Here is a 57,671-nt window from a genome sequence, read left to right on the forward strand (position 1 = left end):
CCGAAACCGATAAGATCCGTCACAAGTCCCGGGATAATCAGCAGCAGCCCGGCCGCGATGACGATACCCCTTTCGAATGGGTGCAATCGCCGCAGCCAATACCCGATCAATCCCGCCCCGACACCGATCATCCCGATGATGGCGGTAATCGTCACGAGGGTCGCTTCTCCCCATGTCGTATCGATCAGCAGCAGCTGCGGTTGGTAAACGAAAATAAACGGAATGATGAAGGCGGCAATCGCCACTCGTGTCGACTCCACGCCGGTTTTGAGCGGCTTGGAACCGGCAATGCCCGAAGCGGCGAAGGATGCCAAGGCAACAGGCGGCGTAATATCGGCCACGACTCCGAAATAAAAAACGAACATGTGGGCCGCAAGGAGCGGGACGGGGTAGTCCAGCGCAATGATCGCCGGAGCCGCGATCGTCGAGGTAATGATATAGTTGGCCGTAGTCGGGGTCCCCATGCCCAGCACCAAGCTGGCCAGCATCGTGAGGATAAGCGTAGGCAGCAGGAGGCCTCCCGCCAGCTCCAACATTCCGTTCGCGAATTTCAAGCCGATTCCGGTCAACGTGATGACGCCGACGATCATCCCTGCGCATGCCGTTGCGGCAATCACGCCAAGAGCCGATCTCGCCCCCTCCGCCAATGCCGATATCATGTCCCCTAATGACATGCGGGTAGCTTTACGAATCGCGCCCACCGCGATGACGGACACGATCCCATAGATCGCCGAGCGCATCGGGGACATGCCGGACATAAGGAAGCCGATGATCGCGAAGATCGGGATCAGCAGGTACAGCTTATGCAATACCTCTCTCGCCCTCGGCAGCTCTTCCGGTCTAAGCCCTCTCAATCCCTGACGCTTCGCCTCGAAATGCACCATGATCCAGATTCCGGCAAAGAATAACAAAGCCGGAATCAAAGCAGCCAGTGCCACCTGGGAGTAAGGAATGTTCGTGAATTCCGCCATGAGAAACGCAGCCGCACCCATGATGGGGGGCATGATTTGGCCGCCCGTCGAAGAGGACGCTTCTACTGCGGCGGCAAATTCGCGCCTGTACCCGATTCGCTTCATGAGCGGGATCGTGAAGGCTCCGGAGGTGACCACATTCGCGACGGAACTGCCGCTGATCGTACCTTGCAGGGCGCTTGAGAAAATCGTAACCTTGGCCGGACCCCCGATCCGTCTCCCCGCGATCACCAAGGAAAGATCATTGAAGTACTCGCCTACGCCCGTTTTGTCCAAAAAAGCACCGAATAGCAGAAAAAGGAAGATAAAGCTGGCGGATACCATAAGCGGTGTCCCCAATATCCCCTCCGGCGTAAAATACATCTGGCTGATCAACCGTTCCAGCGATACGCCCCTATGCTGCAGAAATCCGGGCATTTGATTGCCGAAATAGGCGTACAGCAGAAAAAGCACGGTAATCGCCACGATCGGGATCCCGACCACGCGCAGAGCGGCTGCCAGAACGAGCAACACGGCAAGTCCGCCGACGATAAAATCCGTTGTCGTAAAATTGCCGATTCGGTTGAACAGAGACTCATAATTCAGAAGCCAGTACAGCCCGACTCCGATCCCCAGCGCCGCCAATCCATAGTCGTACCACGGAATCCGGCTGCCTCGTCTTTTTTCCGAGAACGGATATAAGAGAAAGATAAGACCCAATCCGAAGGATAGGTGAACCGCGCGATGCACTTGATCCGGGATGGGGGTAAAGAAGCTCACGTAAAGCTGATACACGGAAAAGAGCACGGCAAACGCAAACGTAACGGCTTTCATCGCTCCTACAAGCGGCCGGATGGATTCTCGCTCGAGCTTGGCCGGCTTCGGGCTATCGGTCAAAGCGAAGTCCCCCTTTCAGAAAGTGCCATACATGCAGACGTTCGATTTCAAACCGTACCGCCGAGCCTGGCTCACTAAGCTGCGACAGAGGGATCTCTCGTTCCCGTATGCGCAGCCGATGGTTCGCGATCACCTGCCCGATTCGAAGATCAAAGGTTTCGAGTGTCCGATCCATGTTCTCGATCCGCAGTTTTCCGTCTGCCATTCGGAAGGTTTCATGGCCTTCGAGCGAAGTCGGCATCCCGACCCCGTAGGATTCGAATGCCACGGAGTCGAGGACGATTTGCCTTCTCTCGTTGACGATGAAAAACTCCTCTACGGGCGTGCGATGAATGGAATGAATATAGACGAGCGAGAATCGGCTTCCCTGATCTGCCGGCGATTGAAAGACGATTCGCCCATCCGTTACCTGCCTGATCGTGAGAACCGGGATGCTTGAAGCCCATAACCATAAGGATGCTAAAATCGCTGCGGCGAAGAGGATCAACCCCAGACCCTTTCGATGAAAAACAGGTGCGGGAGCCCGCCCCCGCACCCGCTCTGTTTCGCCGATCATGAAATGACGCCCTTCTCCTTGAGATACTTCTCCGCACCCGGATGCAGCGGGATGCTGATCCCTTCCAGCGCTTGATCGGCATTGATTTCCTTCGCCTTGGCGTTGATGGCAATCAGCGGCTGCGTATTTTCGTAAATCGCCTTCGTGATGTCATAGACGAGCTGTGTATCCAGTTCAGCCCGAACGGACATGATCGCTTTCACGGCCACCGTTTTCACTTCGGCATTTTGTTTGGGGTAGGTGCCCCCCGCAATGATTTGCTGATTGTAATACTTATACTTATCGATAATCGCTTGAATCTTGTCGTCTTCGATCGATAGAATCCGGATACCGGTCGTCGCAGCCAGCTCGTTGATCGCCGCCGTCGGGGCGCCCGCCGTCACGAACGCCGCATCCAAGCCGCCGTCCTGGATTTTCTTCGCCGAATCGCCGAAGGACAGACGGTCCAGGCTCAGATCGTCAAAGGTCAGACCATAGATTTCAAGAATTTGTCTGGCGTTCACTTCCGTACCGCTGCCCGGCGCGCCTACGGATACTTTTTTTCCTTTCAGCTCCGATACGGACCGAATCCCGCTCTTCTCCGAAACGACGATTTGGATCGTCTCCTGGTATAGGGCGCCGATGGCCTGCAAATTGCCCACCGCACCTTCTTGAAACATCTCCGAGCCCTTGGCCGCGTAATCGGCAATGTCTCCTTGCGTAATCGCCAGGTCGACTTCTTTCTTGCTGATTAAGCGCATGTTTTCAACCGCCGCGCCGGTCACCTGCGCCGTGGCGTTCGTGCCGGCTTTGTCTTTAAGAAGGTTGGCAATCCCCCCGCCAAGGGGATAATAAGTGCCTGCGGTGCCGCCTGTCGCAATGATCAGGCTGGAGGGCTTCTCTCCCGTCCCTCCCTGCGACTTTCCCCCGCAAGCGGTTAAAGCCAGCATAACAACCAGCGTAAGAACCCATCCTCCGCGCACCCGTCCGATCATGATCATCCCCTCCATCCATTTTCCGCGGAACATTGTCCATCCGTAGTATGTATATGTCCGAGAGGCGGAAAAAATTTGTCGGGGAGAGGAGGAAGTCATGGTTGAGCCTGAAACCTGTTGCCATTCAAGTCATAGCTGTAATTCGTCTTAAGGTTAACCCCGGGCAGTTGAACGGATTTCAATCGGCCGAAAAGATCATAGGTGTATGAAGTTTTATTTTTTTGGCGTCCGTTGCAGATATCGTATTTCCCACAGCATCAGAGTCTAGTATCGTAATCCGACCAAGCTCATCCAGAACCTGCGTGATATAGGTGTTGTTATTTGTGTCGTACTTAATGACAGGCTAGGCAAATACGGCCCCACCGCAAACACCACCGGCGTAAGAAAAAACCGCTTGCGCAGTCCTGCTTTCTCAAACGTACCTGCAGCACACCTGAGGTATAACGTCTCCGGAAGTCACTACAGCGTTCGTAGTCGGGGATTTTGCAAAAATAACGTCTCCGGAAGTTACTACAGCGTTCGTAGTCGGGGATTTCGCAAAAATAACGTCTCCGGAAGTCACTACAACGTTCGTAGTTGGGGATTTCGCAAAAATAACGTCTCCGGGAGTCACAACATCCTTCGTAGTCCGCAAAATCCGCTTCACAAAACGAGAAGAGCATCAACGAGAGCGCCAGAATCATATACGGCTCCCCTCTCTCTTCCCCAAAACCACGCCATGGAAACTTATACTTTTTATCAGGCAAATAAAGAACTGACCAAAAGTGGTAAAATCCACATTGGGTCAGTTTTTGATAAAGACCTACTATTGAATTGTAGCTCCCTTTAATAAATCATGTTTTTCTAATTCATCTTTAATTACTTCAATTGCTTCCTCATAGTTAATCACTCGGCAGAAAATGAACATTTCCCCATTGCCAATTTCCCCGCCGTCACAATCTCCAATTCCATTTACGCGTAGACGTTCATTCAGTAAATCCTCGATCAAATAACGTTTATCAAGATCCTCGGGAGCACCAAAGCCGCTTGAATTCAATTTGTAATGGATGGTGACGGTAATGGCGTCATCATCTTCATCAATATCATCTTCGGGCGGCGTGTGGCGCTGTGGGAGCTCATCTTTGGAAATCCATTTATCAGGGTCAAACAGTAGCTCGTCGTACGAATTGTCCCATTCTTTGTTTCCAAACCTTGCCACGGCAATACTATCAAATATATTTGATGTATAGTTCCCAGGGTAATCCAATTCGAGCAAGTCCTCTTTTGTTGCTTCCCTTAACAACTTACCATCATAATCAATGACATCTGGTTTTGGACCTGTAAGAAAATTGGGGAGTTTAATGTTTTTCAATACCACTTCTGTGTTACCAATAACTGACCAATCACCATCTTCAATTGAGAAATCATCAAGATGTGCAATTGCCAATATAGGCTTGCTTGTAATCGTTTCTAGGTCAGGGGTCGTTCCAGATTCAAAATCAAACAAAATATACAAATGTGAGTGCGACGCTGTGGAGTATGTTACAATTTGACCAAAGCAATTACAATTTTCTTGTATCGGAATGGCGAACACATCTCCAACTTGAGCTCTGATCTTTTTCCTTCTTGCCACCCTGGAATCACCTCTTCGATTTATTTTACTCTTGTATCACTGAAAGGGCTTTTCTATTGATGACTTTCCTGCTGTTGTCCTCTCCTTTACCAATGCTTGTGCTAAACTGTCCGTTATCAAATCTAGAGTTTCTTCGTTCGCTAGATTAATTCAGTTAATGCTATCTTTGCATCAATGAAATTTATATAGTGAGACAATAACTCTATCGCTGATATACATACAGATAGATCATTGTCAAAACTAAGTGCGTACGCAAATTCGCTATTCATGTAATGTTCGTCTCCCAGTATAAATCCACCAGGCATGATAATTATTTTAACCAACGCTTCGAATTAGCCGTAAGTTGATCGATCAGTTCAGGAAACTCAGCAACAACATGAATACTTTTCTAAGTTGTCGACTTCGAATATTCATTCTCCACTTAAAAGTAGTACTTTTCGACTATACAAGTGGCGTGTCGAGAACAGCAACATGTAAGTGATGGTACAAGGTTGTCATTCAATATGAGCGACGCTGTTTCTTATGTCATAATAAAAAAGCATTCGAACCCGTACAGGAACGAATGCTTCTAAACTTTCCAGTTTAACGCGTTTCGCGATGGATGGTGTACTTCTTCAATCGCGGACTGTATTTTCTCATTTCCAGGCGGCCTGGATGCGTCCTCTTATTCTTCGTCGTGGTATAATTCCGATCGCCGCATTCCGTGCAAGCCAAGGTAACGACAACTCTCATGAGTATCACCTCATTGTTTAATAAATCGTAACAATTACGATTAAATGATAAGGAATGCCGCCATCGTTGTCAATAGCGTCGCACCGCGAGCCCTATCGTCAGGCATCCTCAATCGTTTTTATCCGGCGTAAAACTTCAAATAGTCCCCGACATGGCTCATCCAATAGCCGGGATCGTGGCCGCCCCTTGGAATGTGCAGCTCCGCTTGCACGTTCCTGGAAGCCAGAAGCTGATAGAGCTTGATGGCACGCGGAGCAAAGAAGTCCGAGCCGCCGCAATCCAGGTAGACGGACAAATTGTTCAGATTTTCGGACAAGGCCAGCTCCATCGGATCCCGATGCTTCTTCGTCTCTCGATCCCCGAGCACCCATTCCTTCTGATCCCGATACTCGGTTGACTCTTCAAACCACAGTGCCGGGCTGTGTCCCCCAACCTTGCCGTACAAATCCGGATGCCGAAAAGCGATATGGAGCGCGGCGAATCCTCCCATCGAGATGCCCCCGATAAACCGGCTTTCCGCGCTCGGGTCTGCAGGGTAGTTCTGCTCTACATACTGCCGAACATCGTTAACGATATAATCCTCGTACCGTCCTTCATTCAACCCGATACCGTTCACCGAGGCGGGAGCGCTGGAGGAATTGATGCCGAAACTGTTGTCGATCTGCGGACTGACCACGATAAGCGCATCGATCTCTTCATCCATGATCATCCGGTCCGCAACATCGGGCAGTCCGCTATAGGGCAGCCAATCGGACGACGTGCCCCCGAATCCGTGCAGCAAGTACAGGACAGGATAACGCTTGTCAGCCGAATAATTCGGAGGAAGGTAGATATTGACGTCCATCTTCTTGCCCAGAGACTTGCTGTAAAATGAGGTTTTCTGCCATTGCACGCGTTCCGGCACCGGAGACGGCGTCTTGGACGAGGAAGAAGTGGCCGGGGAAACGGCATCCGCGGCATCGGAGGAAGGGGAGCTGCAGCCCATAAGGGCAAGCGTTACCACAACCGGGATGACCGAGCGGAACCATGCAAGCTTGTGCACCATCGTGACCATGCTCATCGGGCTCTTTAAACCTCCAATCCTTCTCCTCTTTCCATTAACCGCTATTTGCCGCAGCCGTGCAACCCCCCGGACGATACAAAAAAAACCATTATTCTGACCGGATACAATCCAGTCTATGGCCGACGACCTGTAACGAGAAGAGCTTCCCATGGGGTACCAGGGGAAGCTCTTCCGTTTCAACGGAGCTGTTTGCTCATATGCACGATCGATTCCGTCTCCTGGTAACGCGCGACATACCCCCGTGATAACCAGAACGGGAAACCTCCGGGCAAATCGGTGGACGTGTGCAAATAAGAGCTTTCGTAGCCGGCTTCCCGGATGAACGATTCCACCGCTCGGTACAATGCGGCACCGATCCCTTGCCGGCGCAGGCGGTCGTCGATATAAACCTTGGTCACCTCGCATACGCCATGGGGTTCAAGGAATGCGTTCACGAAGGGGAAGCGGCGATCATAATTACGCGCGGCCGCGGTCCCCACGATGGTGCCGCGATCGTCCGCCGCGATGTAGAAACAAGCGTCCAGCGGTTTGACGTATACGTCTTCAAACCGCTTCAGATCATCCGGTTCGGGGTTAAAGGCCCCCGGTGGATACAACTTCGCCATCGTCGGTATGAGGAAGGCGGCGATCTCGCGCACGTGAGCCGAGGTCGCCGGCAGAATGCGATATGCAGATGGGCCGATCATACGGAAACCGCCTCCCCGCTTTGAAGGGTTTCTTGATTTGTCGCGATTCGCTTGCGTCCGGACGGATGCTCCGGAAGCTGAGATTCCCAGAGTCTTCTCGATGCCGGATGCGACAAAGCTGCCAGTGTCTGAAGGTCATCCAGCCGCTCGACGATTTCGCCCCGGTCCATGACGACGAGACGATCGGCCAAATAACGGGCGGCCTTGATGTCGTGGGTGATGAACAGATAAGACAGCCTGAATTCCGACCTCAGCCGCCGAAGCAGCTCCAGGATCTGGGCCTGCAGCATCCGGTCGAGGCTGCTGACGGCTTCGTCCAATACGATCAGCTTGGGACGGAGCGCTAGTGCGCGGGCGATGCACAACCGCTGCTGCTGTCCCCCGCTGAACTGATGGGGCAGCTTCCCGGCATCCGCTTCGCACAGCCCGACCGCTTCGAGCCCTTCCAAACAAGCACGCTCCAACTCCCGCTTCGTCAGGCGTTCGTAGTTGCGCAGAGGTTCGGCGATGATTTGCCTAGCGGTCATCCTCGGATTCAGAGCCTCTCCGCTGTCCTGGAACACGGCCTGCAAGTCCCGGCGAAGCATGTGTCTCACGCTGGCCGGGCCATTCAGCCAATCCGTTCCCTGAAAACGAATGGCTCCTTCGTCCGGCCGTTCAAGACCGAGGATCAGCTTGCCAAGCGTACTCTTGCCGGAGCCGCTTTCCCCTGCGATGCCGAGGCACTCTCCGGGCTTCAGGTGCAAGGATACCCGGCGCAGCGCCGAGAACCGAAGGGGGGCACCCCACAAACGGCGTTCCACCATATAGGTTTTGCTCAAGTCCGAAACTTCCAATAACGCCATTCCCATCAACCTCGATTCAACATGCATAGTCGAGTTGGCCTTATCCGATGCGGGTTTCGAGAAGCAGCTTCGTATAAGGATGCTGCGGACGGTCGAAGAGCTGATACACGCCGGCCGATTCGACGATCCGGCCCCGGTGAATCACCGCGACCTCGTCGGCCAGCTCCGCGATGACGCCCAGGTCGTGGGTAACGATCACCAGCGCCGTCCCTTCCGATCGGCACAGCTGCTCCAGCTCCCCAAGGACATGGCGCTGGCTCGCAAGATCGAGCGCGGTCGTCGGCTCGTCCGCGAAGAGGACGTCGGGGCCGGACGAGAGGGCGATCGCGATCATCACGCGCTGCAGCATTCCGCCGCTGAGCTGGTACGGGCGCATCTTCATCAGCTCGGCCGGCCGGGGCAGGCCGATTCGCTCCAGGTGAAGGACCGCTTGCTCCCAAGCGTCTTTGCGCCTGATGGCGGTATGAGCCCGGATCGTCTCCGCGAAATGGTTGCCAATGGTCCGAATCGGGTTAAACGAGGCCATCGGGTTCTGCATGACTATGGATAACCGGGAACCGCGAAGACGGCGGCGATCCGCCGGGGAAAGCGAGAGCAGCTCGCGTCCCGCAAGCGCGATGCTTCCTTTGACCGCCGCGGCGCCAGGAGGCAAGAGTCCCATGCACGCCAGGCAAGTCATCGACTTGCCGCTGCCGCTTTCCCCGACGATACCCAGCACGGAACCGGAGCGGACTTGCAGGCTGATGTCGTCCAAAATCCGGATCGTCCCCGAATCCGCCGCAACGTCGACGGTAAGGCCGGATACCGACAGGATCGGTTCCTGAAGCTTGCCATTCATTTTCACCGCTCCTTGGGGTCGAAATGATCTCTCAGCTTCTCCCCGAGCACGTTGCTGCAGGTCACCACCGCGAAGACCGCCAGGCCGGGAAGCCACATCAACTCGGGGTGCTGACGCAGGTGCTGCCGCGCTTCGTTCATCATCATCCCCCACTCGGCCGTTGGAGCTTGCACCCCTAAGCCAAGGAACGACAGCCCCGTTACCTCTAGGATAACCGAGCCGAACTCGAGCGTGGCCAGCACGAGCAGCTGCGCCGATATGCCGGGCAGCACATGCCGCCATACGAGCGCCCAGCGCCTGGTCCCGGCGACCCGGGCCGATTGGTAATAGAGCCGAACCTTCACCTTCAGCACCATGCTCCGTACCATCCGCGAATAATAGACCCACTGGGAGAGCACCAGCGCAAGAATGAGATTCGCCGTTCCGGGACCGAAAATGCCAAGGAGGGCGAAAGCGAGCACGAGCGTCGGGAACGCCAGGAGAATGTCGCAGATCCGCATGAAGACGGCATCCAGCCAGCCTCCCCGGAGTGCCGTAATCGTCCCCGCGATCGCGCCGATGAAGAGGGTGGATACGATCACGGTCGCCGAGATCGCCAAGGAGGTACGGATTCCCATGAGCAAACGGGATAACGTGCACCTGCCCAAGTGATCGGTTCCGAGCGGGTACTGCAAGGATGCCGGGGCGAACTTGTTCATCATGTCAACCTGATTCGGATCGTTCGGAACGATCCAGGGGGCCAAAGCCCCGGCGATCGCGATGAGGGATAGGATCAACCCGCATCCGATCAGGATGGAAACGTCCCGTTTCCGCCGAAGGGCATGGCGAGGGGCAGCCCACACGTTCATTGCCGTTATCCCCCTTCCTTCCGCAGCAGCCGGGGATCCAGCATCCGGCCCGCGAGATCCACCGCGAGGTTCGTCAGAACGAAGACGACTGCCATGAGCAGCACGTAGCATTGAATGACCGGATAATCCCGGTTCAGGATCGATTCGATCAGAAACCGTCCCAGCCCCGGCCAGCTGAAAATCTGCTCCACGATGACCGTTCCCGCAAGCAAATAGCCGAAGCTGACTCCGACCGACGTAACCAGCGGCAGCAAGGAATTCGGCAAGACGTGCCGAAACAGGACGGCCGTGTCGCTAAGTCCCCGTGCCCTTGCGTAGAGAACGTAGGGCTCCTTCATGTTCTCCAGCATCGTTGTTCGCAGCAAACGGGAGAGCGTGGCGATGTTGGCAGCCGCTAACGTGATGGAAGGAAGCACGAGATGCTGCCAGCCGCCCCGTCCTTGGGTCGGAAACCAATCCAGCTTGACCGAAAAGGCATAAACGAGCAGGAAGGCCAGCCAATAGCGCGGCATCGAGGTTCCGAGGAGCGACAACGTGCGGCTCAGGCGGTCGATCCAGCCCCCCTTGTGCATGGCAGCCAGCGCGCCAAGCGGAATGCTGACAACGAGCGAGAGCAGGATGGCCGATCCTGCCAGCAGCAAGGTCGCGGGAAATTTGTCCCGAATATCCTCCCATACGGGCGTCTTGCCGACGAACGAGTTGCCGAAATCGAAGCGCAACGCCTTCCAGAGCCAATCGGCGTACTGAACCGCCAGCGGGCGATCGGTGCCCAGCTCTTTGCGCATGGAGGCGATCGCTTCTTCGGTAGGAGGCACGTTCGACATTCGCAGCGCGACCTCGGCCGGCTCCACTGGTACTAGCCGGACGAGGATGAAGGCGAGCAGGGAGATGCCGAGCAGGATGAGCGGCAGCCCCAGCAGCCGGTTTCGAACGTAAACCAAGAGCTGCCGGTCCATCATGGAGCGACGTCCAGCTCACCGAACGGAAAATCGTACTTCGTGGCCCCGAACTTTAGACCGCTCAAGTTCTTGTGGTGGATCGCGACCATGGCGTCGTAAGAGATCGGATAGAAGACGGCGCTCTCATGGATACTCTTGAAAATTTGCGCGTACAGCTCCCGGCGCTGCTGCTCGTCGGTGCTTTTCAGCACCTCCTTAGCCCAGGCATCGATTTGCGGCTTGGCCGGAACGCCCAGAAGCGCTTCATGGATGCCCGTTTTGGCTTGGGTGCTTGTCGTGACGAAGTTATGAGGGTCGTTCGGAACCCCGTATGTATTCCAGAAATTCAGGTGGTAATCGCCCGACTTCAAGCGGCCGTTGCCGACCATCAGCTCTTCTCCCTTGACGAGAACCTGGATGCCGATCTTGACCAGCTCGGCCTGAATAATCTCGGCCATCGGCTTCTGCACGGCGTCCGTACTGACATAGACCAGGTCAAGCGTCAGGGGTTTCCCGTCCTTCTCGCGGACGCTTTTCCCCGCGGGCAGCTTCCACCCGGCTTCCTCCAGCAAACGCTTCGCTTGCTCCGGATCGTACTCGTAAGGCTTCAAGTCGATGTCCGCATAAGGGAAATTGCGCGCCATGACGGTATCGGCTTTGCGCTCCAACCCCTGCGTGACGCTGTTCACCATCTTTTCCTTGTTGATGCCGTGCTGAATCGCCTGGCGAACGAGAAGGTCCGACGTCGGAGCTTTGGCGCTGTTGATGACGAAGGTACGCGTCGTCAGCGGCTCGGACGTCGCGGTGACATACTCCCCGGATTCTTTTAAATACTTATAGTTGTCCATGCTGATGATTCCACTTCCGACGATCATGTCCAGCTCCTTCTTCTCGAAGGCCGTAACCATCGTCTCCTGATCGGGGATGATGCGAACCTTGACCGAGCTCAGCTTCGGCTTCGTCCCCCAGTAGTTCTCGTTGCGGCTGAACACCGCGTATTCGTCCTTCTTGTACTCGCTCAGTACCCACGGGCCGGTACCGATCGGCTTCGCGATCGATTCCGACGTGCGGCCGTCGGCCGGGAAACCGGCATCCGCAAGGAACCGGAACGGCCGGACGAAGGCGAGCTCCTGCAGCAAGGGATAATACGGCTTGTTAAGAATCAACCGAACCGTGTAGTCGTCGAGCTTCTCCGTCTTCTCCATGGCGCCGACGATCCCCATCCAGGAGTGGCGCTCCTTGTTCGCCATGACGGCGTCGATGTTCCGTTTCACGTTATCCGCCTTGAACGCGGAGCCGTCGGAGAACACGACGTCGTGTCGGAGGTGGAACGTGTAGCTCAAGCCGTCCGGCGAGATCTCCCACTTCTCGGCGAGGCGGGGGACGATCTTTCCTCCTTCGGCATAATCGACCAACGGCTCATAAACCATGGCTTGCGCGAACATTTGACTTGGCGAATACAGGTGCGGGTTTAGCGGGCCCACATCGACGTTCCAGGCGATCGTGACGGATTTGCCCGCGGTTTCATTCTTCGCTTGCTCTTGGTCGGAACCGGCCGAAGAACAGCCGGTAAGGATCAGGGCCATCGCCAAGCCGCCCAGCAGAAGCCCTTTCATTCTCGGTAAGAAAAACATTAAATAAGCTCCTTTCGCAATCGTTTCGTCGTTTACGCTTCGGCAGGGGCCGTGAAGCGGAAGATATACATCTGCTCGTATTCGAATAGCATCCGATCGGAAACGCAATTGAACCATCTTTCCTCACCGGAAACGGCGACGTAGCCTTGGGGCAGCATCCTTCGGATTCCGACTTGAAATCCTTCATCCAGGAAGGCACCCGCAATGTCGTCGAGCGTATGCTCGTTCATCGGCAGGGAGCCGTGCCGGTTGATTTTCTCGCGGATGGACGGAAGGCTCGGATTGCCCGCGTAGTCCGAATAGGTCGCGTAGTACACGCCGCCCGGCTTGAGGGCTTGCTTGATTTTCCAAGCATGCTCCCGAAGGTCCGAGATGAGGTAGATAACCGAAATGCTGATCGCCAGATCGAACCGGTGACGGTACTGCTCGGGAGTCGAGGTCGCTTCGTAATGGATCGGCAGGTTCCCTTTCCGCTTATTGGCGATCTCCACCGAACGACGGGCCAGATCGATGCCAATGCCGCTCCGGAACGGTCTTTCTCCGTGCAGAAAACGCAGGAAGCCGCCTTGATTGCAGCCGAAATCGAGAATCGTATCCTCGCTCAGGTCTTGCTCCTCTACATACTGGAGCACCTTGCGCCAATGAACTTGATGGCCGTCCTCCATCCGCTGCTCGCCGCTCTCCGGCTCCGTCCACCATACGTCGTACAGCTGACTGCCGCTCATCGGTTGTTCCCATCCTTTCGTTAATCGTAATTGTTACGCTCTAAATAACCGTAATGATTACGATTATAGTGCAAAAGTTGGTTTTGTACACCATTTTTTAGCGAGCTTGGCTGCCGGCCCCCTCCTTACAAAACAAATAGGCGGACGAGTGTTGCTTGAAAATCGAGTATGAGACCGTGAATGTACATTCTGAATCTGAACGTCGAAAGAGCTTCCCGCAGCGGGAAGCTCTTTGTTTACTTGTCGCTCATATCCCGATGACCGTCAATTCCTTAGGAAAAGAGGTCATCACCTCGGCGCCGTTCGCCGTCACCAGCACATTGTCTTCGATCCGGACGCCGCCGAGTCCCGGGATATATATACCCGGCTCCGCGGTGAACACCATTCCCTCGCGGACCGGATCGGTATTGTTCCCATGAATGGACGGATATTCATGGATTTCGAGTCCGAACCCGTGCCCGGCACGGGTGATGAACCATTCACCATACCCTCTGCTCCCGATGACGCTCCGGGCTGCCGCGTCCAAGCTTCCGAACGCGACGCCCGGACGGACGGCTTCGATCATGCTGCGGTTCGCCTGAAGAACCGCGTCGTAGATCTCCTTGCGCTTCCCGCCGATTTCGCCGACGGCAAACGTACGCGTCAAGTCCGAAGCATAACCGCCCACAAACACGCCCGCATCGAACAGCAGCAATTCCCCTTCCCGAATCGGGTCCGCCCCGGGCACGCCATGCGGCAGCCCCGACTTCTCGCCGGCCAGCACCATCGTATCGAAGGACGGCCCGTCCGCGCCGTAACGTTTCATGCGGTATTCCATCTCGGCAACGAGATCGAGTTCGGTGACTCCGGGCTTCACCAGTGGAAGGGTATCCCGGAATACGTTCTCGATGCAGACGATGGCGCGCCGGATCGCGGCGATTTCCTCGCTGCTCTTGATCACGCGAATCCGGGCCAGCTCGTCGTCCACGCCGACCGCCTGCTTTGCTCCCGTTATTTCCATGATCGCCTGGTATCGCTTAACGTTCATATGCTCTTCCTGGATGCCGATTCGAGCGATCCCGTCGGGTAGACGGCCCTTCAGCACCGAGTAAGGATCTTGACCGTCTTCATGAGCATGGATGGAGCCCAAGCTCGCCGACCGCACCGCCTTCTCCCGGTCCAGCGCCGGCACGCACAGAAACGGCTCTTCTCCCTTCACGCAGACAAGCGCCAAGAACCGTTCGTGCGGATCCGTGTAGAAGCCCGTGAAATAATAAATCAGTTTCGGCAGCGTAATGAACGCCGCATCCAGCGATTTCTCCTCGAGCACGCCGTAAAGCCTCTTCAACCTGTCGTTCATCATCCTTCACCAGCCTTTCTCGATTTCACGGTCTATCTGTCAGAGCCGACTTCTCGTTTATGATTAGAAAGCGGGTCGACATTAATATTCAAAAATACATAATATGCATGAAAAAAATGTGCAATTTTTTAGGTATACAAACGCAATTCAATTTCCTATCCTTAAAAAGAGTTTGGCAGTTCATCCGTTGAATGTAAAGAACCCTGGATACACTTCAAGCTAAATAACATACCGAAGCGCGATCCGGTTCAAGAGGGATTTTAATACTCACTCTAGGAGGAGTCATGATGGGAAACGTGAGCATTCGATTCGACCGGTTTCCGGGAGGGCTTGGCAAGGCGGTCGTGCTTAGTTTTGACGATGGCCGCGAGCAAGACAGGAGGCTGGTGCAGGCGTTTAACCGATATGGCCTCAAAGGAACGTTCCATCTGAATTCCGGTAATTTCGGCAGGGAAGGATACATCCGTGCCGAAGAAGTGGCGGACTTATATCGCGGCCACGAGATCTCGGCCCATACCGTCACGCATCCGTTCCTGGAGCAGTCTCCGGACGACCAGATCGCGGAGGAGCTGATTGCGGACCGCCGTAATTTGGAAGCGATTGCGGAATATCCCGTACGCGGCATGAGTTATCCGTTCGGCACCTACAACGACCGCGTCGTGCACGCGCTGCCGGTGCTCGGTATCGAATATGCCCGCACCGTCCAGAGCCACGGCGGCTTCCACATGCCGGATGATCCGCTGAGATGGCATCCGACCTGCCACCACAAGGACATGGTCGAGAAAGCGGAACAGCTGCTGTCCTCCAAACCATACTTCAGCCGGATGGAGCTTTTGTTCATTTGGGGTCACAGCTACGAGTTCGACCACGATGACAACTGGGAGCTGGTAGACAAGACGGGAGAGATGCTCGGCGGCGAGGAGTCGGTCTGGAAAGCGACGATGACGGATATTGTATCCTATCAGAATGCGCTCAAAGCGCTCCGTTTCTCGGTTGATCGAAGCATGGTGCATAATCCGAACGCTCTTGATGTTTGGGTTAGCGCGGACGGCGAAGCCGTCCGTATTGCGGCAGGTGAAACGAAAAGGCTGAGATAGCAATGTCTAAGCCGGTTATGGACGCGTGCTTGTATGACTGCTTAATTCGTTGGTTTCGAGTAGAATGCATCTTCTAGTCTCCCTGGTTTGTTGTTGGATCCGTCAGCTGGCCAGCGTCGTGGATCCAACAACATCATACCAAGGAGTCTTTTTGTTTCTCAAAGCTTGGCGAGGGAGACCGGGAGATTCCCTCCCCTAAGCAAGAGAGGGGCTGTCCCAAAGTAGGTAGTTTCTACTTTAGGGACAACCCCATCGTCTAAAAGAATGCCTTAAGAATACTTGACTGCGTATTTGCCGAGCTGCTTCGCTTTGAACTCGACATTGCCCGTTTTCGGATTGTACTTCGCATTATTGACGACTTCCAGCTTTCCATTATCGTTTAAATAATAGAGTTCGACCCGGTTTGGTTTCTCGCCATCCTTAAGCGTGTACCCGATCGCCACGCTGATGTCGTTGCCGTCGAATTTCGTTACCGGCTTCCCGTCCACCGTCAGGCTGAAGTCGAGCATCCTGCTGCCGCCCAGCTTGTTCTGCACGTCGCCTGGAAGTGTGCCTGCATCCACGATGCCGACTTGGAGCTGAACGCCGGCCGTTGGCGACAGACGGCTTCCCCGGACCAGCTTCGGATCGATCGAGACGGCGGCAAGTCCGTTGTCGACCACGATCGTTTTAACACCGCGGTCGTCCGCATAGGTAAGCGACTTGGCCGGCATTTCGACTTTCACGGCCTTGACGTCCGCCAGCGGCTTCACCTCGACGCTCACCGTCTTGTCCTGCGTCTGCTCAATCGCGCTCCGCAGGATGTCCTCGCCCAAGGATACGGATGCCGTCCCCTCAGTGTCCACAGACGGCTCGGCATGGATCTTGCCATTGCTTTGCGTAATTGCCGGCGTGACGGTGACGACCGCCGTGGCGGCATACTGGCCGTCCGCGCTTACGGCGGTAATCGCGGCCGTCCCCGGCTTCAGTCCGGTTACCTGGTCTCCCGAGACGCTCGCAACGGATTCGTCGCTGGATGACCAGACGACCGGACGGCTGGATGCGCCGCCGTCGAATACCGGAGCGAGAGCAGCCGAATTGCCGGCCATAACCGTCAAATCGTTCACATGGAACCCTTGCACTGCCGCACCTTGTTTAATATCGCCGCGCACGATGCCCATACCGTTCGTTCCGATATAGACCCGTCCGTACACTTGTCCGTCGCCCGTAATCGTCGACTCTACATTCGCGTATTGATGCTGCTCGTCATTAATGCGGATCCAGCTCGCTCCTTCGTCCTCCGAACGGTAGAACCAGAACTTGCCCCCGTTCACTTTCAGAACGGCGTAGATCGTTTTATACGTTTTGCCCGGCGCTTCTTTGCCGAAACCGATAGATAGAGCCTCGTCGACACCGTTTATTTTCTTGAAGCTTGCTCCCGAATCCGTCGAACGGTAAAGTCCTCCAGAGCTGGCAAGCCAGATATCGCCTTCGGCCGTAGGAGCAGCCTTGAACTTGCCATTCAGATTTTGCGGCAATCCGGAAGCCGCCGCAGCCGAGAAGTTGGCGCCGCCATCCGTGCTGACATAGAACACCCCGTCAAGGAAACCGTAGAATTTGTCCGGATTGACGCGGTCCGAAGAGACACTCGCGCCTTGCGGGATGCCTTGCGAGGCCGTCCACGTCTTGCCAAGGTCGGTAGAGAAGCTTACCGGCCGGACGGCGCTGCCATCTGGCTTCGGGGCCCAAACGATCGTATGGCCATTCGCGCCGACCGCGACCTGTCCTCCGCTCGTATTGTCGCTGTTCTCCGCCTGCCAGGCATTGGCTGCAGGCGTCCAGGTGATGCCGTTGTCCGTCGATACGCCCATCCGCGCGTCTTGATTCGATGCAGTGCCAACTCGCACGATCAAGTTCGGATTCGTCTCCGCGTAGTCCAGATCGGTGCTGGAATTGAGATAAGGATTCCTGATCATATGAGGCGACTTATTCAAGTCTTCATGACGGAACCCCCCGATATCGCCCATTGCGCTGATCAACGGTGCCCCGGATGGAGGACTGATCAAGCCCAAAATTCCATTCTCTTCAATCCCGTTCGCCATGACGGAGATCCCGATTTTCTCGCCCTTGTCGAAATTGGTCATGTCCTCGGAGCCGTACAGTGTCGCCCCGGTACCGTACATGATCCGGTCGGAGTTGAACGGATCGATCTCCAGGTCGCCGATTCCCCAGCCAAGCGTCGGCGAGGTTACCGGATCGGTCTCCGGATCACGTTGAATACCCCAATCGAGCCATGGCGAGATCGAATAATCGATCGTGTACCGGTTGTCGCGCTTCGGATACGAGGTGAACTCCCACAGATTTTTCCATGTTTTTCCGCCGTCCGTACTGCGGTAAATCGATTGGTCCGGCCACCATTTGTTCAACGTAACTGCCATCAGCGTATCGGGATGCTGAGCGTCGACGGCAAGACCGCCGAACGGATTGCTCGTATTGCCGGCTCCGCCAGGGCTGATGTCCGTCCACTCGCCCGTCTTCGTATCCAGCTTCCATACCGCACCGCTGCCGGCGTCGAACGGTCCGAGCTCCGAGTTGTACGTTATGTACAGCATGCCGTTGGAACCCAGCGTTCCGTGGTGGGGCATGAATCCCTGCTTCGGCTGGCCCGCCACCGGTTCCCAGGTAGCCCCGCCGTCGACCGACTTGTAAATGCTCGTCTGCTTGTCCGCCAAGCCGACATAAATCGTCTGCGTCGCATGGCCCGCAGAGCCCGTCGAAGGATCGAAAGTGATCCATACGGGGCCGACATTGCCTCCGAAGTAATCGTTCACGTCGCCGATTGCTGTGAAGCTGCTCACCTTATGCCATGTCGCTCCATAGTCCTCGCTCTTCCACAAACCGTTTCCGTTGCGGGCTCCCACATAGAGGATCCGGTTATCATTCGGGTCTATAACCAGACGTTCGCCCATGGTCCGGCCGGGCATGTTGCCGCCGAATTTGAACGGCATTTCCGTCTTCTCCCACGTTTGCCCGCGGTCATTCGAACGAAGAATGTAACCGTTCGTTTGCACCCATTCGTTCGAGTAGGTGCCGGCCGCAATGTAGACGCGGTTCGGATCGACAGGGTCGGTAGCAATACTCTCAACACCCGACAGGTTCCAATCCTCCTTGTTCAGCCATTCCAACAGCTGGATCCACGTCTTGGTCGCCGGGTCCCAGCGATACGCGCCGCCCATGTCCGTGCGGGCATAGATGAGATCCTTCTCCTTCGTGTTGAAAATAATGCCCGGAATCAATCCGCCGCCGACGATCTTCACCCTGCCCCAATCATAGGCTTGCGATTTCACCGGCACGATGTCCGACTGTACGGCCGTTGCTGCGCTTCCGGTCGAATCCGCCGCGAATGCCTTGCCGGGATTCGTCGTCAACGAAGGGCCCATGCTTACCGTCAACGCTGCGGCCGTCAGCACAGACAGCCATATTTTCCTTTTTTTCATTCCCTTAATTGTCCTCCTTATGATTAATGTCATTGCAAACGCTGTCATTCGCGTCGAATTAATCATAGTGAAAACGATTTCATTTAGATACCCAAAAAACAGAACTAAATATCATGTCAAAATCTTAAATCGCCCAGTCATGATTTGATCTCTTGCTCACGGCTTCCCGCCGTTCACGATCCGGGTAACCTCTTCGGTGATCCGGTCGCCGCCTCTCGATTTCCATTCCCGGACGAAATCGTCGAAAGCGCTGACGGGCTTGTCTCCGACGATGATCTGCAAGAATGCTTCGTTCTCCAGCTTCTGCAGGTCATCCCATTTCGATTCCATCGCAGGCGTCGTGCCGTAGAACAGGCTTCGCACCTTCACCATCCGGGCCTCCTTCAAAGCGCCGCCTCCATCCAGATAGGCGTGAGCCGTCTTCCAGGCGTCCATGTTTTTCTTCGGGTTCTCTTTCTCCTGAAGCGCCAAATCATATACCGTTCTCGTATCGGCATCGAACGTACCGGGGTCGATCTTGCCATCCAGGGCTCTCCGAACGTCGTAGGCACGTTTCTCGACTGCGTCGGAATATTCGAGCAGCAGGTCGAACGGATAGTAGTGGCGGAGCTGGATACCGGTCTGCGAGGCGTAATCGTCCAATTCCCGGACCTCCTCCGCGTGCGGGTCCTGCCTGCGTTCAAGCCGGGTAAAGACGTTGAGCAGCCGGATGGCCGCTTCGGGATGCGGATACCCTTTGCGCACGACGAGATATCGATCGGTGACAGGTGCCGCGTGCGTCACGAATACGCCCTGAGTGTCGCGCGGCACGGCATAGGCGCTCCATTCCGCTTTCGTATCCGCGGCAACGGCGGCGGACAACGGCCAGTACGGCATCCACCACGGACCGAAGAACATGCCGGCGCGGTTCTCGAGAATCGGCTTCTCCGTCTCCTTGTACAATACGAACTGGGGATCAATCCACCCCCGCTTGTACCAATCCGCCAACACGTCGAGCGCTTCCTTGTTCTCGGGCGTAATCGAGCCGTAGAGAACGTTCCCGTCCCGGTCCTTGATCCAGTTCTTGGGGAATGCATGGAAGGCGCTGAAAATCGTATCAAAACCGCCGACAAGCGGCTTCTGCCCGTAGATAACCTCATTAGAGCCGGTTAGGCCGACAGTATCCCTCTTGCCGTTGTTGTCCGGATCGCGCTCGACGAAAGCCTGCGCGATCTTTCCGATGTCCTTCAGTGTCTTCGGCGGCTGCAAACCCAACCGATCGAGCCAATCCTTGCGCACCCACAGCAAGGATGGCGCGTCCGCTTCGATGGCGACGTTCGGCACGCCGTACAGCTTGCCGTCCGACATGGCGTCTTGAATGGCCAAGCCTTGCGTGGAGTCGATTATCGCCTTGACCAGGCTGGACGCATAATCCTGATACGTCTCCGTCAAGTCTTCCACCTTGCCGTTCTCGATCAGCCGTTTCAGTTGGTTGCGGTCGACGACCATCGCGTCGGGCAGATCGCCCGTCGCGATGGCGAAATCCACCTTCTGCCGGAAATCGTCCTCGCTCTTGGCTTCCCAGGCATGGACGACCTGGATGTTCGTCAAGCTCTCGATGTACCGCGAAACCGGGTTATTGTCGTTCGTGTCCCCGGCCGGCAGCCGGGATTCCGGTATTTTGAAGCCGATGCGAAGCGTAATCGGAGTCTCGTATTTGCCGTATGCCGGCATCTCTTCGGCAGCAGCCTGTTTCGTGCCGCCCGATTCGCCGCGGCACCCCGCGATGGCGCCCAGGAGCACCACGAGCGCCGCGGACAAAGCAGCCCGCCGCCTCCCGCTCATGACGCTCCCCCGTTTCGCGCCATATATGCCGCCGATTCGGCGCGATACTCGGTCGGCAGCATGCCGACGCATTCGCGGAACAGCCTGCTGAAGTATTTATCGTCCTCGAATCCCGAAGCGAGCGCGATCTGGTGGATCGGGTCGGACGTTTCCCGCAGCAGGCTCTTGGCCCGGTCGATCCGCATGTCCCGCAGCACGGAACCGAACGATTCGCCCGCGAACCGCGCGAAGCACAGGCTGAAGTACCCTCGGCTCATGTTGACGCGGGCGGATACCTCCGCCTGGTTGATCTTCTGTCCTGCATGCTCCCTCATATACCGGACGGCACGGATCAGACACGACATCACTTCCGTGGTGAACGAGAGCTCGACCATGCGCCGCTGAACGGAATCCGAATATTGCTGCAGCCACGACTGCCAATCCGCCCAGGTGCGGTTGCGCGCGATGCCCGCGTTCAGCCGCTCCGCCGTTTCCGGCGGCAAGAGCAGCCCTCGCCACTCCCGACATAACGTTTCTCCGAAGCGGACGAGCATATCCGGGTCAGGACGTAAGCTGGTGACCGCCTGCTTGAACTCTTGCAAGCTGGCAACATACAGCGCCCATTTCAAGTCGAGCGCGGCCTGGAACGTCTCGGACGACCGATCGCCCGATCCGTCCTCCGCGCGGACCAACTCCCCATAAGCGATACGAAGCGGTTCGTCGTCGGCATGCGCATAGAACCATTCCGCGGGAAGCCGCTCGGCGAGCACCCGTTCTGCCTCGTCCGCCGCCAAATCCGACAATCCCGTAACGAGGGCAGTCTGCCAGCGGCCGCTCAGCCGTGCTCCGATTTCGCGCTTGATTTCCTCCATGGAATAGGGATGAACCAGCGGCGTCAGCCACATCCCTTCCAGTTCGACGACGGGATTGCGCCGAACGAACGGCATCCTGTACAGCTCGGCGCTCCCCTCGCCCTGTACGAGCGGACGGAAAACGAGTGCGGAATCGGCCGGCAGCTTCTTCTGCGGCCCACCGGCGATGATGGCCGCTCGGCTGCCTTCCTCCCAATCGATTCGCTCGACGATCCGCTGCATAACCTGATCGGCGTTGTCCGGCTCGAGCAGCGTCTTGACGATGTAGTCGATTGCCCCGAGACGCAAAGCCTCCTGCACGAAATCGAACTCGTGATGGCACGTCAGCACGACGGAACGGACACGCGGCAGGCGCCGCCTCGTTTCCTTGATCAGATCAAAGCCGTCCATCCCCGGCATCGTGATATCGGTGAACAGCAAATCCGCATCCGTCTGCTGCAGAAGCTCCAGGGCCGACTTGCCGTCACCCGCTTCCCCCACGACGACCATGCCGTACGATGACCAATCGAACAAGGAAATGAAGCCTTTGCGCACCAGCTTCTCATCGTCGACCACGACGGCTTTAATCATCGAAATCCTCCTTCCGCTTCTTCGGGATGACGATCGTGACCGTCGTTCCCGTCCCCGGCTCGCTCTCGATCCGGAAGTTCATCTCGTCGCAGTAATAGCGCCGCAGCATCCGGTTCACGTACGAGAGGCCGATCCCGAGCCCGCGCCGTTTGGCTCCTTCATCATCGGACAGCAGCCTCTCGGCTTCGCCCGGTTCCAGGCCGGCTCCGTTGTCCGCGACGCGCAGCAGCAGATGGCTCTCGCCTTCCGAGCCGACCGTAATATTGATTCTTCCGTTCCCGTCGCTCATGCCGTGGTAAATCGAATTCTCCACGATCGGTTGAAGCAGGAACCGGGGAACGGCGACGTTCATGACCTGTTCGTCCGCATGGACGTGGAATTCGAACTCGTAATCGTACCGGATCCGCTGAAGCTCCATGTAGTGGCGGATCGCCTCGATTTCTTCTTCCACCGTCACGATCAGGCTCTGCTTGCCCAGATTGTAGTGAAGCACCTTGACCAGCAGCGTCACGAGCCGGTCGATTTCCTTCTGTCCGTTCATCCGCGCCAGCCATTGCACGGTGTTGAGCGTATTGTGCAGAAAATGCGGATTGATCTGGCTGAGCAGCTTCTCGATCTCGAACTGGCTCTTCTGCTTCTCGTTCAGCGCGACGGCGGCGATCAACTCGCCGATCTTGTTCTTCATCTCTTGAAAATTGTTCAGCACGAAGTCGAACTCCTCAACGTTCGTGAACGAGACCGGAGCGGTCGGGTTCTCGGCCATCCGGACGATCTCCGTGTTGACCTTCCGCAGAGGACGGTACATCTTCTTCCAGATGAGCAGCGCCAGCAGCCCCGCGAAGGCAAGCGTCGACAGCGCGAGAACGAGCATTTTCCCCAGCCAGGAATAGATTTCACTGTTGAATGCGGACTTCTTCACGGCCGCAGCAAGCTGCCATCCCTGCGAACTGCGGTAACGGAACAGGTGGTACCCGCCGTATTCCTCATGCGGCGCCTTGCCGCCCAGCCGGACTTGTTCCTGAACGTCGGCGGGAATGCCGGCATCTTCGACATAGGTGATGCCGCTGCGGTCGCCCACGAGCAGATGGGTGACTTTCATGCCGTACGACTGCTGGTTCAGGATATGTCGGAACAGGCTGTAGTTCGTTTCCAAATAAATATACAGCTTCTGGTTGCCGCCTACCTGGACAGTCCGCTGCTCGGAGAATACCATGTTGTCGCTGTTGCTGTACATCGTCTTGTGGGGTCCGTAATAATCCGCGCCATTGTAGTGGATGAGCGGCGGGAAGTGCCGGGTATCCGGCGCGCTTTCCATGCTTAAATTCGAGAACAGGACGGGATCGTCGGCATCGGGCAGAATGTACGCGGTTAACCCCAAATAAGGATTCGTGAAGTTGACCAGGTTGATTTTCTCGTTGATGGAAGCCATAATCAGCGACTTGCGGGAAATCTGCTTCTCCTGCAGGTAGGAAGACACTTCCGACACGATCTGGCCGTCGAGCGCGAACTGCTTGGAGGCGAAATCGAGATTGTTGATCGTATATTCGAGAGCGGCCGCTTCCTGGTTCAAGCTGGCGCTGATGCCGCTCTGGATTTTCCCGGTTAGAATGTCGTAGATCGAGGAATAGGTCAGCACGCCGACCAGGAGCAGGGGCAGCAAGCAGCCGATCATCAAATACACGATCAGCGTGCGCCGAAGCGAACGGGCCTCGAAACGGCGGCGCAGTACGGAAAGTACGGGCACGGTCGCATATCTCCCTTGGTCTGTAAGCGTTATCGCCACTATTATAGCACATGATCCGGGGGCCGTCCGAGGGCCGTGAATCCGGAATGACGCATACCGCCCGCTTCCGAAGAAGCGAGCGGTATTCGCGTGGTGCGTTTTGAATTTCGACTTACTGCGTTACGCTCTTTCTGGCTTCGAACAGCTCCTCCGCTTTCTTGACGGAGAATGCCAGCACTTCGTCGTAGCCGAGGCCTTTCACTTTGTCGAGCATCTCCTGCTTAAACTTGTTGTATTGGGCTTCATCCTTGGCGAAAACCATTTTCCAGGAGTATTGCTGGATGACGGTGCCGATCTGCGCGTTCTTCTGCTCCAGCGCCTTATCCATCAAGAGCGGCGGCTTGCCCGTGAAGCCTTGCGGAGCGACCGCGATCATGTTGTTCTTCACGAAGTACTCCTTCGGCGTAAGCGCGCCCATCTTCTCGCGCCATTCGCTGTCCAGCTTGCTCGGATTCCGCTTCAGCGATGTCGTCCACAGGTTATGGTCGTAAGGCTCGCCCGTTTCCGGGTTCGTAAGCCCCGGCGCGACATTGGGGAAGTTAATCTGGCTCATGCCGTCATAGTACGTGCCGCCGCCGTACTCATCCGGCACGATCGTTCCCTTCTGATCCGCGAAAGCTTTCCAGCCGAAATCGGTGACGAACGGCTTGCCGTCCTTGTCGATATCCCAGGTCAGGCCTTTCGGGCCATTCTGGATCGCCGTTCCGCCGCCCGTGGAAAGCATGGCGCCTTCCGGCGTATACAGCCAATTGATGAACTCCATGATCCGCGCGGGGTCTTTCGCCTTCGCGCCGATCGCCATCACCCAGTTGCTGCCGTATTGATTGAAGCCCCAGGAATATACTTTTTCTTCCTTGAAGGGCACCGTAGCAAAGCCTTTGCCCTGTGCCGTCCGCTCCGGCGTGTTGTAGTTGGCGGAGCCGAGCCACGGGAACCAGCAGAACAGGAGACGTCCATCCTTGTACTTGCCGACGACGTCGTCGAACTTCTGGGTCAGAGAATCCGGATCGACCAGACCCATCTGATTGGCGTCGAAATACAGCTTCAGGGACTTCATGTACCAGCTGTCGTCGGACAGGAATTCATAATATTTGTCTTGGTCCGCGGCGACGTAGAGAAGCGTGTTGCCGTTCTCGTCATAACCGTACATGTTCGCGAATTGCTTCGCCACCATCATCTTATAGTTGCCGTCCCAGTCCGCCCACATGGAGAACGCGTACGTTTTCTTGCCGTTTTCATTCTTCGGCTCGAGCTCCTGCATCTTCTTGAGTACTTGCAAATAATCCTGAGGCGTGTTGATCGCAGGGGCGCCGATTTTCTGGTACAGATCCCAGCGCAATTCCGGTCCCCAGGTCAAGTCTTTGCCTTCGGACGGCCCCGGCTGGTTAGACGCCACGTTGTTGCCGATCCCGTACACCGCTTTGCCATCGCCGAACGCGACTTTCGCTTTTTCGATCGCCTTCGGGAAAGAAGCCACGATGTCTTTGCCGTACTTGTCCAGCAAGCCGTCCTTCGTCCAGTCGAGCAGCAGGCCGCCTTTAATCGCGTTGGGGTAATCGGTGGTATTGTCGCCGAACACGACGATATCGCCCAGATTGCCGGAAGCCATCATGGCCGCGATTTTGTTCTGGCCGCCGTCCAGGTTGGAGGCGATGATGTTCAGCTTGATATTGAACTTGTCCTTCAGGATCTTGCCGTACCAGCCCGTCTGTTCGCCGGCGTAGTTCGCGGTCGTCGAGAATACGGTCAGCTCGAGCTCCTTGGAGTGGTCGAGTCCGCCCTCCGAGCCGGCGCTTGCGCTCGGGCTGGCGCCGTCGCCGGACTGCGATGCGCTTGCCGATGGGGAATCCTTCGCCCCCTCGCTCTTGCCGCCGCTGCAGGCCGTGATGCCAACCGCCATGAACGCCGCGAGCGCAAGGCTCGTCATCTTTTTGAAACGCATTCCTGTTGCCTCCCTTTTTGGTATTGAAGAATGCTATAGTTCAACTCCGCCTGACGGCAGAGATAAACCCTGGTTCCAAAGTTCCAAATCGCTTCAGACCGTGACGATCAGCCTTTGACGGCGCCGATCATGATGCCTTTCACGAAATACCTCTGGAAGAACGGGTAGACGAGCAGGATCGGAAGCACAACGATCATCGTCACCGTCATCCGCACCGAGGTCGGCGTCTGCATGTTCTGCATGTTGACAGCCCCCAGGTTCTGCGCGCTCTTGATGAGCGCGGCGAGCGAGCTCGATTCGTTCAGGTAGCGCCATAACAAATACTGCAGCGTGTAATACTTCTTGTCCGTCATGAGCCACGCGGTATCGATGAACGAGTTCCACTGGCTCACCGCCGAGAAAATCGTGATCGTCGCCAGAATCGGCGTGATCAGCGGGAAAATGATGCTGCGGAATATCCGCATATACCCCGCGCCGTCGAGAGCGGCCGATTCCTCCAGCGACGGCGGCACCGCTTCGATGAACGTTTTGACGAGGATGATATTGAACGGAGCGATGATCGTCGGCAGGATGTAAGCCAAATAGTTGTTCGTCAAGCCCAGCAGGTGCATCGTGCTGTACCACGGAATCAACCCCGCGCTGAAATAGAGGGTGACAACGAGACTTCGGTACATGAACTGCCGGCCCCACATCTCGCTCTTCGTGAACAGATAGCCGAGGAAAGCCGACGCTCCGACCGTCAGCAGCGTACCGACCACGGTACGGTAGAGCGAAACGCCTGCGGCATGTCCCAGTCCTTTGATCTTCAGAACCGACACGTAATTGTCGAAGTGGATCCCTCGCGGGTAGAACGTGATATACCCCATCGTGGAAAGGTCGTTGGAGCTGATCGTGTTGATGAACAAGTAATAGAACGGAAATATGCAAGTTATGGTAAAAAGGCCGAAGAACGAGTAGTTGAGCGTGTGGAACAGAACGTCTCCGGCACTGCGTTTGCGTTTCATGGCGTTGCCCCCTTGGCACCTAGATGATGGACTCTTTCCGGATCCATTTGGACATGCCGTTGGCCAGGAAGAGAAGGAATACGCTGATGATCGATTTAAGCATGCTGACCACCGTCGCGAACGCGAAGTTGTTGCTGAACGCGATGTTGTACACGTACAGGTCGAGCACTTCGATCGTGTCCTTGTTCATGGCGTTCTGAAATGCGAAATATTGCTCCATGCCGTTGTTGACGAAGTTGCCGATGGACAAGAGCAGCAGCACGAAGAACGTCGGCATGATGCCCGGCACCGTGATGTGCCAGATTTTGCGAAACCGGCTCGCACCGTCCACGTCCGCGGCTTCGTACAACTCCTGGTCGATGCCGGTGATGGCTGCAAGATACAGAATCGCGCCCCAGCCCAGGCTCTTCCACCAATACCACGCGATCATCGCGAGCCACACGTTATTGTTGTTCGCGAGGAAGTTAATCCCTTCGTCTATGAAACCGAACTTGATGAGCAGCGTATTGACCAGTCCGTTGTCGACCGAGAACAACGTGAACGCGATCGAATACACGAGAATCCAGCTGATGAAATTCGGAATCGTCGTCAGCGTCTGTACGATTCGGCGGTACCAGCCCGTCTTGATCTCGGTCATCAGAATGGCGAAAATCACCGGCAGGAACGAAGTCACGATGCCGAGCCCGCTCATGGCGACCGTGTTCTTCATGACCCGGAGCACTTCTTGCGTCTGGGTCGGATTCTCCGCGATCGTTCGGAACCACTTGAAGCCGACGAACGGCGTCTTATCGAGCGGGATGCCGGGGATGTAGTCGAAGAAGGCGTAAATCCATCCATAGATCGGCAAGTAGTAGAAAATGAAGGTGATGATGAAAAAAGGAAGCGCCATCAGGAACAATTTGTACTTGTTCGGCAGCCTTCGGCCCGGCTTCGATGCGGCCGATCCATGTTTGGCAAGGTGGGTCGCCGGTACGGACATGATTGCAAGTCCCCTTTGTTCAGATTCAAGGTCGGCTTAACGGCCGCTTCTTGTATGCGATTTCATTGTAAAATAGAGTGGCGGCGGGCCGTGAGGGAAAAGAAATCTCAGGTGTGCGAAAGACGTCAGGTGTTATCGGACCGTTTTCCCCCCGGAGCGGACCATTTTCACCCTTCGCAAAAAGCAACGGCATCCTCGGCTGCTCTTTTTTCGCTTCTCAAACAACCTACGGCACACCTAAGGAATTCGCAGAAATAACGTCCCCGGAAGTCACTGCAGCGCGGAAGATATAACCTATAAGTCGCAAAATCCACATCATAAGAAGAGGAGAATATTAACGTGAGCTCCAAAACCGTAAACGGCTGTCTTCTCGCTGTAAAAAAGCCTCGACCGATGGCTGGCCGAGGCTTTTTTCTCCCGCTATTTTGGATCGCTTATGGCACTTATTACCCCGCCAATAGCACAGCCGCAAGAAAGACAAGCTGCAGTACGGTCCGGGGAAGCAGCTTCGGAACTGGCTGCCCCCCGATCGTCAGCTTCTCCCGGGCGGCCCGTACGTTGGCAGGAAACATCGCGACCAGAAGTATCGCTAGGCCGACGGAAGCAGCCATGGAAGTAGCGGGGATCAAGATTCCGACAGCGCCGGCGATCTCCAGCAGCCCGGTCGCCGTCACGATCCAATCCGGCCTGGGCATAGCAGGCGGAACCATTCGAATCAGGTCGGGACGTCTCTTGCCCCAGTGCGCCGATGCGGTAAGCAGCAGCATGACAGCCACCGCTCCCTGTAGCGGGGCATGCCAGCCTTCGAAGTGGATAACGCCTATCAAGCCAAGAAGCTTGAACAGCAGGAATGAAGCGACTAGCGCGTAGAAGGGAACCATCCGGATCTCTTCCTTTCTTCGGTGTATTCAGAATCCTTTCATCACCATGAGAAACAGAATGACGAGCGGCAGCAGCGTGGCGGCGGTGCCGAAGACGGCCCAAGCGCGGGAAGCGTCGCGGTATGCCTTGGAGATCGTGCCGCTAACGATGCATTGGGCGCTGATCCGGATCATTCTGCGTTGCAAGGGGATCAGGATCGCCGCCCAGATGATCCCGGTAACGGCCAGCAGCACGAGAGACAACGTCAGCCAGTTAAATCCCGACAGCGGGATCCCCGCATGCGCGGCCATCACGCTGCCCGATAGGATGATGAGGGCCAAACCCGGGATCGTAAACGCATAATCCGCGAGCATGACATTCTTCGCCGCGTTATGGATTACTTCCGGATTCTTCGTCAGATCCGCCCGTATTTTCCAGAAGGCCGCCGTCACGATATTTCCGATCGCGAGCACGACCCCGGTCAGATGCAACATCAACCACAGATTCATCCGGATCCCCACCTTCCGCATCTATCCGTCCGAAAAGGACGGCTCAGCCGGTTTACTTAGGATGTAAAATATTCGTGATCAAAGCAGTGAAATCTTGCGCCCCGAAAACGGCCTGCGTGGACGGAATGGTGGATCGGACCCGCAAGCCCAGTGTCAACAGCACGAACATATCGGCGGCTTTGGCGGCGTCGACCGATTCAGGAATCGCTCCGTGCCGCTGGCCCACCTCGATCCATTGCCTGGACAGCTCGACCGACCGGTCATAATGCTGCCGGAGCGCTTCCGCGATAACCGGCTGATCCTCCTTGCCGAGCAAATACATCAGCACTTTGTTCGTCAAATCTGCCTTGGCATAGGCCTCGATGCTCTCCGCGATCATCCTCATCGGTTCCGGGAACGAACGGCGCCCCTGCTCCACCTCGTTCATGAACCGTCGGTTTGTCTCTTCGAGCCGATCCTGCAGTACCCATACGAAGATTTCGTCCTTGCTCTTCACGTAGTGGAAAATCGCGCCCTTCGACAAGCCCGATCGTGCCATGATGTCCTTCATCGTAATGGTGTGGCATCCTTTTTCCCGGATCAGCTCTTTGGTCGTATCCAGCAGGAGCTTTGTGGTTTGCTTTCTGCGTTCCTCTTGCTTCAAAGTCGACCCCCCTCTAAGATGACCTGTTGCTTTTATTATATAAACAGACCGTCGGTTTGTAAATGAGAAAAGGCATTATGCATCTATATAAAGGTTGTGTTTGGGGAGGATTTTGGAGTTCTCACTAAGTATTAAGGGTAAGAGTTAGGCTGTATGTGACGAATTTGACGGCAATGCGTGCTCGCCTATTCCTATTTTCTCAAGTGAAACTGCGAATCGAAAATTTCCATAGGAATATGCCCGAGGGCCCGAATAACCGAATCTCATCAAGTACCGCATCCCGTATTGCAAAAGTTGTATCCAGATAATATTGCTCGTCGTCTCTAAAACTGAAACCTTTAAACGTTAAATATTTCGTAAAACGAGGTTCGTGTCTTCCGGGCATAAAAACAGGGCTTTGGATGCAGCCCACTGCAATTGATCCAAGCAATATCCCTCCGCCATAACGTTTTCCTAATCTTACTGGGAGGCATTGAATCGTTTCTGCATTCATCCTCGTCTATTTTGTCTTAACTTTGCATAATTTGCTCGAATGGACAACCGATCATGTTCATATAATCTCTCAGTCGGTCTTAGCCGGCGGGGGAGGTGCAAAGGAAACCATGAATCCGCCTTATCCTGTCTACCCTTATATAGGCACGGTACGACGTGTGGTTACGACACCGGTCACCTTTCCGCCGCAGCATCAGGACCGGCAACCCGGTCTGGAGCGGCTCATGTTTCCAAGGCCTATTTTCGATTATGCGGGCTATGTCGGGAGCGGCAAATTGAAAGGAAAGTCGGCGATCATCACAGGCGGAGACAGCGGAATCGGCCGGGCGGTCGCCGTTGCTTTCGCGAAGGAAGGCGCCCATTTGACCATCGTCTACCTGGATGAACACGAAGATGCGCAAGAAACGAAACAGTACGTGGAGGCACTTGGCGCCCGATGCCTTCTCTTATCCGTCGACTTGCGGCTTCCCGCTGCTTCTTATCAAGCCGTCAAGCTGACTGCCGACACGTACGGGCGCCTGGACATCGTCGTTAACAATGCCGCCGTACAGCCTTATACGAGAAGCATCCTCGACATTTCGGACGAACAGCTGGAGAATACGTTCCGCACCAACGTTTTCCCGCTGTTCTACATGACCAAGGCCGCGCTGCCTTATTTGCGACCGGGAAGTTCCATCATTAGCACCGCGTCCAGAGTGGCTTATGAAGGGGATAAAAATGTGATCGACTATTCGGTTACCAAGGGAGCGATCGTTTCCTTCACCCGAAGCATGTCGCTTTCGCTGGCGGACCGGAACATTCGGGTAAACGCGGTGGCGCCCGGACCGGCATGGACTCCGCTTACGGTAAGCACCTATCCGGCCGAACATCAATTGACCTTCGGGACCGACATCCCTATGGGGCGGGCAGCCCAACCCTTCGAGCTGGCTCCCGCGTACGTATACCTGGCGTCTTATGATTCGGCCTACGTGACCGGTCAAATCCTGCATGTCAACGGGAACAAGATCCGCTACTCGTAGCCTCAGAGGAAATAAGTTTGCATCCGCCCGGATGGGAAAGTCATGTATTTCGGCACGGGCGAATATACGTATCAACCTTGAAGATACTTTAGAAACGAAAAGGATGCTGCAGGCGCAGCATCCTTTTCGTTTCTAATCATCCCCTGAGCAATGTCGCCTACTCGTTGTACGCAGCTCAGCTCACTTCCCCTTCGCTATCCGCTTTCGCCTTCTCCGCTCTATTTCTCCCTCGCATCCGCCACGGGGACCCCGAAATTCGGCGTACCATCCTTGTTCCAGGTGAAAACTTGGGCGCGCGTATGCCGGTTCGGATCGTACAACGGATCGCCGACGATCTTGCGGTAGTTGCGGGCATGATACACGATCACATCCCTCTTCCCGTCCTCGGTAACCGTAAAGCTGTTGTGCCCCGGCCCATATTGACCCGTTGCGGGGTTGCTTTTGAATAAGGGCGTTGCGGATTTGCGCCAGGAGGCGGGATTCAGCAACTCGCTTGACGCATCGGCCGTCAGCATGCCCACCGCATAATGTTCGTCCGTCGCGCTGGCGGAATACGTCAGGAAGATCTTGCCGTGCCTCTTCAGGACAGCTGGCCCTTCATTCACCCAAAATCCGATGATTTCCCACGGAAACTCCGGCTTCGATAGCATCGATTGCTTCCCCTTGATCGTCCAGGGATTGTCCATCTCGGCGATGTACAAGTTGGAATTCCCGTAGATATTCGGATCTTTCTGCGCCCACACCAAGTACCGCTTGCCCCGATGCTCGAACGTCGTCGCGTCGATCGAGAATGACTCCCAATTCGTCCTGATCTGCCCCTTCCAGGCCCACGTTCCCTCAAGCGGGTTCGCCGAATCGTTCTCCAGCACGTAGATACGGTGATCGAAAGGAGCGTCCGTTCGCGCGGCGGCGAAGTATATGTACCATTTTCCGTCGATATAATGAATTTCCGGCGCCCATACATGCTTGCTGAGCGGACCGCTCTCCCGCTTCCTCCAAACTACAATGGGCTGCGCCTCCCCAAGCCCCTGAATCGTCCTGGAACGCCGGAGCTCGATCCGGTCGTACTCGGGAACGGAACCGCTGAAGTAATAATAGCCGTCGGAATGCTTATACACCCACGGATCGGCTCGCTGCCGGATGATCGGATTTCGATATTCCCCGGCGATTCCCGGCTTCACTACGCTGAAGGCACGATTCCGATCCATGCCGAATGCCGTGATCGCGAATGCGGCGACCAGCGAACAGATCAGCAATCTACGCAACTGAATCATCGCGCAAGCCTCTCTTCGTTTTTCCTAAGCTTGCCACTGCCGCGCCGTGTCTATTCCCACCAACCTTAACGGGTTACGGAAGATCAACCGTTTACCTGCTCCTTCTCGCGCAGACACATGCTTGTCAAGTACGCCGACAGGCTCTCGATATTCATCCGGACATGCCGATTGTCGCCCTCCAGCTTGCTGAGCATGATGCCGCCCTCCATGACGGAGAACGTGAAGGTCGCCAATGCGTCAATATCCAGGTCCTCCCTGAATTCCCCGGTTTGCACGCCTTCCACAATGATCCTCTTCATCGCTTCCAGAGTGTTGTCCATCCCCTGACGGGCTCTTGCGCGCAGAACCGGATGGCCATCGTCGCTCTCGGTCGCCAAATTAAGCAGCGGGCACCCGCCCACAAAAGGAGGAGCTTCGACCACGTTCTCATACACCCGCAGGTGGACAAGCAGCTTGCCCATCGCAGTCGTTTCGCGCTCGAGCGCCTCTTCGATTTTGCGGCCCACGACGCTTCCCGCATATTGATAAGCCTCAAGGGCAATCTCGTCCTTGCTGGCAAAGTAGCGGTAAATTCCGCCTTTCTTGATGCCCGTTGCCTCCGTGATGTCCGACAAGGAAGACCCTGCATAGCCTCTCTGGTTAAACAGCTCGGCAGACTTTGCGATAATGCGTTTGCGCGTGTTTTCTCCCTTGGGCATGTCCATTCCTCCTTGCTCACCTCGAATGATTTTCATTATAGCAAATGAAAATTCGCTTTTCATAAAGAGTTTCCCGTGCTATATTAAAAAATACCGATCAGTATCTTTTTTTAGAATTCATTGGTTTTTACGGGAGGACCGGACAATGGGGAAGACATGGTTCAATGAACCGAAGCATGCGTGGATGGGACTGGGCTCTCTCTGGCTGCTGCTGTGACATCAAGCAGGCGGGATTCTCGGCTCGTTAATCGGAGGCATTTCCTTCGACCACTTCCGCAATTATCAAGTGTTGATCAGCGTTGATGTCTTCATGTGCACGCTTGTAACAATCGGATATTTCTTCTTGTATGCAGCCCATAAACGCGGTTTACGACTCGGTCTAGCGTAACAGTGAATAGTGAGAAGAAAGGGAGGATGGCTCATGCCATTGAATGAGAGGTTGAATGAAACGAAGAAACAATTCGTGAGTAACACGCCCGCGGACGTTCACGGCGCCATGTTCCGGATGATCCGCGAACAGCAAGAGTCCGGAATGGCGTACGGCCTGGAGGTCGGACATCAGGCGAAAGACTTTACCCTGAACGACGCCGCAGGCGTTCCCGTGAACCTGTTCGAACAGCTGCGAAGCGGTCCGGTCGTATTAACGTTCTATCGCGGCGGTTGGTGTCCCTTCTGCAATTTGCAGCTGCGGGCATACCAGAACATCCTGCCGGAGATCGAGGCGCTGGGCGGGCAATTGATCGCCGTCAGCCCGCAAAGCCCGGACCATGCGCTTAACCAGCAGGAAAAGGAGGGCCTTCGTTTCCACGTCCTCAGTGACACGAACGGTCTGGCAGCCGCCTCCTATCAGGTGTTCTTCGAGGTTCCGCCTTATATACAGGAGATCATGACGAACCGATTCAAGCTCAACCTGACCGAATACAACGCCGCCGACCGCTGGATCCTTCCGATTCCTTCGACCTTCCTTATCGACAAATCCGGCATCATCCGTTCCGCGTATGTGAACCCGGACTTCATGCAGAGGTTGGAGCCTCAGGAGATTCTGGCTGCGTTAAGGACGATCCCTTAATTCAGTTCGCTCCACTTGTTGGCCTGTTCCGGGGGCGTATAAGAGATCATTTTATGGAGCAGGGATTCCGGTTCCTCATCGAATAGGAGCAGACCCAGGTTGGTTTCCCGCATAAATCCGGCATTGACCGCTTGCATGAGCATCTCCGCGATCGGCTGATAGAAGCCCAGGACATTGAGAACTCCGACCGGCTTCTTGTAGATGCCCAGCTGCGACCAGCTGGCGACCTCGAACAATTCTTCGAAGGTTCCGAGTCCGCCCGGCAAAGCAATATAAGCATCGGCGAATTCGGACATTAACGCTTTACGCTCATGCATATTGCCTACCTCATGCAATTCGGTCAGGCCGGAATGTGCCATTTCGCCCTTAAATAGATTTCTCGGCATCACGCCGATTACCTTGCCTCCGGCAGCCAACGCAGCATCCGCCACGCGCCCCATGAGTCCGATTTTGGACCCGCCGTAAACCAATTCATAGCCTTTTGAAGCGATCAATTGTCCTAATTGGATCGCTTTTTGTTCGTATTCAGGACTTGTTCCAACATTGGAGCCTGCAAATACGCATATTCTTTTCATTAGGTTCCCTCGCTGTCTCTATCATCTATTGATATGAGAAAATCTATCCGCTTCCCCATTGCGTGTAAGGATAACCGGCTCATCGATTTCCCGTTCTTGCGTTATGTTCATACGTCCAATCCCTTTGCTTCTTTAGGGCTGTAGCCGAGCGAAGGCAGCCGCCCCCGAACCCAAACATAGACTTGATAGAAGCCGAAACTCTGTAAAAGGATAACTGCGGGAATCAAATCCAGCCGGTACCGCGTTTGAATCTCGATGAGCAGATGCGCGGCTGCATAGAGCAGCAGCACAAGCAGATATAGATGATTATCACTGTACCTTCCGGATCTCCATAACCCAATCATACTAACGAACCCGAAAGCGCACATCAGGATGTACAACGGTCCTTCTCCATTCGTCAACTCTCGTTCCCAATCCCCCCTATTCAAGCCCTGCAAGCTCCAATAGGGAGACGAATCCGTGGACCCCCACATGGAAACGAGCTTCCTGCCCATCAGTGCCGCTAGCTCGGACTTGTTTTCCAGACGCTCCATGATCATGATCCGTTCCGCACGATGACGCTCCTCTCCGAATGGATATCGGTTCGCGTATCGTGCGTCCTGCATATTCCAGCTGCCGTTCGTTTCCGCGTTCAAACCGACCATAAGCTTCCAATACTTATCCCCTCCGGATAAAGCCTGATGGGTAACGCCGGCCGAAACCAGGGAAGCGCTGGCGAGAAACTGCAGCAGATAAAAAGCCGCGATCACCCCGCCCAGTTTCGCCGCCCCGATCATCGCCTGCCTCTTGGAGAATGAACGCCATAGCCGCCATAGTACAGGTATGAAAAACAGGAAGATCGCCGCGAGGTAGACAGCACCGATCGGACGCATGAGATTCCCGAACCCGAGCGCGAGTCCGGCAAGCAGCCAGTGGATTTTCGAATCGGTACTTCTAAGCAGCAGAAGACAGCCGAGCAGAAACAAGAAAGTAGAGATGTACTGATTCGTCAATACCGAACACATCATAATGTTAGGAAGGTAGAAGAGATAGAATAGCGCGGCAATCCTTCCGGCATTCTCATTGAACGTTCTTGAAGCGGAATAGTAGAGAACGACTGCCGTTCCGCTGCTGAATAGGACGTTCAGGAGTTTCAGATAGAACAGGTGATGTCCAAACAGTTTCATCACAGAGGCTTCGTACATGGTAAAGCCGAGTTGGTAAGGGAAGCTTGTGAAATAAGCGGAATCGCCAAAAGAAAAATCTCCGGAAACGGCTTGAAGCGCCGCGTTGTGCATGAACAGGAAGTCGGATTGCGGAGGCGCCGGATTCCATAGAATCCAGGCCATTCGGACAGCGAAGCCCAAGGATAGGAAAACAGCCAGAAACATCTTCCGGTTCATACGCGTGCTTGCCCAGTGGATGATGATCATGGCGAGGAGGAAGGCTGCAGCTAGCGCGGCCAGCAGCTTCCATGCCGATCCGTAATGGATCAGGTAAAGCGTGAAGGAGGAGATGAACGCGATCAGAAAAAAAAGGCCGCCCGCAACGGAGAGAATTCGAGTGGGAATATTCATAGATGCTCCTAATTTCATCTTGATTTAAGTCAATGAACTGCCATCTGTACCCCAGGTACAATGTAAACAATACCATAACCTTTAGGGGGAGTTAAACAAATGGATACGCGAAAAACCGCGCTCACGGCTGGCATATCGCTTCTCATCATGGCGCTTGCCGCATTTTTCTCATACGGTTTTGCCCATGGAAACCTGGTGGTTCAGGGGGATGGCCACGCTACTTTCGATAACATCCGATCGTCCGGCGTGCTGTTCAAAGCCGAAATCTTGGGCTGGCTGATCATCCTGATCTGCGACATCGTGGTCGCCTGGGCCTTGTACCTCTTCCTGAAACCCATTCATCCGAGTCTTTCATTGCTAGGCGCATGGCTTCGACTCATCTATGCGGTTATATTGGCGATGGCTCTCCTCAACTTGATCATGGTTTCGCTGCTCTCGGACGGGAAAGCCTTTGTAGCGCCCGTATTTGCAATCAGTCAGATCCAAGCGCAGGCGATGCTGTTTCTTGAGACTTTCGAGTCCGCGTGGTCCATGGGTTTGATCTTCTTTGGCGGGCATCTGCTCATCGTAGGCTATTTGGCCATCAAGTCCAATGGTATCCCGAAAGTTATCGGCATCTTGCTGCTCATGGCCGCGATCGGCTATATGGCCATTCATCTGTGCAAGACCTTGCTTCCGGAATACAGCGGACTCATTCGGATACTTGAAGCCGTTTTTATGGCACCCATGATCGCCGGGGAATTGGGTTTTGGGCTGTGGTTGCTGTTCAGAGGAAAGAAAGTCTCTACCGAGGCGGGACATCCATCCCCTTATCGCGAATCCGCTTCTTGATTCTGCTAAGCGACTCCGGAGTCATCCCGAGATAACTCGCCAATTGATGTTGGGGTACCCGGTCGATTAAATGAGGACGTTTCCTTAATAAGGCTTTGAAACGTTCTTCCGGTGCAGAAGCGATAAACGCGGCATATTCGTCTTGCACCTGACCGAAGCTTTCCTCGATCATCTTGCGCGTCATGGATTCGAGCTGCGAGTATTTGTCATACATGTCCCGCTCGGTAAGGAGGTCGCCAACGACCAGCGCGGAGTCTTCCAGACAAGTAAAGGTGTACTCGGACGACTTGTCTTGTTTATGACGGTTGAACATCGGGATGGCTTGCTCTTCCGTGTAGAAGTTGGAAGTCACTTCTCTGCCCGTTTCATCGACCGCATGCTGTCTTACGCAGCCCTTCAATACGAAATAACACTTCAAGGGAACCTCTCCTTGCCGGAGGAGAACGGTTCCCTTCTTGTATTCTTCCACCACGATTTGTTCCGCGATGGCTTGTTGTTCCGCTTCGCTAAGGGATGTGAATTTCGTCATGTACTTGTACAAGATACTTTTCATTTTCCTTCCACCTCTTCGGTAAAGACGATGGTATGTTTGATTGACTATGAGCGGAATCAAAAAGAAATGATACAAGATTAACAATACCACGCTCTTTAATTAATGGACCACGGATAGAATTTACAGAGAGTGGAAAAACAATTCTATCCGAGTGGAGTTGAATCGATGAAAGCGCGAAAGAAACAAGTAGTCGCAGCCGTGTTGTCGGGTTCCCTGCTGTTAAGCACCTTGGGCGGAAGTTACTCGAGTGCGGCAACAGCTTCCACTACCGTCGCACTGCCTCCGGCACCCTCTTGGGGTTATTTTGTCGATCACTACAAAAACAACAAGAAGGAAAATATGACGGTAGACTCCAATCCGACGCTTGGAGTGCTTTCCGGATTTAACAAGCTGTGGGCTCCCGGAACGACTTGGGATACGGGCACCAAGCTGAACGGCAGCGTGCTCGATCATAATATTCAAACCGTGGTGGACATCGCTTCCCTCCGTACGGCCGGCGAAGCCGAGGCGGCCTACCTGGACGATCGCAGGAACCAGAGCTACAGCGTGATCGACGGACTGGGCTCGCTTGCCGATGTGTACCGTAAGGATGCGGGAGCGACCACCACGATCCTGGATGTCGCCGCGGATGCCTCTGAGAAAAAGTATAACGATGAAGGCAACGATGCGGGCGACACCAAATCCAGCCTCGGCAACATGGTGAGTCTGGTGAACACGTTGCGCGGCGAGTTTTCTTCTACAAGCCAGGCCAAAAATTATTTTCGTTATCCCCGCCCGTTTCGCTGGGTGAACACTTCCATCGTCGTTCCGACCCTCGTTCCGGTGATGAACCCCGATCCGAGCAAAGACGGCGGCTTTCCGAGCGGACATACCAATGCCGCCTATCTCGCCGCCTATGCCATGGCTTATGCCGTGCCCGAGCGATTCCAGGAGCTGCTGACGCGCGCTTCCGAGCTTGGCCACAACCGCATTGTGGCCGGCATGCACTCGCCGCTTGACGTGATGGGCGGACGCGTGATGGCGACCGCACTGGCTGCGGCGATCCTGTCCGATCCCGACAATGCCGCTTTGAAGCAGGCAGCTTATCAAGAAGCTCACAGCAAATTGTTAACGCAGAAAGGCACGGCGACGGATCGGTTCAGCGATTACGCGGCGAACAAAAAGAATTATACAGACAGATTGACTTATGGCTTTGACCGGATCGATTCGAAGGCGACTCCCGCGATCGTGCCGAAAGGAGCCGAGGTGCTGCTGGAAACGCGTCTGCCCTACCTGGACGGCGAGCAGCGCCGCTGGGTTCTGGCGACGACGGGTCTGCCTTCCGGCTATCCGCTTCTGGATGATCCCGAGGGATGGGGACGGCTGAACCTCTTTGCCGCCGCGGATGGGTACGGAGCCTTCGCCGCTGACGTTACCGTATCCATGGATGCCAATAAAGGAGGCTTCCATGCCTTGGACAGCTGGCGCAACAATATTTCCGGCACGGGAAAGCTGACCAAAAAAGGTACGGGGACGTTAAAGCTGACCGGCAACAACACCTATTCCGGCGGTACGCAGATCGAACAGGGCACGCTTGAAGGGGCTTCGAAAACGGCCTTCGGGACGTCAAGCGTGACAAATAACGGGGGAACGCTGCGGGAGAATGTAGCCGGACAACTGACGATCGCAGGGAATTACAAGCAATCCCCCGAGGGCACGCTGGAGCTGACGATCGGGAGTAAAAACGATCAGCTCAAAATCAACAAAACGGCGACGCTCGGCGGTAAATTGCGCCTGAATTTTACGAACGGTTTCGTGCCGGCGAATGGCGAGAAGATCATTGCTTTCGATAAGCGGAATGGTCAATTTTCATCGATTGAAACCGTGGGCTTGCCAAGCAAGTACAAAGTGAAGGTGCTCTACAAGTCGGGCAACATCCAGTTGAAAGTGACAAAGTAACTTTCTGCATTAGACTCCGTATTTGACCGAAAGAGGGAACCTCTCCTTGCGGAAGGAGAACGGTTCCCTCTTGTTATGTGAATAAACCTTTTGCCCCTGTCCCGTCACCTCTCGTACAGAACGTCATAAGAGAGGTGGACGAATTGCTTGAAACGATTACCCATCCCGCTATTTTAAACAGTAACGGGAAGATAACGGAGAGACTCTCCGATTGGATTACTCTCTACCAGACGCAGGATTGATTGCGAATTGTGTCGAAATGGTAATGCAAAAGCCCGCTAAGAACAACGAGGTGCTTCATGCTTTCATTCCGACAACCGGTGATTCTCGTCCTGATTGGCTGCATCGTACTAGGCATTGTGTCTTTCGTTTTCACAACGCCTAACGCCCGGAGCCCCGAAATTTCCATTCCCGAATGGAACGTCGCTTGGATCAAGACGTCGGAATCGGCGAGCCGGACTCCCCCTGCGGACGGTGGATCTTGGCATTCCGTCGCGGCGAAACATCCTCGCATCGCATTGCCGGAGGGGACCGCCGGCGCTTGGGTGCAGATCGTCGTTCCGCCAACAACCGGTTTCAAGCACCCGGGACTGTATATCGAGCGCTTGTATGGACTCGACATTACCGTATACGAAGACGCCCAAGCGATTTACCGCTCCTCGCGGGACTATGATTTCGAGCGAAACATTGTCCTAGTTCCGCTGACCGTCAAGCCGGCTGCTTCGAGCGTATACATTCGCATTGAATCGAAAGAACGCGCGGGGATCAGCAACGCCGCCGTTCATATCGGGGAATTCGACCGGTTGTCCGCTTTGAACGTGCGCAATGAGTTGCCGAATGTTCTGCTCGGCGCCGCGATCGCGTTTCTCGGTTTCACCATGCTCGTATCCACCGGTTTTTTCGTCCGGAATCAAACCAAGACCGCGATCGCCCTCAATTTGTTTATCCTTTCGACGGGCACACTGATTGCCACCTATTCGTCAATGCCCTACTTCTATTTCCACGAGTACGGGCGGCAGCTGCTCTTTTTGTTTGATACGTCCATGTATGTCATGTTCCCATCCCTATTTTATTTTGTCGTCCATTCCTTCGAGGAGACCTATGTTTGGCTTAAGAAGTCTGTAAAATGGCTTTGTGCTTATTATGGCGCAAGCTTTCTCGTTATGGTTGCGTATAAAGCGATCGGCGGATCGTTGTACTTCTATTACAAGCTCTTTACTTTTTGGATTCTTGCTCCTCTCATCCTGGTTCAACTTCTTTTCACCCTCTTCCTTGCCATTCGGAACGCCCTCTGGGGAAACCGGAATTCGATCCTCGTATCGGCGGGAATGATCGGGCTTGCTCTTTCGGGCGCCGCCGATCTTATCCTGCTAAACGTTCTTCATGGTCCGTACGTATTAGTTCTCTGGAAATTTGGAACCGTGTTTCTCATCGTCTGTCTCGTGATGACTTTGAATCGAAGAATTGCCGCCGATTATGCCAGACTACTCTCTTATTCCAAAGAGCTGGAGCTGTATAACTATCAGTTGCAGAAGACGGAGAGAATGCAGATCATCAGCGAACTGGCCGCCTCCATCGCCCATGAAATCCGAAACCCGCTGCAGGTGACGAGAGGGTTCTTGCAGCTGCTTTCGGGCAAAGCCAGCAAGGAAAACAAAAATCTGTACAGCATGGCCATCAGCGAGTTGGATCGGGCCGCCGCCATCATCACGGATTATTTAACGTTCGCCAAACCCGAGCAGGAGACGCTGGTCGTAATGGACGTCAAGGAAGAATTGGGCAAGATCGAAACGATTTTACGACCTATGGTCGTGCTGCACGGCGGGGTTCTGCACGTCAAAGCGTCCGATCGTCTCACGATTATGGGAAACCCTTCCAAATTGAAGCAAGCGCTGATCAATATCATGAAGAACAGCATCGAGTCTTTTCAAGAAAACGGAAAAATCGAGGTGGAGGCTTACGGGGAAAATTCCGTTGTGGTGATCCGGATTTCGGATAATGGACAAGGAATGGACGAGGAGCAACTCGCCAAACTGGGCGAGCCCTACTTCTCTACAAAGACTAAAGGAACCGGCCTTGGTCTGATGGTCACTTACCGAATCATAGAAGTTATGCAAGGAACGCTAGAATTCCGCAGTGTAAAAGGAAAAGGAACCGAAGCGATCGTCCGATTCCCTCTGATTTGACAAGATTAGCTCCAAACGTATTCTGGGGCGTCCGATCCGTCGGGTCTCTCCAGTTCGGCTGGATTGGGCGGAATCACCAAGTAATAACGTGAGAGTGTTTCCTCCACTGGCAGAATTTCGATTTCCGCCGGAAGCGTGATACCAAACGACGCTTGAAGCGCGCTTCTCGGATCAGCCATCAGTTTTGCCTTAAACTCGGGATCTGTCCAAGCTTTCTGAATGATCTGCACTTTCAAGGATTCCAAGGACATAGGACCACAGCCCTTCATGAGGAAATGGACTAGCTCTTATATCATAGCATTTATTTAGTAAAATTGTCCCGACAATCCTGAATGTTCTACAATAAATAAGATAAATCCGCCTTCTTCATCCAAGCTCATCTCGATTCCTCAACGTTTGGGCAGAAAAAGAAAAGGAACCGAAGCGATTGCTCGGTTCCTTTTTCTTGCACAGAAAAATTAGCCCCAATTGTATTGGGGGGCGGGGGTGGCACCCTCCAGGTTCTCCTGATCTGCCGGATCAGATGGAATGACCAAAAAGTACTGGTAAGACGTTTCTTCCACCGCCTGTAGTCCGATTCCTTCCGGAAGGGTGATGCCGAACGACGCTTGAAGCGCGCTTCCGGGATCGGCCAGCAGTTGTGCTTTAAATTCGGGATCTTTCCAAGCTTTCTGAATGATTTGCGCTTTCAATGTTTGCAAGGACATAGGATCACAACCCTTCACACGAAAGTGGTCTACCCCTTCTATCATAGCATTAATTTGGTAAAAGCGTTCTATATCCTTTCCAGTTTCGACAATAAAATAGCTAATCCACCTTCTTCAGCAAGACGTTGCCTCGTTTCCTCTGCGTGTAGAGCATCCCTCCGAATCCCCTCCGCGATGGCATGGGCGAATGCCGTAAGACGATCCGGCGCGCCCGGAACCCGTCTTAGCTTCTCGACATAGCTCTCCGCTATCTCCGCAAGACGGTCCGCAGCATGATGGTGAAAGATCGCTCTTCTGACAGAACGTTCGTTCAGTCCATCCTCATGGGAAAGAGCCAGTTGAGACCGCACGATGGACAAGAACGCGTTGCCATTGGGCGTTGACAGGTCGTCCCGCCAGTCGGCCCAATCATCGGACAGTTGAAGCACCGCCAGCGCCAGGTCCACGGCCTCCTCTATGTCGGGGATCCGGTCCGTTCTTCCCGCTTGAAGCACCATCCCGCTCGCGCACAATTTCACGGGGGCCGCTTTGCGGGCCAATTGTCCGAAGTCGCTTGGGTCGATCGGATTCGCCATCTCCGAATAGACCGCGGACGCCCACTCCCTCAAGTATCTCCGATAGCAATCCCACAACGCCGAATCATGCGGAAAATGACGATGGTATCGCCGCTTGAACAGCTCGTCCAGCAACGGGCCAAGCGCCAAGGAACCCCGGATGCCCTCCGGATTCCGTTCGCTTCCGTCCATCGCATCGTCCAGCACAAAAAAGCGGAGCATGGCGAACAGATTGCCGACCGCCAGATCGCGGGTAAGCTCGATTGGACCGAACATCTGCTCCCGAATCCAGTAAGGAAGAAGATAGCTGATCCGATTCGCCCGTCCTCCGTTGCGGAGCGGATTGCTTAGTGCCAGCAGATCCCGTCCCCGCTCGCTAAGTCCCGCGGGAAGCCCGGCCAATTCCTCCGATGCCTCCGCGAAAATCAGCTCCAATTCTTCGCGGTAATCCTCGATGTCTTGCATGTCCGCAGGTCTCCTCGAGATTCCGGACCCGATGTCGTTTCGGACCCGTCCGTCAAATCCTTATCTTCGATATCGGCTCGATTTAAGATTCATTAAAGGCTGCTCCCGCTTTAAGATAACGGCATCAACCGAGCCAAGCTTCGCATTGCGCCGACGGGCAATAAGTGGGTTGAAGGGCAAGCGCGACCGGGCTGCTTGCTTAAGTTGCGGACATCGGAGTTGGTGCCTCAAAGGTTCCGGCTTTTACATAGATGGAAAAGCTCCCACTAATCACGCCAAAAACGCCGCATCTGGTTGATTTAGTTGGAAAAGCTCCAACTAATTTGCGTCAATCCCGCCCAGTTCGGCAAAAACGCAAAAATTAGTGGGAAGTTTTCCCTTAAATTTGGTTTGTTGATGGATTTCGCTAAATGAATGGGAGGTTTTCCTGCTAATTTACCCCATTACTTATATTACGGGCTTTTTGCGATGTTTCGTTGCTTGTTCGAAAGCATAGGCGATGCGTATGAGCGTCGGTTCGGTAAATGCTTTACCGGCAAATGTAACGCCGAAGGGTCTGCCGCCGGCTCCATACCCCGCGGGGACGGCAATGGACGGATAACCGGCTCTGGCACATAGATCGGCCCCAATATATGCCGGGAACAGGATCGCATCCAATTGATTCCGGTCTACCGCATGATCGATTCCTTGGCTCTGGGCAAGATATAAGTCCGTCATGGATTCCAAGATGTAATTCTTGTTTTTTAGGGGCTCCCTTAAACTCTCCCGGAATTCCAACAAATCTTGACCATATTTCAGTGCCTGATCCGCATGCCCTTCATTCCATTCGATGAGTTCGGACAATGAGTGGACCGGCATGTGTGAAGGGAGCCGCTGCAAATAACTGTGTGAGCTCGAGATTCATCTTGTTCCACTGCCATGGCCCATGGAATGAAGGAATCTCGATAGGATTCACGACTTCGGCTCCCGCATGAATCAATTCGGTGACGGCTTGGTTAAATAGCTCCTCATCATATTCGCCGGATTCACGTACATAATCGGGTACTTCCCGAAAGACCCCGATTCTCGCTCCCCGTAATCCTTCTTTGTCCAAGTATGCCGTGTAGTCCTGAACAGCAAGGTCGTGTTCATACCGCCATGTCGCGGGGTCTTGTTCATCCCTGCCGCTAAATGCGCCGAGCAGAGCTGCCGCATCCGCAACCGTTCTTGCCATCGGTCCTGCCGTATCTTGCGAATAGGAAAAAGGAATGATTCCCGTGCGGCTAATTAAGCCGACGGTCGGTTTAATGCCAACGACAGACATTTGGATGGCCGGACTGAGAATGGAAGCGGAGGTTTCCGTGCCAACCGACGCCGCCGCGAAACCCATCGCCGCCGCAGCCGCCGAACCGGTACTGGATCCGCCCGCGAAAAAATCGCCATACGGGTGCGCAACCTGCCCGCCCCTGGAACTATAACCGGTCCACATCGTCGAGGAAACGCCATTGGCCTCGTCATATTCGTCTTGCCCAGCAGGATGCCCCGGATTCCCTTAGCCGCCTGACGAGGAAGGCATCCCATCCTCCGTGCTCACGTGCTGTGCCAAAGCTAATGCTCCCGCACTGGTGCCCTCTTGTCCGCGGTTTCGCTGCTGTACAAGCGGCACAAGGGGCTTTTCCTGATCCGGAAAAGCCCCCAACTCTAATAGACCTATGGGCCATGCAAATCTTCCCGCTCCCTTACGACCTTGAAGCTGTCCCCCGTATCCTCCATTTCGTACAGCTTGCACCTGGATTCGGGCATTTTGAACGGCTGATGGAGGATGAGCATCCACGTTCCTTCGAACGTTCGGAACAGCATGCCGTGACCGCTGTCCCCCTTTACCAACGGGGGGAGTTGTTCCCAAGGGCCCTCCAGTTTGCCGGTTATGGACCGCGCGATCGTCTGCACGTAACTGCCCGACTCATAGCTCGACCAAAGCATGATCAGACGACCGCCCGAAGTACGGTACAGCTGCCGTTTAACCAAGGCGCGCCGCTGGTATACAAGTAATAAAGTCCGGTGCGGCCATCTGCGAAAACGAACGGGTCATGTGCGGGAATGTCCGCCAGACGGTGCCCCTTGTGCGGGTGATGGACATCGGAGGCGGCATTGTAAGCGGGCACCGGCGATCAGCTCCTATTTCCGATCGGGGTGGGCAAGCCATCGATGCTGGTTGCGTTCTTCTCCTGCCAGTATTGTTTCAGACCTTCTTCGCCTTTCTGAATGGACCAGCGCTGTAAGGTCTCTCGTTCTCCTGTATACGTCATGAAGGGGACGGCAAATCCGCAAGAGGTTTGAACTTTATGAATGTCGATGGAAATGATCTGCCTCGCTCCCGGAAGGGACGGAAAGAGAGGGTATAGTTCTTCCCATTCCGGTGAATCCGGCAGTATGACCGTTCCTGTGCCATACAACCTTAAGATGTTCGGCGGACCCTCGAATGCGCAGAACATGACGGTTACTCTCCCGTTGTCGAGGATGTGCGCGCTTGTTTCATTGCCGCTGCCGGTCATATCCAGGTAGGCCGCGCGATTGGCGGACAAGATTCGAAACGCGTCATGTCCCTTCGGCGATATATTCACATGCCCTTCCTCCGATAACGGTGCCGATCCTACGAAAAATACGTGTTGCCGGCGAATGAACTCCTCGTGTTCCGGAAGCAGCGCGGGAAATTGTTTCCCCATCCGAATTCCTCCCATCCTTATGTTTCTCCATGGAACCTGATCTTTTCCATGAGGCATGCTCTAGTATCTTATTCGGGTTCATGAGGAGGAAACCCTTTTTGCCATCACCGCAACGGCAACCGGAAACAAGTAAAAACGGCTTCCTCGTCCTCCAGGTACAGAGAATGTCGTTTATCATTCAAAATGAATAGGCGTGAAACTTATCAATGCTGAATGATCGAAAAAACCGGCCCCCTCAGCGGGAAGCCGGCCGATCGACCATTCCTTCAATCCAGTCAACTCATTAATGCCCCAGTGACATGGCGTTAGCCTGCTTATCGGATTGCTCGTCCCCTTGCCCGACTTTGGGTTTCCGCAGAATCAGGGCAAGCACCGCGCCCGCTAAGGCAAGGTATGCCGCGAACAGGAACGTATCCGCGAAGGCGGAGGTCATGGCTGCGACTTGGTCTTCTTTAGCCGTCGCCATATAATGCGTGACTCGCGAGGAGAAGTATCCCGTGAGACCGGCGACGGCGAAAGAAACGACGACTTGCTGCGCCGCGGCCGTGAGCGATGTGACCCGGCTGACGAGTCTTCGCGGCGCCGCTTTAAGAATGTGCGTATTGATCGGCATCATCGAAAGACCCATGCCCGCACCCGTCAGAATTAAGGTCATGATCACGTATCCCGTGCCGGTGTCGACCGAAATTTGCGACAGCATGAACAAGCCGCTGCCGACCAGACATAGACCGATAATCGCGAGAGGTCTGGCTCCGATCCTGTCGAACAGTTTTCCTCCGATCGGCATGAACAAGCCGGACATGATGACTTGCGGAAGGCTCATCAATCCGGATTCCATCGGCGAAAAGCCTTTGGCGGTTTGAAGATACATCGGAACGAGCAGGAACGACCCGAATAACGCCATCATGGACAGCCACGAAATGATGATCCCTCGCGTGAAGTCGGAAGAACCGAAAACGCGCAGCTCCAAGAGCGGCTGCTTGTGGCGGAGCTCGATCATGATGAACAGGATCAAAGCAACGCCCCCGACGATCAGACCCGTGACCGTTTGCGTAGAGCCCCAGTCTTTACCGCCTTCGCTTACGGCATAGGCAAGCGATGCGAAGGTGATCGGCGCAAGCACCATGCCGATTACATCCAGGGCAGGCACCGATTTTTGCTCGAATTTGGGCAAATACTTGATTCCTACCAGCAGCGCGATGATGCCGATCGGCAAGTTGACCAAGAAAATCCAGTGCCAACTGGCATACTCGACCAGAAATCCCGACAATGTCGGTCCGATCGCAGGCGCCAGCATCATCGGAACGCCAAGCACTCCCATGATGGAGCCTTGTTTACCGGGAGGCGCCAGCCGGAAAATAATCGCCATCCCGATCGGGGACACCATCCCGCCGCCCAGGCCTTGAATGATGCGGTACAGGATGAGTTGTTCCGGCGTTTGAGCCAGAGAGCAGAGCACGGATCCCAATGTGAACAAGACAATGGTAATCAGAAAGATTTGCTTGGCTCCGTACCGGTCCGTCAGCCAACCGGCCAATGGGATAACGGCGGAAAGCGCAAGCGTGTATGCCGTGATCGACCATTGCATCGTGGATACCGAGGTATTGAAGTATTCAATCAAATTCGGCATCGCCACGTTCACGACCGTGCTGTCGAGAATGACCATGATCATTCCGACGACGACGGCCATAACCGGTCCGATGATGGATTTGATCGAAAAAGACTGTTCGGCAGGAGCCGATGAAACAGCGGATTGCGTTGTCATGGTTAACCTCGATTCATTCATGAAGTTGAAAAAAGTGTTGCCTACTCCACTGGATTGTAGCATAGCGGAGGAGCCTCGGTTTCTTCCAGATTGCTTTTTTTAATAGGATTGCCACCTATAATAGAGTTTATCCCGAATTTTTAAGCTGCATTTCATACAGCCCCTTTATGATGGAAATCAAGATCATTGAAAGGGCTGTGAACGCAATGCTCGAGCAGAATGACTTATTTCTCGCATTTCCGTCCATTCAAACGAAGCGGTTACATTTGCGTCAAATAGTTGCCGCCGATGCCGAGGACCTGTACAGCTTTTATAAAGACCCGAAGTTCATCAAATATTTAGACTGGGATGGTCCCGGTTCTATTGAGGAATGCGCCAAGATGATTGATTCCTGGAACCGCAGCTATGAAGCCAAGAGGCTGCTTCCCTGGGGAATAGCATGGCGCAATAACAACAAACTAATTGGTACGGTTATGTTTATGCCGCTCCGAGGAACTTTTGAGGATACGCCTCGTTTTCCTTTCACCATCGGTTACGACTTGAAGAGAGAGTTATGGAACAAGGGGATCATGACCGAGGCTCTCCAAGCCGCGCTCGACTTCTGTACGAAGAAAATCGGTCCGCACCGAGTGCAGGCTGAAGTCCTGCCCGGGAATACAGCCTCTATCAAGTTGCTAAAAAAATTAGGCTTCCGGGAAGAGGGGCTGCTCCATCATTATTTGATGCATGAAAGAACGAAAACCTTTTTGAACGTAGTCGTACTTGCTTTGTTGCTTAATTAAGGGAAAATCGAGTAGGAGGGGGCGACTAGCCCCCGTCCTCTCACAACACCTAGCATGGGGGTCCGCACCAGGCGTTTCCAAAAGGTCGACGAAGTTCCAAGTAACGAGAAAGCAAACTTTTCAGCCCTTTCGCTTACCGGCAGCGTTCAGTTGTCCGTAACAACGAAACCGGACGTGTGCCGGTTTCTTGCCGCAGCCCGCCCTTCTCGAACGAAACGCGCCGCCTCCGCCATTCGCGACTCGGTGACCGCTTCCAACGTCACATAGCCAAGCGGTTTGTACTGCTCCAGCAACTCGAAGAACAACGGGTAGTTAAGCTCTCCCGAGCCGGCGGCCGTCACCGTCAAGGTCCCGTCCGCTTCGCGGCGCAAGTCCTTCGCGTGCGCGCTGACGATCCGCGGGCCGAGCAGTCGGAATGCTTCGCGGATCGTACGGTCCTGCTCCTCGAACCTTGGGCCGTTCATCAAATTGCATGGGTCCAGGAGGACGCCGACGCACGAAGACGGGAAACGTTCGAGCGTCTCGGCCAACGTCTCCGACGAATCGATCAGATGCCCCTGGGCCGCTTCCAGCCCGATCGTAACGCCCCACCGCTCCGCCTCTTCGACCAATTCCTCCAGCGCCCGTTGCAACCGTTCGGCATGTTCAGAACGACGGTTCGGATCGGACACGCCCCCGACCTCAGTCGCTACGATCGGCGCTCCAAAATGCCGCGCATGCCGCAAATGCTCCTTGAAACGGTCTATGTTGTGACGGTACGCTTCATCCTCCAGTTCAACCAGGCTCGCGTAACAACCGAGGACCGCGATGCGAACACCGCGCTCCGCGAAGGCGCCGCCCACCTCTTGCGCCAAACCGGGGCTTAGCTTGCCAAGCCTAAAATCGACATCGGAAACCGCCTTGGACAACGCCAACTGAACATAGGGAAAACCAAAGGCGGCCGTCTTTGCCGCCAGTTCCTTATACGGCTGTTTTCCGAGCAAGTGCGCCAATATTCCCGCTGACATGGCTTCCTTCCTCCCTTTGGGACAGTTATTTCTTCGACTTATGGGATTTCGGTGTACAACGGGGAGCAGAGCGCCTAGAATTTCAATATCCCGCTCCGCCTGCTCCTCCTCTAAACCCGCGCCTCCATAACCGATTCCAAGGACGTGACGGGCTTCACGAGCGCTTTCTTCTCCCAAGCCCGGCTCCTCCAACGCAGAAGCATGATGATTCCGCGCAACCATTCATCCACCGCAAACGCGATCCATACGCCAATCAGCCCGATCCCGTAATGAACGCCCAACGCATAAGCGAGCGGAACCGAGACCCCCCACATCGAGAGCACGCCCATGAGTACGGGAAAACGCGCATCCCCGGCGGCACGCAGCGAATTGATAATGACGATATTGAAAGTCCGGCCGGGCTCGAGCACGACGGAAAGCAAAAAAATACTGGCGCCGACGGCAATAATGTTCGCATCCTTCGTGAACATGCCGATCAACTCATGCCGGAAAACCGACGCCACACCGACAAAGGCCAGCGTCAACACGAAACTGATTTTCACGCTTGTCATCAGTCTTCGATATGCCGCATTCATGTCCCCCGCTCCAACCATTTGTCCGACAATGATTTCCGTACCTGCACCGATCGCCAGCGCTAGCGCCATATAATAGTTTGTTACGTTCATCACGTAGACATGGGTGTTTAGCGCCGTGACGCCAATCATGTTGACAAAACTTACGACCATCAGGTATTGCGACTGCCAGGACAGATGCTCGCCCGCGGCAGGCAAGCCGACGCTCAAGATCTGCTTCAAATAGGAACCGTTCCAGGTCACATAATCCTTAGACCGAATCGGCGAAGGAATACGGCGGTACAGAATCACCATAAGAACGACGACTCCGAGCAAGCGGCTGACGACCGTCGAGATAGCCGCCCCCGTAACGCCCCATTCCGGAAAACCGAAGCTGCCGAAAATGAGCATATAATTGCCGGCCATATGAATCACATTGACGCCTAAGGTGACAAACATAACACTCTTCGTGTGGCCGTGGGAGCGGAGAATCGAAGAAATCGCATACGAGAGCGCTTCTATCCAGATAAAGCCGCCGATGATTTTTAAGTAGCGGCTCGCGATCCCGATTTGCTCGGGACTTAAGTTCATCAGTCGCATGAGAGGTTCTCCGAACCCGACGAGCACGATGCTGACAACGATCCCGAATGTCAGGTTCATCGTAATGGCGAGCGCCGAGATGCGGCTCGCTTCCTGCTCTCGTCCGGCGCCGATATACTGGGAGACCACGACGCTGGTGCCGATTCCCACAAAGCCGAACATCAGAATGCAGAAGAAAATGATTTCGTTGGCTACTCCGACAGCACCCGTCGCCGTGTCCGAAATGCGGCTTAACATGAACACGTCCACCGTACCCAGCAACATCCGAAGGACGGAATCGACGAAAATGGGCCACGTAACGGCAAAGAGACTGAGTTTCTTCCATGATGGAATCCGATTCGTTGTTGTCACGTTTCAATGCTCCTACTATGCCTAATCGCTATGTTTACCCTAGTTTAGTGCCTGCAAGCAAAAACGTCTACGGTGCTGTTTTTGATTTCGGCAAGCTTGGCCACGTTCCGCACAAAGTCGGCAAGTTATTTGGCTGGTGCATTGGATCGGTATGATGCTTTTCGATTAGCCCCCAGCCGGCTCCGCCGTATCGACCAGCAGGCCGACGAGGCTGGCCGGAAGCATCCAGACTTCGTTCCGTTCCGGATTCTGCGGGTAGATCTTGCCGATATTCGAATGACCGGAACCACGCAGATCGTTCAACTCGAACGTCTTCGGCTCCTCCCGCCCCTCGAGGAAGAATTGCACCCGGTACCGGACGCCTGCAGGCTCCGGATCCTCGAAGAAGGAGCGCCTTGCCTGCTTCAGCTGGCGCAGCGCGTCCTCAACGATACGCCGATCCTTGATCTCGCGCGCCGACCTTTTACCCTCCCCAACCAACACGCGGATCTCCGTAACCCCCTCGACGACCGGGAAGCCGAATCTACGTTTATTCTCGTAATCATCGCGATGCTCCCTCTGCCACAATCCATAGAAAACGAGGACGACGGCGACGGCGATGATCGCGACCAAGCCGGCGGCGCGCACCTGACGCATGCTTCTCTCCCCTTCCTTTATGGTTGTTTCTTCGCACGATCCTCGATCATTTGTCTCATATCCGTTTCAATCCACCGTTTTAAGTCTGGGGATTTGAATCGCAAGATTCTATTATCATAAGTAACGGTCACTTGATCGCTTACCGAAACTCCTGTAAACATCCAGCCATTGGAGACCACGACGGAAATGGGGTCCACTGCATCGAAGATGCCGATTGATTTTCCATCATTGGTCTTTATCACGAATTCATCGGGTCCGCCGCCTTTCGTTACGAATTGACTGAGGGGTGGGCCCATGTCTTCGGCGTGCGAAAGCCAATAAATAATTTTGGCGACCGTTAACTTCTGCATGAAGCTATTCAAGTCCATTTGAATGGGCTGCCTATTTGGGTCTGGCGGTCCGCCAATATGGATGGCCGCTGAAACCACATCTTCCATGGCCGGAAACTCATTATTTCGCCCCTTATTTTTCTGACCATCTTGATATGCAGCCACACCTAAACTTATAGCTAAAAATATAACGAACAAGATCGAACCCAACTTATATTTCATTCTTATCTGCTCCCTTTAGAGAATGGTAATTTGTTTGTGCCATGCTGCGGCCCGTTTGCGTATCTCATTGACGTGCCCGGCATCTCGTTTGTTTCAGTAAAGGGATATGGTAAATTCATTCAATACAAAAAAGACCCCTTTCACTGAGGGGTCTTCAACTTTTATACAATTACATTACTTTTTCCCCATCTTTGCCCATCTCGTTCGTCTCTTTCCGTAAATAGGCGCCGTACTCCTGCGTCCAGGTCCACATAGCGGCAAAAATCGGCTGCAGACCCTTCCCGCACTCGGTAAGTTCATATTCGACATGCAGCGGTACGCCCGGGTAAAGCGTACGGGTAACGATTCCCCTTTCTTCTAACAACCGCAAGCGATCGGTCAATGTTTTCGGACTAATGGGTTGCAGCTTACGACGTAATTCCCCGAACCGCCGAGTCCCGTTAAACAGTTCGAATAAGAGAATCAGCGTCCATTTGCTATCCAAGATCTCCAAAATAGGTTCCACAGTCCCAGGGCAGGAACGATCCATCATCTTGATCACTCCATAGTTCATTTTTTGAAACTATTGCACTTAAATGTAACTACTTTTCAAATGTACCACAGATCCATTACTATGTGAATCGAGAAGAAGAATAAATAACGCACTTCGCAGAAAGGAGGCGCTTGCGTAAAGCTTATACCGACCCGTAACCGACCCCGAAGTCCAGTACCGACATGGATGTTACCAAGGCATATCCGCAAAGCACGAACATGGCTCGCCGAAATGGAATCTAAGTTGCCCAATTTGTCCGTAGAGGATCGTCCGGATCGGGTGGCGTCAGCAATATGAAGTATATGGAATCGAACATGAGGAGGAATCTGGATATGAAAACCATTTTATGGGCAACCTTAACCGCTAACGGCAATTATGCGCAATCCGGCCCCGAAAACCCGCCGAAAAAAGAAGCGCTGGACGATTTCGCGGCACACGTAAAGGCTGCGGGAAATTTCATTGCGGGACGCCGGACCTTCGAAGGCATGCGGGGCAATGGGGTCCCGGGGCCCTTTGCCGATATGGATATCGTAGTGGTTTCCAAGAGCGTCACGGAAATCCAAGGCGTAACCGTTGTGAGGTCGCCGCAGGAAGCCTTGAGGTACCTGAAGCAAAAAGGCCATCAAACCGCTCTCGTCAGCGGCGGAGCGGACGTCCACAATTCGTTTCTGGGCCAAGGACTTGTAGACGAGGTCATTTTCAATGTGGCGCCTGTGCTCGAAGGTAAAGGGTTGAATCTTTTGATCGATACAGATAACTACCGATATCAGCATGTGCAATTGCTGGACTGCAATCCCCTCGGCGGTGGCGTCGTTCAATTGCGCTATGCGATTGATCGAACCGTTTCCTAGGAAATTTATCCCGAAGCATCTTCCCCCGACTCCTAGGAAGTTTTGTCGAAAGACCATTCTCATTCGGGAGTGGTCTTTTCTTTGTTTATCGAGAGCTTCCGCATCATTACTTGAAGTGGTGGTTGCTCGACGTGGAAGAATGAATTGAGAAAAAAGGAGTGCAATTTCCGTCCGGCGAATATGTAAAAAAGAGGTCACCAAGAGATGCGGGAAGAGGGGGATTATCTAATCTATGATGGGAGGCAATGCAAATTGAATACGGTTCCTGTAGATGTTCTAATCATCGGCGGAGGGGTGCAAGGTTTAGTTCTGCTGGACGAACTCAAACGGCAAGGTTATTCAGCGGCATTAACCACGAACTCTTGTTTAGGAAGCGGTCAAACTTTGCATTCCCACGGCCTTCTGAACAGCGGCTATTGGATTATTAGACCCGAGCTGCGTAAAACGTTGAAGGAGATCGTGCTTCCCGCCGCCGAGGAAATGGGCCTGCAAATCTATGGAGAAGATCAGTGGTTTATCGTAGCCCCATCAAGCTTATCTGAAAAGCTATGCCCGGGCTGGAAAGCATGCGGATATGAATATGAGGAGGTCAATATCGGCAGCTTGCCATCCGGTTTTCAAGAAGGCGAACTCCGTTATCGTGCTGATTCTATCCGCGTTTTTCAGATTAACGAATACAATTATCCCAAACGCCAGCTAATTCGTCTTCTTAGCAAAGGAATGGATGAACATATCCTATATGGAGACATCGTTTCTTTCCATTGCGCTCCCTCGGAACAGAATACGTTGCCTGAGAACCGGGAGAGGACGATAACGGTTGATACCGTTGAAATACGGCTGCATGACACTGGCGAGAACGTTATTCTGACACCGAAATTCATCATCACCGCTGCAGGTACAGGTACGAAAAGGTTGATTCGGTCTCTTCAGGCTGAAACGTCTTGTATCGAATCACTGACGGCATCGGGCGCTGATGCGGGAGCCTGGAAGCAACGAATGGAAGAGCAACTGGGAAAAGTGAAGATTAATAAGCTGCACATGATATGCATCAAAGCCCCGCTCGGCATTTTACCTGCCGCTAGCGTTGTTTTGTTTGAATACGGACTATTAATCGTTGCTCATGTGAATCAAGATCATGACGACGTTCAGCATGACGACAGAGACTACGTCACATGGTACGTGACCCCGGTTGATCCGGATCAAACCTCTTACGATGACGCTCCCGATCAAGCCCATGCCGAAGTCAACAAGGAGTTAACCGCGGCAGGGATCAATAACCTTCTGCGAGCCTATCCTGCCCTGCGGCAGGCAGCGGAGAAATCGGACTCCCTCGTCCGGTTCACGGTGTTCGCCGGTTACAAACAGGATATCGGAGATCAGATGGGAGTCCCCCTATGCGAGTCCTTGGAAGGTTTCGACAATGTCATCCTGACATTGCCCTCCGTATCCATCAATGCTTGGATCAACGCAAAGAATGCCATTTCCTTGATAAGCACTCGGGCGAAGGCTAACGAATTCACGCCTATCCTTCCTTTCGGGGGAAGCGGAGCGAAAGTCGGTGTCGTAAACGAATTATCGGACACGGTAGAGTGGATGCGTTGGAAAGAGCTCCTTCAGGCATTTCCCGGAATCGCCCAGCAGGGCGCCGCGCGGAGTCTTGCCGAGTAAATGCTTTTCGCTTATCGATACTCCCCACCAACACGACCTCTTATTACGCACCCATTCCTTTTCTGCAGCGCGAAAAAGCGAAAGGAGCATGCCGCGGCAGCTCCTTTTCGTTTGCCATACTGAGATACAATCGGCCATTTCCTTCTCTTCGCAAGAAGGAATCTGTCTCATGGTGACGAATTACTTCGGTAAGTTATAACTTCTAATTTCTGGTATAGAATCGCGTATCATCATGCCATTGGGATCGCACATCTAGAACGAGAACGAAGAGGGGGCTTGCCATGCGTTCGCCATCTTCATTCCTCCTGCGGCGCCCGATTGTTCGATTAGGCGGGTATTTGCTCCTCGTTCTACTAGCGTTCGTCTCGGAATACAACGCCATTCCATGGTTTTACGGGTATCATGTAGGATTCGGACCGATGTTCCTGCTCATCATTCTATTGCTATACGGGATGGCCTGGAGCCTTCCTGCAGCCATATGCGTGTACGGAGCCCTGGCGTTAATTGGCGCCGACACCTGGCTCCATATCTGGTTGCCGATCGCGTTCATAGGGGTTTCCGGAATTCTCCTGAAGAGAATCCCCGACAAATTGATTCCGTTCGCGATTCTCTACTGGATGCTTGCCGGCATGCCCTTGTCCATCCTTCTCTATGCCCAAGAGACGGGCTACCGGGACAGTCTGGGCCTTCTGTTCAGCCTCAACGAATCCCTAACGGCCATCCTGTCGGCGATCGCCGCGGATATGGCCCTATCGTATATACCTGTCCTTCGCTGGCTCGCGAATGATCGCAAACGGTCCGGTTTTGCCCTGAGCCGGATCGTACTTCATTTGACGTTAGTCGCAACGGCCGTCCCCTTCTATTTTTTCATCCACATTAGCGGGTATCAGAACATGCAATCGGTGATCGATCAGGCTAGGAATGACCTTGAAGCCCGGATTGCGGTCGTCGATCGGAATCTGTCCGCTTGGTCGGAGAGCGACTATCGCTCCTTGCGGCTCAACGGGATTCTTCATCGGAGCGAGCTCGCCAATGATCTGCGGAGCCAGTCCGATTCCAAGCCACCTGCAAGTCTGGTCATGCTGGACTCGTATGGCCGTACCGTCACCGTCGTCGGGCTGGACCCCTCTCTGGTCGGCAAATACTATGACTGGAGGGTTGGAGGGAACGTGATTGCCAGGTACGACTCCATTTATTTGTGGGTACCCGCCGTCTCGTACCGGTATCCTACCGAGAAGTGGCGGTACTCTTATCTCGTCCGCGAAGCCGTTGTCGGAAGCGGCAAGAAGGCGGTGTTCCTTCTGCCGTACTCCCCCTACCTGGAACAACCCGTCCAATCTTATGCTTCCTATATCCGGCTCCTGCTTGTCTTCATCGCCGTCACGACGATGCTAACCTTGCTTCTGAACCGGCTGTTCTTGCGATCGCTTACCCGATTGACGGAGGCGACAACCGACATTCCCGACCGAATCGAGCAGGACGGCACGCTTACTTGGCCTCAGAGCGGAATCAGCGAGATTCGGCTGCTTACGGACAACTTCCGATCCGTCGCCGACCATCTGGCCCGGAATTTCCGTGA

General features: G+C 54.4%; 52 protein-coding genes and 1 pseudogene (2 of these 53 only partly in view). 10 read left to right on the forward strand and 43 right to left on the reverse strand.

Annotated features, from left to right (window positions below):
- The 14 genes from GE107_RS08490 to GE107_RS08560 form a co-directional block, all read right to left on the reverse strand.
- Nucleotides 1-1,847 carry the 5' portion of a TRAP transporter permease gene (locus GE107_RS08490; RefSeq protein ID WP_255570320.1) on the reverse strand. Its footprint begins 70 nt before the window's first position, so 1,847 of the gene's 1,917 nt are visible here — the first part of the coding sequence; its start codon is at nt 1,845-1,847; the stop codon falls past the left edge of the window.
- Nucleotides 1,837-2,403, reverse strand: coding sequence for a DUF1850 domain-containing protein (locus GE107_RS08495; protein ID WP_219639254.1), 567 nt, complete (start codon nt 2,401-2,403; stop codon nt 1,837-1,839). The genes GE107_RS08490 and GE107_RS08495 overlap by 11 nt, the downstream gene beginning before the upstream one ends.
- Nucleotides 2,400-3,377 (reverse strand): TAXI family TRAP transporter solute-binding subunit, encoded by a 978-nt coding sequence (locus GE107_RS08500; protein ID WP_255570321.1) that lies wholly within the window; start codon nt 3,375-3,377, stop codon nt 2,400-2,402. Before GE107_RS08500 ends, GE107_RS08495 begins: the two co-directional genes overlap by 4 nt.
- Nucleotides 3,378-4,182: 805 nt before the next feature.
- Nucleotides 4,183-4,989, reverse strand: coding sequence for an Imm26 family immunity protein (locus tag GE107_RS08510; RefSeq protein ID WP_219639255.1), 807 nt, complete (start codon nt 4,987-4,989; stop codon nt 4,183-4,185).
- 582 nt (nt 4,990-5,571) lie between these two features.
- Nucleotides 5,572-5,721 (reverse strand): 50S ribosomal protein L33, encoded by a 150-nt coding sequence (gene rpmG / locus GE107_RS08515; protein WP_219639256.1) that lies wholly within the window; start codon nt 5,719-5,721, stop codon nt 5,572-5,574.
- Between the two features lie 118 nt (nt 5,722-5,839).
- Nucleotides 5,840-6,781 carry an alpha/beta hydrolase gene (locus GE107_RS08520; protein ID WP_219639257.1) on the reverse strand — a complete coding sequence of 314 codons (942 nt, stop codon included), beginning with the start codon at nt 6,779-6,781 and terminating at the stop codon, nt 5,840-5,842.
- 179 nt (nt 6,782-6,960) lie between these two features.
- Nucleotides 6,961-7,470, reverse strand: a complete 510-nt coding sequence (locus GE107_RS08525) for a GNAT family N-acetyltransferase (RefSeq protein ID WP_219639258.1) — start codon at nt 7,468-7,470, stop codon at nt 6,961-6,963.
- Nucleotides 7,467-8,291, reverse strand: coding sequence for an ABC transporter ATP-binding protein (locus GE107_RS08530; RefSeq protein WP_370636314.1), 825 nt, complete (start codon nt 8,289-8,291; stop codon nt 7,467-7,469). The genes GE107_RS08525 and GE107_RS08530 overlap by 4 nt, the downstream gene beginning before the upstream one ends.
- Before the next feature lie 64 nt (nt 8,292-8,355).
- The gene (locus GE107_RS08535) at nt 8,356-9,153 is read right to left on the reverse strand and encodes an ABC transporter ATP-binding protein (RefSeq protein ID WP_219639260.1); all 798 of its coding nucleotides are present in this window, start codon (nt 9,151-9,153) and stop codon (nt 8,356-8,358) included.
- Between the two features lie 2 nt (nt 9,154-9,155).
- Nucleotides 9,156-10,001 carry an ABC transporter permease gene (locus GE107_RS08540; protein WP_219639261.1) on the reverse strand — a complete coding sequence of 282 codons (846 nt, stop codon included), beginning with the start codon at nt 9,999-10,001 and terminating at the stop codon, nt 9,156-9,158.
- A gap of 5 nt (nt 10,002-10,006) precedes the next feature.
- Nucleotides 10,007-10,960, reverse strand: a complete 954-nt coding sequence (gene nikB, locus GE107_RS08545) for a nickel ABC transporter permease (protein ID WP_255570322.1) — start codon at nt 10,958-10,960, stop codon at nt 10,007-10,009.
- The gene (gene nikA / locus GE107_RS08550) at nt 10,957-12,573 is read right to left on the reverse strand and encodes a nickel ABC transporter substrate-binding protein (protein ID WP_219639262.1); all 1,617 of its coding nucleotides are present in this window, start codon (nt 12,571-12,573) and stop codon (nt 10,957-10,959) included. The genes nikB and nikA overlap by 4 nt, the downstream gene beginning before the upstream one ends.
- A 32-nt stretch (nt 12,574-12,605) precedes the next feature.
- Entirely contained in the window at nt 12,606-13,298 is a 693-nt protein-coding gene (locus tag GE107_RS08555) for a class I SAM-dependent methyltransferase (RefSeq protein WP_219639263.1), read from the reverse strand.
- A gap of 247 nt (nt 13,299-13,545) precedes the next feature.
- Entirely contained in the window at nt 13,546-14,637 is a 1,092-nt protein-coding gene (locus GE107_RS08560) for a M24 family metallopeptidase (protein ID WP_219639264.1), read from the reverse strand.
- Between the two features lie 287 nt (nt 14,638-14,924).
- On the opposite strand from GE107_RS08560, the gene GE107_RS08565 reads away from it, so the two are divergent.
- Complete coding sequence (locus GE107_RS08565; RefSeq protein ID WP_219639384.1) at nt 14,925-15,734, forward strand: polysaccharide deacetylase family protein; 810 nt, start codon at nt 14,925-14,927, stop codon at nt 15,732-15,734.
- Nucleotides 15,735-16,003: 269 nt separating this feature from the next.
- On the opposite strand, the gene GE107_RS08570 is transcribed toward GE107_RS08565, so the two are convergent.
- From GE107_RS08570 to GE107_RS27090, 11 genes are all read right to left on the reverse strand, one after another.
- On the reverse strand, nt 16,004-19,210 hold the full coding sequence (locus GE107_RS08570; RefSeq protein ID WP_219639265.1) for an Ig-like domain-containing protein: 3,207 nt from the start codon (nt 19,208-19,210) through the stop codon (nt 16,004-16,006).
- A 156-nt stretch (nt 19,211-19,366) separates the two neighbouring features.
- On the reverse strand, nt 19,367-21,034 hold the full coding sequence (locus tag GE107_RS08575; RefSeq protein ID WP_219639266.1) for an extracellular solute-binding protein: 1,668 nt from the start codon (nt 21,032-21,034) through the stop codon (nt 19,367-19,369).
- Nucleotides 21,031-22,455, reverse strand: a complete 1,425-nt coding sequence (locus GE107_RS08580; protein ID WP_219639267.1) for a response regulator — start codon at nt 22,453-22,455, stop codon at nt 21,031-21,033. Before GE107_RS08580 ends, GE107_RS08575 begins: the two co-directional genes overlap by 4 nt.
- A complete protein-coding gene (locus GE107_RS27085; RefSeq protein WP_219639268.1) occupies nt 22,448-24,199 on the reverse strand; it encodes a sensor histidine kinase in 1,752 nt (583 codons plus the stop codon). The genes GE107_RS08580 and GE107_RS27085 overlap by 8 nt, the downstream gene beginning before the upstream one ends.
- A 151-nt stretch (nt 24,200-24,350) precedes the next feature.
- The gene (locus tag GE107_RS08590) at nt 24,351-26,180 is read right to left on the reverse strand and encodes a type 2 periplasmic-binding domain-containing protein (protein WP_219639269.1); all 1,830 of its coding nucleotides are present in this window, start codon (nt 26,178-26,180) and stop codon (nt 24,351-24,353) included.
- A 107-nt stretch (nt 26,181-26,287) separates the two neighbouring features.
- Nucleotides 26,288-27,184 (reverse strand): carbohydrate ABC transporter permease, encoded by an 897-nt coding sequence (locus GE107_RS08595; protein WP_219639270.1) that lies wholly within the window; start codon nt 27,182-27,184, stop codon nt 26,288-26,290.
- Nucleotides 27,185-27,203: 19 nt separating this feature from the next.
- Nucleotides 27,204-28,163: an ABC transporter permease gene (locus GE107_RS08600; RefSeq protein ID WP_255570323.1), complete on the reverse strand. Its 960-nt coding sequence runs from the start codon at nt 28,161-28,163 to the stop codon at nt 27,204-27,206.
- A 446-nt stretch (nt 28,164-28,609) separates the two neighbouring features.
- Nucleotides 28,610-29,044 (reverse strand): DoxX family protein, encoded by a 435-nt coding sequence (locus GE107_RS08605; RefSeq protein ID WP_219639271.1) that lies wholly within the window; start codon nt 29,042-29,044, stop codon nt 28,610-28,612.
- A gap of 27 nt (nt 29,045-29,071) precedes the next feature.
- Entirely contained in the window at nt 29,072-29,533 is a 462-nt protein-coding gene (locus GE107_RS08610; RefSeq protein WP_219639272.1) for a DUF2269 family protein, read from the reverse strand.
- A gap of 52 nt (nt 29,534-29,585) precedes the next feature.
- A complete protein-coding gene (locus GE107_RS08615) occupies nt 29,586-30,176 on the reverse strand; it encodes a TetR/AcrR family transcriptional regulator (RefSeq protein WP_219639273.1) in 591 nt (196 codons plus the stop codon).
- Between the two features lie 199 nt (nt 30,177-30,375).
- The gene (locus GE107_RS27090; RefSeq protein ID WP_219639274.1) at nt 30,376-30,669 is read right to left on the reverse strand and encodes an acetamidase/formamidase family protein; all 294 of its coding nucleotides are present in this window, start codon (nt 30,667-30,669) and stop codon (nt 30,376-30,378) included.
- Nucleotides 30,670-30,778: 109 nt separating this feature from the next.
- Between GE107_RS27090 and GE107_RS08625 the strand changes: the two genes are divergently transcribed.
- Nucleotides 30,779-31,687, forward strand: coding sequence for an SDR family oxidoreductase (locus GE107_RS08625; RefSeq protein WP_219639275.1), 909 nt, complete (start codon nt 30,779-30,781; stop codon nt 31,685-31,687).
- Nucleotides 31,688-31,905: 218 nt separating this feature from the next.
- Here GE107_RS08625 and GE107_RS08630 read toward each other — a convergent pair whose 3' ends face one another.
- Both GE107_RS08630 and GE107_RS08635 read right to left on the reverse strand, forming a co-directional pair.
- Entirely contained in the window at nt 31,906-32,895 is a 990-nt protein-coding gene (locus tag GE107_RS08630; protein ID WP_219639386.1) for a glycoside hydrolase family 43 protein, read from the reverse strand.
- Between the two features lie 149 nt (nt 32,896-33,044).
- Nucleotides 33,045-33,659: a TetR/AcrR family transcriptional regulator gene (locus GE107_RS08635; RefSeq protein ID WP_219639276.1), complete on the reverse strand. Its 615-nt coding sequence runs from the start codon at nt 33,657-33,659 to the stop codon at nt 33,045-33,047.
- Nucleotides 33,660-34,080: 421 nt separating this feature from the next.
- On the opposite strand from GE107_RS08635, the gene GE107_RS08640 reads away from it, so the two are divergent.
- Nucleotides 34,081-34,728 (forward strand): peroxiredoxin-like family protein, encoded by a 648-nt coding sequence (locus GE107_RS08640; protein WP_219639277.1) that lies wholly within the window; start codon nt 34,081-34,083, stop codon nt 34,726-34,728.
- Here GE107_RS08640 and GE107_RS08645 read toward each other — a convergent pair.
- Together GE107_RS08645 and GE107_RS08650 are read right to left on the reverse strand one after the other, a co-directional pair.
- The gene (locus tag GE107_RS08645) at nt 34,725-35,303 is read right to left on the reverse strand and encodes an LOG family protein (RefSeq protein ID WP_219639278.1); all 579 of its coding nucleotides are present in this window, start codon (nt 35,301-35,303) and stop codon (nt 34,725-34,727) included. The genes GE107_RS08640 and GE107_RS08645 overlap by 4 nt on opposite strands.
- Before the next feature lie 107 nt (nt 35,304-35,410).
- Nucleotides 35,411-36,859 carry an ArnT family glycosyltransferase gene (locus tag GE107_RS08650; protein WP_219639279.1) on the reverse strand — a complete coding sequence of 483 codons (1,449 nt, stop codon included), beginning with the start codon at nt 36,857-36,859 and terminating at the stop codon, nt 35,411-35,413.
- Nucleotides 36,860-36,958: 99 nt separating this feature from the next.
- Between GE107_RS08650 and GE107_RS08655 the strand changes: the two genes are divergently transcribed.
- Nucleotides 36,959-37,690: a DUF4386 domain-containing protein gene (locus tag GE107_RS08655; protein WP_219639280.1), complete on the forward strand. Its 732-nt coding sequence runs from the start codon at nt 36,959-36,961 to the stop codon at nt 37,688-37,690.
- Here GE107_RS08655 and GE107_RS08660 read toward each other — a convergent pair.
- The gene (locus GE107_RS08660; protein ID WP_219639281.1) at nt 37,644-38,243 is read right to left on the reverse strand and encodes a Crp/Fnr family transcriptional regulator; all 600 of its coding nucleotides are present in this window, start codon (nt 38,241-38,243) and stop codon (nt 37,644-37,646) included. The genes GE107_RS08655 and GE107_RS08660 overlap by 47 nt on opposite strands.
- Nucleotides 38,244-38,408: 165 nt before the next feature.
- Between GE107_RS08660 and GE107_RS08665 the strand changes: the two genes are divergently transcribed.
- Nucleotides 38,409-40,181 (forward strand): acid phosphatase, encoded by a 1,773-nt coding sequence (locus GE107_RS08665; protein ID WP_219639282.1) that lies wholly within the window; start codon nt 38,409-38,411, stop codon nt 40,179-40,181.
- A 299-nt stretch (nt 40,182-40,480) separates the two neighbouring features.
- Nucleotides 40,481-42,367 (forward strand): sensor histidine kinase, encoded by a 1,887-nt coding sequence (locus GE107_RS08670; protein WP_219639283.1) that lies wholly within the window; start codon nt 40,481-40,483, stop codon nt 42,365-42,367.
- 5 nt (nt 42,368-42,372) lie between these two features.
- Here the strand turns inward: GE107_RS08670 and GE107_RS08675 are convergent, their stop codons facing one another.
- From GE107_RS08675 to GE107_RS08715, 8 genes and pseudogenes are all read right to left on the reverse strand, one after another.
- Nucleotides 42,373-42,636 (reverse strand): NHLP leader peptide family RiPP precursor, encoded by a 264-nt coding sequence (locus GE107_RS08675; protein ID WP_370636315.1) that lies wholly within the window; start codon nt 42,634-42,636, stop codon nt 42,373-42,375.
- Nucleotides 42,637-42,825: 189 nt separating this feature from the next.
- A complete protein-coding gene (locus GE107_RS08680; RefSeq protein WP_219639285.1) occupies nt 42,826-43,074 on the reverse strand; it encodes an NHLP leader peptide family RiPP precursor in 249 nt (82 codons plus the stop codon).
- A gap of 68 nt (nt 43,075-43,142) precedes the next feature.
- On the reverse strand, nt 43,143-44,093 hold the full coding sequence (locus GE107_RS08685) for a hypothetical protein (protein ID WP_219639286.1): 951 nt from the start codon (nt 44,091-44,093) through the stop codon (nt 43,143-43,145).
- 447 nt (nt 44,094-44,540) lie between these two features.
- Nucleotides 44,541-45,699 (reverse strand): annotated as a pseudogene (locus GE107_RS26500) (amidase family protein); the annotation flags it as partial.
- A gap of 83 nt (nt 45,700-45,782) precedes the next feature.
- The gene (locus GE107_RS08700) at nt 45,783-46,055 is read right to left on the reverse strand and encodes a glycoside hydrolase family protein (protein WP_255570324.1); all 273 of its coding nucleotides are present in this window, start codon (nt 46,053-46,055) and stop codon (nt 45,783-45,785) included.
- A 2-nt stretch (nt 46,056-46,057) separates the two neighbouring features.
- A complete protein-coding gene (locus GE107_RS08705) occupies nt 46,058-46,237 on the reverse strand; it encodes a hypothetical protein (RefSeq protein WP_219639287.1) in 180 nt (59 codons plus the stop codon).
- Nucleotides 46,238-46,243: 6 nt separating this feature from the next.
- A complete protein-coding gene (locus GE107_RS08710) occupies nt 46,244-46,798 on the reverse strand; it encodes a pyridoxamine 5'-phosphate oxidase family protein (RefSeq protein ID WP_219639288.1) in 555 nt (184 codons plus the stop codon).
- Between the two features lie 283 nt (nt 46,799-47,081).
- Nucleotides 47,082-48,563 carry a DHA2 family efflux MFS transporter permease subunit gene (locus GE107_RS08715; protein ID WP_219639289.1) on the reverse strand — a complete coding sequence of 494 codons (1,482 nt, stop codon included), beginning with the start codon at nt 48,561-48,563 and terminating at the stop codon, nt 47,082-47,084.
- Between the two features lie 170 nt (nt 48,564-48,733).
- Between GE107_RS08715 and GE107_RS08720 the strand changes: the two genes are divergently transcribed.
- A complete protein-coding gene (locus tag GE107_RS08720; RefSeq protein ID WP_219639290.1) occupies nt 48,734-49,345 on the forward strand; it encodes a GNAT family N-acetyltransferase in 612 nt (203 codons plus the stop codon).
- 146 nt (nt 49,346-49,491) lie between these two features.
- Here the strand turns inward: GE107_RS08720 and GE107_RS08725 are convergent, their stop codons facing one another.
- The 5 genes from GE107_RS08725 to GE107_RS08745 form a co-directional block, all read right to left on the reverse strand.
- Entirely contained in the window at nt 49,492-50,352 is an 861-nt protein-coding gene (locus GE107_RS08725) for a sugar phosphate isomerase/epimerase family protein (RefSeq protein ID WP_219639291.1), read from the reverse strand.
- 110 nt (nt 50,353-50,462) lie between these two features.
- The gene (locus GE107_RS08730; RefSeq protein WP_219639292.1) at nt 50,463-51,854 is read right to left on the reverse strand and encodes an MATE family efflux transporter; all 1,392 of its coding nucleotides are present in this window, start codon (nt 51,852-51,854) and stop codon (nt 50,463-50,465) included.
- Between the two features lie 165 nt (nt 51,855-52,019).
- Nucleotides 52,020-52,490, reverse strand: a complete 471-nt coding sequence (locus tag GE107_RS08735; RefSeq protein WP_219639293.1) for a hypothetical protein — start codon at nt 52,488-52,490, stop codon at nt 52,020-52,022.
- Between the two features lie 17 nt (nt 52,491-52,507).
- The gene (locus GE107_RS08740) at nt 52,508-53,041 is read right to left on the reverse strand and encodes a hypothetical protein (protein ID WP_219639294.1); all 534 of its coding nucleotides are present in this window, start codon (nt 53,039-53,041) and stop codon (nt 52,508-52,510) included.
- A 169-nt stretch (nt 53,042-53,210) separates the two neighbouring features.
- Nucleotides 53,211-53,573 carry a winged helix-turn-helix transcriptional regulator gene (locus GE107_RS08745; RefSeq protein WP_219639295.1) on the reverse strand — a complete coding sequence of 121 codons (363 nt, stop codon included), beginning with the start codon at nt 53,571-53,573 and terminating at the stop codon, nt 53,211-53,213.
- A 332-nt stretch (nt 53,574-53,905) separates the two neighbouring features.
- Between GE107_RS08745 and GE107_RS08750 the strand changes: the two genes are divergently transcribed.
- From GE107_RS08750 to GE107_RS08760, 3 genes are all read left to right on the forward strand, one after another.
- Entirely contained in the window at nt 53,906-54,424 is a 519-nt protein-coding gene (locus GE107_RS08750) for a dihydrofolate reductase family protein (RefSeq protein WP_219639296.1), read from the forward strand.
- A gap of 252 nt (nt 54,425-54,676) precedes the next feature.
- Nucleotides 54,677-56,092, forward strand: coding sequence for a hypothetical protein (locus tag GE107_RS08755; RefSeq protein WP_219639297.1), 1,416 nt, complete (start codon nt 54,677-54,679; stop codon nt 56,090-56,092).
- A gap of 281 nt (nt 56,093-56,373) precedes the next feature.
- Nucleotides 56,374-57,671 carry the 5' end (the start) of a putative bifunctional diguanylate cyclase/phosphodiesterase gene (locus GE107_RS08760; protein ID WP_219639298.1) on the forward strand. It continues 1,396 nt past the right edge of the window, so 1,298 of the gene's 2,694 nt are visible here — the first part of the coding sequence; it begins with the start codon at nt 56,374-56,376; the stop codon falls past the right edge of the window.

Origin of the sequence: Cohnella sp. CFH 77786, assembly GCF_019400745.1 — a bacterium.
Taxonomy (GTDB): Bacteria; Bacillota; Bacilli; order Paenibacillales; family Paenibacillaceae; genus Cohnella.

Coding starts and splice junctions, on each gene's coding strand:
- GE107_RS08495 (WP_219639254.1), bottom strand. CDS start 2,403: ATGATCGGCGAAACAGAGCGGGTGCGGGGGCGGGCTCCCGCACCTGTT.
- GE107_RS08500 (WP_255570321.1), bottom strand. CDS start 3,377: ATGATCGGACGGGTGCGCGGAGGATGGGTTCTTACGCTGGTTGTTATG.
- rpmG (WP_219639256.1), bottom strand. CDS start 5,721: ATGAGAGTTGTCGTTACCTTGGCTTGCACGGAATGCGGCGATCGGAAT.
- GE107_RS08520 (WP_219639257.1), bottom strand. CDS start 6,781: ATGAGCATGGTCACGATGGTGCACAAGCTTGCATGGTTCCGCTCGGTC.
- GE107_RS08525 (WP_219639258.1), bottom strand. CDS start 7,470: ATGATCGGCCCATCTGCATATCGCATTCTGCCGGCGACCTCGGCTCAC.
- GE107_RS08535 (WP_219639260.1), bottom strand. CDS start 9,153: ATGAATGGCAAGCTTCAGGAACCGATCCTGTCGGTATCCGGCCTTACC.
- GE107_RS08540 (WP_219639261.1), bottom strand. CDS start 10,001: ATGAACGTGTGGGCTGCCCCTCGCCATGCCCTTCGGCGGAAACGGGAC.
- nikB (WP_255570322.1), bottom strand. CDS start 10,960: ATGATGGACCGGCAGCTCTTGGTTTACGTTCGAAACCGGCTGCTGGGG.
- nikA (WP_219639262.1), bottom strand. CDS start 12,573: ATGTTTTTCTTACCGAGAATGAAAGGGCTTCTGCTGGGCGGCTTGGCG.
- GE107_RS08555 (WP_219639263.1), bottom strand. CDS start 13,298: ATGAGCGGCAGTCAGCTGTACGACGTATGGTGGACGGAGCCGGAGAGC.
- GE107_RS08560 (WP_219639264.1), bottom strand. CDS start 14,637: ATGAACGACAGGTTGAAGAGGCTTTACGGCGTGCTCGAGGAGAAATCG.
- GE107_RS08565 (WP_219639384.1), top strand. CDS start 14,925: ATGGGAAACGTGAGCATTCGATTCGACCGGTTTCCGGGAGGGCTTGGC.
- GE107_RS08570 (WP_219639265.1), bottom strand. CDS start 19,210: ATGAAAAAAAGGAAAATATGGCTGTCTGTGCTGACGGCCGCAGCGTTG.
- GE107_RS08575 (WP_219639266.1), bottom strand. CDS start 21,034: ATGAGCGGGAGGCGGCGGGCTGCTTTGTCCGCGGCGCTCGTGGTGCTC.
- GE107_RS08580 (WP_219639267.1), bottom strand. CDS start 22,455: ATGATTAAAGCCGTCGTGGTCGACGATGAGAAGCTGGTGCGCAAAGGC.
- GE107_RS08590 (WP_219639269.1), bottom strand. CDS start 26,180: ATGCGTTTCAAAAAGATGACGAGCCTTGCGCTCGCGGCGTTCATGGCG.
- GE107_RS08595 (WP_219639270.1), bottom strand. CDS start 27,184: ATGAAACGCAAACGCAGTGCCGGAGACGTTCTGTTCCACACGCTCAAC.
- GE107_RS08600 (WP_255570323.1), bottom strand. CDS start 28,163: ATGTCCGTACCGGCGACCCACCTTGCCAAACATGGATCGGCCGCATCG.
- GE107_RS08605 (WP_219639271.1), bottom strand. CDS start 29,044: ATGGTTCCCTTCTACGCGCTAGTCGCTTCATTCCTGCTGTTCAAGCTT.
- GE107_RS08610 (WP_219639272.1), bottom strand. CDS start 29,533: ATGAATCTGTGGTTGATGTTGCATCTGACCGGGGTCGTGCTCGCGATC.
- GE107_RS27090 (WP_219639274.1), bottom strand. CDS start 30,669: ATGAATGCAGAAACGATTCAATGCCTCCCAGTAAGATTAGGAAAACGT.
- GE107_RS08625 (WP_219639275.1), top strand. CDS start 30,779: ATGAATCCGCCTTATCCTGTCTACCCTTATATAGGCACGGTACGACGT.
- GE107_RS08630 (WP_219639386.1), bottom strand. CDS start 32,895: ATGGATCGGAATCGTGCCTTCAGCGTAGTGAAGCCGGGAATCGCCGGG.
- GE107_RS08635 (WP_219639276.1), bottom strand. CDS start 33,659: ATGCCCAAGGGAGAAAACACGCGCAAACGCATTATCGCAAAGTCTGCC.
- GE107_RS08640 (WP_219639277.1), top strand. CDS start 34,081: ATGCCATTGAATGAGAGGTTGAATGAAACGAAGAAACAATTCGTGAGT.
- GE107_RS08645 (WP_219639278.1), bottom strand. CDS start 35,303: ATGAAAAGAATATGCGTATTTGCAGGCTCCAATGTTGGAACAAGTCCT.
- GE107_RS08650 (WP_219639279.1), bottom strand. CDS start 36,859: ATGAATATTCCCACTCGAATTCTCTCCGTTGCGGGCGGCCTTTTTTTT.
- GE107_RS08655 (WP_219639280.1), top strand. CDS start 36,959: ATGGATACGCGAAAAACCGCGCTCACGGCTGGCATATCGCTTCTCATC.
- GE107_RS08660 (WP_219639281.1), bottom strand. CDS start 38,243: ATGAAAAGTATCTTGTACAAGTACATGACGAAATTCACATCCCTTAGC.
- GE107_RS08665 (WP_219639282.1), top strand. CDS start 38,409: ATGAAAGCGCGAAAGAAACAAGTAGTCGCAGCCGTGTTGTCGGGTTCC.
- GE107_RS08670 (WP_219639283.1), top strand. CDS start 40,481: ATGCTTTCATTCCGACAACCGGTGATTCTCGTCCTGATTGGCTGCATC.
- GE107_RS08675 (WP_370636315.1), bottom strand. CDS start 42,636: ATGAAGGGCTGTGGTCCTATGTCCTTGGAATCCTTGAAAGTGCAGATC.
- GE107_RS08680 (WP_219639285.1), bottom strand. CDS start 43,074: ATGTCCTTGCAAACATTGAAAGCGCAAATCATTCAGAAAGCTTGGAAA.
- GE107_RS08685 (WP_219639286.1), bottom strand. CDS start 44,093: ATGCAAGACATCGAGGATTACCGCGAAGAATTGGAGCTGATTTTCGCG.
- GE107_RS08700 (WP_255570324.1), bottom strand. CDS start 46,055: ATGCTTTGGTCGAGCTATGAGTCGGGCAGTTACGTGCAGACGATCGCG.
- GE107_RS08710 (WP_219639288.1), bottom strand. CDS start 46,798: ATGGGGAAACAATTTCCCGCGCTGCTTCCGGAACACGAGGAGTTCATT.
- GE107_RS08715 (WP_219639289.1), bottom strand. CDS start 48,563: ATGACAACGCAATCCGCTGTTTCATCGGCTCCTGCCGAACAGTCTTTT.
- GE107_RS08720 (WP_219639290.1), top strand. CDS start 48,734: ATGGAAATCAAGATCATTGAAAGGGCTGTGAACGCAATGCTCGAGCAG.
- GE107_RS08725 (WP_219639291.1), bottom strand. CDS start 50,352: ATGTCAGCGGGAATATTGGCGCACTTGCTCGGAAAACAGCCGTATAAG.
- GE107_RS08735 (WP_219639293.1), bottom strand. CDS start 52,490: ATGCGTCAGGTGCGCGCCGCCGGCTTGGTCGCGATCATCGCCGTCGCC.
- GE107_RS08740 (WP_219639294.1), bottom strand. CDS start 53,041: ATGAAATATAAGTTGGGTTCGATCTTGTTCGTTATATTTTTAGCTATA.
- GE107_RS08745 (WP_219639295.1), bottom strand. CDS start 53,573: ATGATGGATCGTTCCTGCCCTGGGACTGTGGAACCTATTTTGGAGATC.
- GE107_RS08750 (WP_219639296.1), top strand. CDS start 53,906: ATGAAAACCATTTTATGGGCAACCTTAACCGCTAACGGCAATTATGCG.